This window comes from Nitrospira sp., assembly GCA_024760525.1.
Classification (GTDB): Bacteria; Nitrospirota; Nitrospiria; order Nitrospirales; family Nitrospiraceae; genus Nitrospira_D.
In genome coordinates this window covers 4,067,921-4,125,591 of sequence record CP060499.1, presented here as the reverse complement: position 1 = coordinate 4,125,591, position 57,671 = coordinate 4,067,921, and the positions used below count along the sequence as shown (strand labels likewise).

Below are 57,671 nucleotides of genomic sequence, written 5' to 3'. Positions count from 1 at the left end.
ACTCACTGACGAAATGCACGCAGGCCTCCGGCAAGGCTACCGTATAGAGAAGCGGTACGTGCGGAAGGACGGCCAGGCTGTCTGGGTTGTGGTCAACGCCACACGATTGACTCTTGCGGGGGCCACCGATCATTTTATGGTCGCCATTATCGAGGACATCACCGAGCGCAAGCGGGTGGAAGAGGCGCTACGGTTGACCCAATTCTCCGTGGATAGGGCGGTCGAGGCGGTGTTGTGGGTGGACTCCAGCGCCAGAATTCTTAGCGTCAATGACACCGCTTGTCGAATGTTGGACTACCCGCGCGAAAAGCTGATCGTCATGACCGTGCATGATATCGATCCGAGCGTTGAGGTAGAACGGTGGCAGGGTCATTGGAATAACCTGAAGCAACAAGGCTCGCTCACATTCGAGTCAACCTATCGGTCACGAACCGGAAGTGTTTTGGAGGCGGAAGTCACCGTCAACTACTTGCAGTATGCAGGCAAAGAATATGGCTGCGCGATTCTGAGGGATGTGGGAGACCGCAAGCGGGCGGAGGCGGAGCTGCACCGCTCCCATACATTCTTGCGACAGGTCATCGACACGGATCCGGACCTCATCTTCGCCAAGGACCGGGAAGGCCGCTTTACGATGGCCAACAAAGCTGTCGCCGATTGGTACGGCACGACGGTGGAAGATCTGACCGGGAAGTCCGACGCTGATTTCAATAGCAATGCGGAGGAGGTCGAGTTCTTTCGGCAAAACGATCTTGAGGTGATGAATTCCGGGCGGGATCGGTTTATCCCGGAGGAGAGAATCACCGATGCGAGCGGACGAACGCGCTGGGTGCAGACCGTGAAGAGGCCGATTTTCGACGACCACGGGCGGGCTCACATGGTGCTTGGCGCCGCAACCGATATTACAGAACGGAAGCGCATGGAAGAGATGCTCTTGCAACGCGAACGGGATTTGAGCGCGGCTCTTCAAGAGCGGGAACGGATCAGCCAGGATCTCCACGACGGTCTTCTCCAATCGTTGTATGCGGTTGGCCTCGGACTAGAGACGTGCAAACCGATGATCAGGCAGCAGCCGGAACACATGGCTGGAAAATTTATCAGGACGCTCGATCAGGCGATCGGGCAACTCAACCAAGTGATGGGCGAGGTGCGGAATTTTATCGCCGGCCTAGAGTCTCACGTCATACAAGGCGGTGACTTTCCGACCGCTCTGCGAACCATGGTGAAAAGCATGGCAGGTTCTTCGGCGGCCAGATGTATGGTAAGAATCGACAACCCAGCCGCGCGTCGGCTTTCAACGGAGCACGCGCTTCATATCATGAATATCGTACGGGAAGGGCTCAGTAACGCATTGCGTCACAGTCGAGCCACACGGATCACTGTGTCGTTTCGAGAGCTCAGCCAGTCGGTTCGTCTTTCCATTACCGATGACGGAGTCGGCTTCAATGCACGATCGGCTCAAGGAATTGGTTATGGGTTGGCCAACATGGCGGCACGGGCTCAAAAGGTCCGCGGGTTGTTTGCGCTGCAGTCAAAACCTTTCAAGGGAACGAAAATCCTGCTCGATCTCCCAAAGGACGCGCACTATGCTCACAACTAAAACTCACACCATTCGAGTGTTGCTCGTGGACGATCATGAAGTCATTCGCGTGGGGCTTCGGACGGTACTCGGCCAAACCCAGGGTGTCACGGTGGTGGGGGAAGCGGGCACGATGGCTGAGGCGGTCCAGCAAACGCAGAAGCTGAAGCCTGACGTGGTCTTGATGGATGTCCGCCTCCCCGACGGTTCCGGGGTTGATGCGTGCCGAGAGATTCTCGGAGTCTTGCCGGGCACACGGGTGATTTTCCTGACATCCTACGCCGACGATGATTCCGTTCTCGCTGCAGTACTCGCCGGGGCTCATGGTTACGTCCTGAAGGAAATCGACTCACCGGGCTTGCTGGAAGCGATCCGTTCGGTCGCCAGGGGCCAATCGATCTTAGATTCCGGTGTGACAGAACGGGCGCTGCGGTGGCTGAGAGGATTGCACGATCTGCCGGCGACTCCGGGCTCAGATCAGCTGTCGTCCCAGGAAGAACGGGTTGTCGCGCTGGTGGCCGAGGGGAAGACGAACAAGGAAATCGCAGTCGCTCTGGGCCTCAGCGACAAGACGGTCAAGAACTATTTGGCGAATGTGTTTCAGAAGCTCCGCATCACGCGGCGCGCGCAAGCGGCTGCCTTCTTCGTGAAACGCCAAGGATAGTCCGACAGCATTCGGCTCTACCATTTCTAGGGGCAAAATTCTAGCCTGCAAATAACGTTCATATCTGGGCATTCCTCCCGGATCTCTATAGACTTACCTCAGTTTCTTCGTATTCGTAACAACTCTATACACGCAGACCGGAGGTTGTTCCACATGACTGCTGGTCTCTTCCTAGGGTTGATCCTCCTTCTCAGCGCCTCTCTTTGGATAGCCATTCGATACCGCCGCGAAAATGTCTTGAAGTCACGGGTCATTGCGGCGACGAATTGCGGCGTATTCGTGACGGATGCAACGTTCCCACATCATCCCGTGGTCTATGTCAATCCCGCCTTTCTCATACTGACCGGCTACGCTGAACACGAGATAGTCGGTCAGACGACGGCGATCTTGAGTGGGCCGGATACCGATCGAGCTTCGATAGAAAAGCTCGCGTTGGCTCTTCAAGACGGAAGTGCCTGCCGAGTGTCCCTGCGCCACTACCGTAAAAACGGTACGTCGTTTTGGAATGAAGTGACGCTGACTCCGGTGGTGGACCAGGCGGGACGGCTGACGTCGGTCATCTGGGTGATGAATGATGTGTCACACATCCGGCAGCTGGAAGCGGATCTGCACAAGATGCCTTCCCCGACCTTCCTGTGTGATCTTGCCTCAGAAGGAATGTTGGTCACGACCGAAACAAGGGTCGCATATGTCAACAGGACCGGTCTGAAGATTCTCGGAGCCTCGTCGGCCGAACAGCTTATTGGAAAACACTTTTGTGACATCATCCATTGCGACTCCCAGGAGGTCGCACGACCATTGATGGTGCAGATAGAGGCGTCAAGTTATTCGACCAAGACGCTTGAAACCCGATTCCTGCGTCTTGACGGACAACCCGTTGATGTGGAGCTCTCGGCAGCCCCAATCATGTGGGATGGAAGCGCGTCGTTCCTAGTCTGTTTCTCGGATATGTCTTGCCGGAAGAGGACTGACATCCAAGGTTCTCACGTTGATAATCACCGTGAGCACGCGCACGCGAGTGTTGAGATGCATCATTGGGCATGGGGTCTCGACCATGGCGCGGTATGGTCGGCTGAGCAATACCGCATCTTTGGATACGAACCAGGTTCGGTGCCGCCGACATATGACACCTTTAAGAAGGCCCTTCATCCGGAGGACTGTGATCGTGTTCGCACCCTCGTCGAGGAGACGCTCAGTTCCGATCGTCCATACGACATCGAGTGCAGAATCATCCAGCCCAGCGGCGATATTCGGTTTATCCGCTGCCGCGGCGTCCTCATGCGAGGTTCAACAGACCAGGCGATTCGGATGTCTGGAACCATTGAAGACATCACGGACTACAAGCTCGTCGTGACTATGGCGGAGGAGCGAGAGCTTCAATTCAAGACCGTCATGGAATCGGTCCCCGGCGGCATGCTCATGATTCATCACGACGGAACTATCTCCTTGGTCAACGGGATGATCGAACACATGTTCGGCTATGTTCGTGAGGAGTTGTTGGGCCGGCCTGTTGAATGCTTGCTGTCTTCCCGGGGTCGTGTGTGGCAGCAGGACCTCCGTGCCAATAGCCGTTCAGCCTCTTCATCGAGCAGTAAGGAGGGAGCTCTGGAATTGCACGGAGTTCGAAAGGACAGCTCTGAATTCCCGATCGAGGTCGCCGTTCACCCCATCCATCTGTCGTCAGGAACGTCGTACTTAGCCACGATTGTCGAGATGGGGACGGTCAATCCGATGGCCGGCGCCATGGCGCACGAGTTTAACAACAGTCTTACGGCCGTACTGGGCTTTAGTGAGTTGGCACTGGCGTTGATTCCAACCGAGAGCAAAGCTCATCGCCATATCGGTCAGGTCATCACGGCGGGGCGAAAAGCCCGTGAGCTGACGCAGCAGATTCGCCGAAGCATGACACGGGTATCCACGGCTCCGCCGACGCATATTGATCAGGAACCATCGCTGTTGCCGATAGAGGTGTCGGATGCCGTCGGTCCTCGTCGTTGATGATCAAGACCAGGTTCGCCAGCTCATACGGGAAGCTCTGGAGCAGGCAGGCTATGAGGTTGAGGAGGCTCGTGATGGAAAAGAGGGACTCGAACGGTATCGGGCCAGATCGGCGGACCTTGTCATCATGGATATTCTCATGCCCGACCAAGACGGATTAGAGGGTATCATGAGGCTTCGGCGGGAGTTTCCTAATTCTCGTGTCATTGCCATGACAGGCGGAAGTGAGGCGATCGGCGTCCTTAATTTCTTGGATGTCGCAAAGATGCTTGGAGCTCGACGGACTCTTCAGAAACCATTCGAGCTCAAGGTTCTTCTAGACACGGTTGCTGAGGAAATCATCCCCTAAACGGTCTGCCGCGCAGAGTTCCCCATTTCTTCCCATTGACATCACAGCACGGTCCCGTCAGACTCTCCCCTTTGTTTTGTCCTCATCCTTGTCATGAGACTCCTCAACCTGTTTCTTGGGACTCTGGTTACCGTCGTCGGGTTCTGGCTCATCTGGGGAACCGTGTCTCCATTCCTCGTGCTCGGATGGGGCTTGGTCGTAGGGGTGTTTCTATGGTTGAAGGCGGAATCGATCACGGAAATATGGGCGTGGTCCACCTTGGTGCTCGGCCTGGAGAGTTTTGCTTGGCCATTGGTGTTGATGATTCAAATGAAGGGCACTTCGGACGCACTTCCTGAGGCTGAGATGGGGACGATTCTTTCAGCCGTGGTGCTGGGTCTCTTTTCATCGGTGTTTTGGGTCTCGTTTTCTTATGGGCTGTTCAGCCGAGCACGGAGGGAGCGTCAGGGTATGTCCGGAGAGCAATCAGCAGCAGTGCCGACGCCCCGGGCAACCAAGAAAAAGAAAGTCGTGTAAGCTATCCAGTCTCAACCGGATCGACGTCGACGGTAAACTTGATCCGTCCCTTGTGGTACTCTCGCTCCATGTGCTGGACAGAGTCATGGATCCTGCGGCTGAGTATACCGAGATCGGTCGCTTTGACCAGCATGCGATGGTGATGATGACCGGAGGGCCGTCCGCTAATTGCCGGCACCGGCCCTAACACGACGACAGGCTCCTGATTGCAGGCAGGTTGTCCAATCTCCGCGCCCCAGTGCTTGGCCGCTTCTTCGACAATATTCGCGTCTTTTCCGGTGATCGAAAGATCGGCCAAGTGACAGACTGGCGGATAATTCAGGAGCTGACGTGCAGTGAATTCTTCATCATAGAACTGACCAGGATTTGCTGATAGCACGCCCTGCACGGCATGGTGTGCCGGGAGCCGCGTCTGTAAGATGACCCGACCCCCGGCGGATGCCGGACGGGCCAGGCTTACGGCATCCACCAGCAGGTGATAGGTCCGTTCCGCTGCTCGAAAGTCTGAGACGTGTAACCCGGAATCTGCTTGAAGGATCCCGACCAGTTCCTGCTGGGGCAGGGGTTCCCGGCCAAACAGGGCTTGCGTCCCAATCAGAATATCCCAGGCCCCCGATCTCACACGTTCCCATAGAGAACGGGCAGAAGCAGGACGGCGGAGTGTATCGCCATCGAGCCGCGCCAGCTTGGCATGTGGAAACAAACGATGCGCTTCGGCTTCAATCCTCTCAGTACCGTCTCCAAGGGGGCTCACACGAGATGCATGGCACAAGGGACAGACATCCAGCAACCCATCCACCCTCCCACAGTAGCGACACGTCAGCCTCCCGGCTTCCCGGTAGTATGTGAGCGGCACAGCACAGGAGGGGCAGCGAGGCACCCAACCACAGTCTCGGCATACCAGGGTTCTGGCATAACCCTTCCTATTAAGAAACAACAGAATCTTGGCATGGTTCCCGAGCGCTTCCTGCATCGCTAAGATAAGCTTCTGGCTGAACAACGTCCCTCCTGCTTCATTGCGGAGGTCGACGAGCTCAATGTGAGGGTGCGGATCAACATCCTGTGGAACGTGGTACATCTCGGCTGCGGTGTCGAACCGCGACTCAAGGGATGGATGCGCCGATGCGAGGACAAGAAGCGCCCGCTCACTTTCAGCTCTCAAACCAGCCACCTCCCGGGCGTGATAACGGGGCTCTTGAGGTTCTTTGAGCGCCGGATCTTCCTCTCCGTCCACCCAAATCAGTCCGATGGATCGAAGGGGGGCAAAGACGGCTGAGCGAGTTCCCACGACAATCGATGGAGTCGGTCCTTGCCGCCGTTGCCATCGGTCGAATCCTGACGACGAGTGTGCGAGGGTAATCGGAAGTCCTGTGAGAGTTGAGAGCAGGTTTTTCAACCACACCGCTCTCGCGATCTCGCCGCAGAGCACAATGGTAGATCGCTCTGTTGCGTGCGTCTGTTGAACGGCGTCGGCAAGCCTACTGATTCGATGTTGCCATGGAGCATGAAGAACGATTTTCCTCATGCGGTGACTTTGCAGACAATGGGCGACTTGAGTTCTCCAAGAAGAATCCACCTCAGGAAGCTTTTCTGTAATCGGAAGAGTCTGTATCGGCGTTCTGCGACCATGCTCGTCCGCCACGAGTCTCTCGTGCCGCTTTGGTGGACCGATCTCGGAGTTGTTCGACGGCTCGAGCGTTATCCACGACTTTTTGAGAAGGGCATCGATCATCCGCGAGGCAACGCGCTGACGAGTCGGTTGAAGAGTAGACGACGATATTCCCCTGGCTCGGCGCGCAATTCGCCTGAGAGTCGGCGCCAGGAGATCGGGGCAACTCTCGGTCGCCAATGCCTCGTGACCCTGCTGGGTGGCAACGTATCGTGTGGGTGGGGTTTTCCTTGTTGCCGTCGGTGGAAATACAAGCCGGAGACACTGACCCCAGGGTGCAACGTAGTAGGTTGCAATCTTGCGGGATAGTTCGAGCAGTCCGGGAGGGAGTGTCGAATCTTGTCCATCCTGAACGAGCGAACGGACTTCTTTAAGGACGCCAGCCGTCATCTGAATGGAAAGGTGATTGCTCAGCGAGATCACAACCCCTTCCAGCACCACTCGTCCAAACGGCACCAGGACACGGCTTCCTATTTCAAGAGTTCTGACCAAGGGGGGAGGCACACGATACGTGAATGCCTTAGCAATATGACGAGGAACGATCACGTCAGCATACAATGCCTCCGTTCGACGAAGGAGGCTTGAGGGACTATCCAAACCCATGCCGCATTCTAACAGTGTGGGAATATGAAGGACACCGAGGATACCGGTATCCTTGCTCAGGAAAATTCCGGTGAGCGAGGTCGAAGCGTGAGGAAAACTCGGGTATAGATGAATCGCACCTACAGTCGATCGGTCCTACTCCGTTGGGCTCCCACCGGCCGGTTGTTGCTGAGGCGTATCTTGTTTGTTGATCTCTGTCGAAATAGTGCCACTCGCATTAGGGTTATTGGCGCCATCTGACCCATCCTTTGCGGAAATCTGTGACGAATCGCCCACGGACAGGGTTCCCCGACCAGGGGAACCGGCTCTATCTGCGGCAGCCGTAGGGGTGAGCGGCTGATCGCTATTATCACGTGCGCTCAGACCGGAAGGATTGGCTCCCAGCGGTGACACGGGACTCTGAACTTCGAGCTTGGAGGCCGGGGGATCACTTTCGGGGGTATGGAGAACAATCTCCACACGCCGATTCTTGGTGCGGCCTTCCTCTACCGCATTGGTGGCGGTCGGCTTCGTATCGCCAAGTCCCACCGCCCTGATCCGTGCCGAATCCACGCCGCCCTTCTCCACGAGATAGCGGAGAACACCGTTTGCCCGCACTCTGGACAGCTCCCAATTGCTCGGATACCGCGACTTGAGCGAAGGGCCGATCTCCACACTATCCGTATGCCCTTCGATTCGGATCATCCTCGTATCCCCGCTGGTACGCAAGTACTCAATCAACTGATCAAGAACTTTGTAACTCTCGTACGTAATGGCGGCGTCCCCGGAGTCGTAGTGCAGGAATTTGGCTAGTTCCCCAAGATTGAGACGGCTTTGTCCGGACGCATCTTGCAGTTTCAGTCTGCTGGCTATCAGATCGGTCGGGACTGCTTCACCGGCTTGGGGTGCGGGTGATGCCGGGGTCGCCGCGACGGGCGGAATAGTGAGTGCAGAATGTCCCACGAGCTTGAACCGGTCCCCTTTCATGACACGGGTGTTGGCCTTGAGAACTTTCGCGGCTGCCGTATGTGGTTCCGTCGACAGCACCTTGAGTTGGCCGATTTTTCGAGGAGGGAGTCCGGCGCTATAACGGTGGATGTCTATGAGATCACCGGTCTTGAGTCCATCTTCCCTTCCACGATCCAGGTACACGACATTGTATTGTGAAACCAGTGTCATCGGCCTGTCGGCCTGAAGTTCGACGATCATGCCCTCGAGGTCGGACACGTCCGACACGGGGCTCATGTCTGCGTCTGGAGTCGGAGGAACAAACCGCGCGACCGGGTCTCCAGGGGAAATCGGTCCGTAGCTGAGGACGGCCTCCGCCGTTGTGAGGGCGTGATCAGCGGCAGTCACCTTTACGACCGCTGAACGATTCACGACAAAACCCAGATACTCCCTGGTCACGGGATGGAATACCTTGCGGACTCTTCTATACACGGTAAACAGATCTCCAACTGCCACATCTGTCGGATTGTTCAGTTTCAGGTAGAGGGAATCCCGTTTACCGAGAAGCATTCGATTGCCCGAGGATTGATTATCACCTGTGATCAAGTTCACGGTACCATCGATAGGGGAGCTTTTCTGGATGGCGCCGGTGGAAAAGGCCAGCGCGCCATCGGTAACCCTGACGGAATCGAGGTCTGGGGTTTGTCCGAGTGCGCCATCGATCGAAAGGCCGATGCCCGAACACAGGACCAAGATCAGGGACGTCAAGGTTTTCATAGATAGATTCCTTTTCGAGCTAGGGCTACTTGAAAACCATAGCAAAAGGCGCTGTGTTGTCAAGAATTTGAGCTTGATCGGCACGAGTTTGACGAGCGTTTCCTGCCGGTGTTAACGTATGGTCCTGCGCAGGTCTCTCCGGAAGGATATTGGTTCAGCGATGAATGAGCAGGCAAAAGAGAGGCATAGTCTCGAGCCGTTCCGCGAAAAGGGACGCCTCGAAACACAGATCCATCGGCGACGGAACATCAAAGCGCTTTCTCCCTTGGAATTAGAATGGGAGAGTCTGAACCCTTCCTTGAGGGCGAGTGACAACGCAACAGTGACCACTGACTCCATGCCTTGCGAGCGACAGGAAGAGCCTCACCAGTCAACCGTCACACCACTCTCAGACCGCCATACCTAGGGCTTTCGGGTCGGCTGAAATTAGGTCCTTTGTTCGCTTGATATCCCCGAGAGCAGGGCACTAAGATCCCATCTGTTAGATTTAGAATACCCTTTCCAGGTCAATGCCTTGTGAGAGAAAAGTAAATGAGCGGAACCGAAATTCTCTTCGAGTATCTGACACGATTTTTCCCGGTCTTTCTGTTTATCTTCGTGACGCTGGTTTTTGGAGTGTTGACCTTGCTCGTCAGTTATTTTGTGCAGCCCAGATACCCGGAACCTGAAAAGTTGTCGACCTACGAATGTGGATCCGAGCCATTTTCTGACGCCCGTATGCCGTTCCCTGTTCGGTACTACATTTTTGCGATGTTGTTTGTCATCTTTGATATCGAAGTCATCTTTCTGTACCCGTGGGCGGTGGTCTTCACCAAGATCGGGGTGATTGGGCTGATCGAAATGCTGATCTTTATCGGGCTGTTCATCGTGGCGTACGTGTATGCCTGGCGAAAAGGCGCATTGGAATGGGACTGAGGGTTGTATGGGATTGATCCAACTGGGCCGCCATGACAAAGATGGTGCTCCGGACGTCATTACGGGGTCTCTGGAAAAGGCCGTCAACTGGGCTAGGAAAGGCTCCCTCTGGCCTATGACCTTCGGGCTTGCCTGCTGCGCCATCGAGATGATGGCTGCCGTCTCCTCACGGTACGACATGGACCGGTTCGGGGCGGGAGTATTTCGGGGTTCTCCGCGCCAGTCGGATTTGATGATCGTTGCTGGTACGGTGTGTCGGCGGATGGCGCCGGTGATTCGAAAGATCTACGATCAGATGCCGGAACCCAAATATGTAATTGCAATGGGATCCTGTGCCACTTCCGGGAACATCTACGACAGCTATCCCGTCGTGCAGGGGGTCGATCGGTTCATTCCCGTCGACATTTATGTGCCCGGCTGCCCTCCGACTCCAGAGGCTCTCCTGGACGGTATCCTGAAGCTGCAAGAGCGCATCATGCAAAAGCGTGTGTTTGTGACTCAACCGGAACAGGTCAAGGCCAATTTAAAGGTCTGACACGTGAGCATGCATCCATTATTACAGCGGATTCAGCAGACGTTTTCGGCCGGAATCACCGGCCTGACTGAATGGCGAGGCGATGTGGCCGTGACGGTCTCCCGGGACAAGCTTCACGAGGTCGCTCAATTTCTGCACGACGATCCCGGGATGGATTTTGACTATATCGTTCATGTGAGCTCCGTAGACTGGCCGGACGACGAAGAGCGATTCGAGGTCGTCTGGGAATTCTACTCGATCCGGAAGCGGCAGCGTATCCGGCTCAAGACTCGGGTGCCTGAATCGGATTGTGTGGTTGACTCCTTGACGGATCTTTGGAAAGGCGCCGACTTCATGGAGCGTGAAGTGTTCGATATGATGGGGATCCGATTCCGAAATCATCCGGACCTCCGCCGCATTCTCATGCCGGATGACTATACCGAGGGCTACCCTCTGCGGAAAGATTTTCCACTGCGTGGCAAGGGCTGGCGGGACACGTTTGAATTCCTGGACGAAGTCCCGAAGTAGGATTGGCGTAGTTATGGCATTCGAAGACCAAAGAACGACCGTCTATAAGATTCACCCGGAGCATCCGGAAAGCGAGACGCTTCCGACCTTGCGAACCGAGGAACTCCTGCTCAACATGGGACCTCAACACCCCAGTACGCACGGTGTTCTCAAGGTGATCCTGGAGTTGGAGGGAGAGCGGCTGGTGAAATCCACGCCCGTGATGGGCTATCTCCATCGTGGAGTAGAAAAACTCGCGGAAGACGGGACCTATCATCAGTTCATCCCCCATACCGATCGGTTGGACTATGTCTGTGCGATGTACAACAACTTTGCCTACTGCCGCGCTGTCGAAAAACTCATGAACCTGCAAGTGCCAGAACGGGCGGAGTATCTTCGGACGATTGTTGCGGAAGTCCAGCGCATCATTGGGCATCAGTTTTGGCTGAGTGCCCAGGCGCTTGACATCGGGGCCATGACCGTCTTTTTTTACTGCTTCCGTGATCGGGAAATCCTGCTCGATTGGTTCGATGAACTGTGCGGAGCCCGCCTCACGACCAGCTGGTATCGAATCGGCGGGGTGGAGCGTGACTTGACCCCTTCATTGATCGATAAGCTCAAACAGTTCCTGGACTATTTTCCGCCGAAGATCGACGAGTATCAGGTGTTTCTCGAGAAAAATCGCATTTGGCTGGGACGCACCAAGGGGGTAGCCGTCATCTCTGCGGAAGATGCCGTAAATTTTGGGCTGAGCGGACCGGTTCTGCGTGGGTCCGGCGTGGATTACGACCTCCGCAAGTACGAGCCCTATAGCGCCTATCCAAAGTGTGAATTCAGCGTACCCGTCGGAAAAAACGGTGATACGTACGATCGGTATTGGATTCGAGTGATGGAGCTCTACGAGAGCGTCAAGATCATTCGGCAATGTCTTGAGCAAATGCAGGATGGGCCGATCATGGCGGATGCTCCGAGCGTCACGCTGCCGCCGAAAGAACGGGTCTTCACGAACCTGGAGTCGATGATCCAGCAGTTCAAGCTCTTCTCTCAAGGATTCGACGCTCCGCCAGGGGAAATCTATTGTGGGACAGAGGCGCACAAAGGTGAGCTGGGCTTTTACATCGTCAGTACGGGAGGCGGAAAGCCGTATCGGCTGAAGATTCGCGCCCCCTCTTTCATCCATATGGGCGCGTTCGATCATATGGCCAGAGGCTACATGATTTCGGATGCCTGTACGATCTTTGGGACGTACGATGTCGTGATGGGTGAGTGCGATCGGTGAGTCATGGTGCGTTGGTGTTGTGAGATCGGATTGTTAGGCCAACGCTAACAACCGGGACATTCAGGACAGGAACCAAACATGGGACTCAAGCCGGCTACGAATCCCGACGTGGAAGCAGCAACGATCGAGCTGAGCATCGACGGCAAAGCTGTGACAGCGAAGGACGGGGTGTCGCTCTACGACGTCATTTCCATGACCGGCAAGATCATCCCGGCCATGTGTTACCACTATACGTTCGATCCGTTCGGCTCTTGCGGCATGTGTCTCGTGATGCAAGAAGGGAAAAAGGCCCCTGTTCGGTCTTGCACCGCCAAGGCGGCGGCGGGAATGGTGATCCGTACCGAAGGAGAAGATCTGTTCCTCGCCCGCAAGAAAGCCGTCGAGAAGCATCTGTCCGTGCATCCCCTCGATTGTCCGGTGTGCGACGCAGACGGCCATTGCGAACTGCAGGACATGGCCTTCCAGCACGGCGTGACCAACCTGGCCAATGCCAAGCAAAAATTCATTCCGGAAGATACGCGTAGTCCGGTGCTCGATTTCAACATGAATCGCTGCATTGCCTGCGCGGAATGCATCAATGTCTGTAAGGATGTGTTGATGATTGACGCCTTACAGTTCATGAAAAAGGGCGGATTCAACCAAGTGGTCCCCAAAGGGGACCTGGCTCTCGATTGCGAATTCTGCGGGGACTGCTTGGCGGTGTGTCCTGTCGGCGCCATCACAAACAAGTTTTCCAAGTATCTGTATAAGCCTTGGCAGATGAAGAAGACGACGACGACCTGCAACTACTGCGGAGACGGCTGTCAAATGTACTTGGAAACGAAAGACGCCGAAGTGGTCCGCGTGACGTCGCCGTTATCCTGGAAGAACAAATGGGGAGACCGTTCGGACACCGCCAAGGGTCATGGTGGCCTGTGCGTGCGGGGACGCTTTGGATTCGAGAGTCTGGACAGTCAAAGCCGGCTTGTGCATCCGTTGGTTCGCGAAGGCGGCCGGCTCGTCGAAAAGCCCTGGCTGGAAACGATGCATCTGCTCGTGGATCGGGTGACTGACATTAAGCGCAAGCACGGCGCCGATGCCATTGCCGGTCTTGTGACGGCACGCTGCACGAACGAGGAACTGTATCTGTTTCAAAAGCTGATGCGCACAGCCTTTGGAACCAACCAGCTTGATAGTAGTGCCCGCTATGGGCATATGAATTTTGTGCTCGCGTCGAGGCACGCCGTCGGACTGGGGAGAACCCCGAACGATTGGGAAGATCTGACGAAGGCGAAAGCGATTGTGATCATCGGCTCCAACATCACCGAGACGAACCCATTGACGGCCGTGCGCATCAAAGAAGCCATGCGGGTGTACAAGGCTCAGGTGGTGACGCTCGACAGCGCCATTACAAATATTGCCAAGTTGGCCTCGCACCCGTTTTTGATTAAGCCTGGAGCTGAGGGCGCGGTGATCGATGGGTTGGTCAAGGCGACGATCGACCAGGATTTGGTGGATGAAGAAACCGTGGGGAGGCACCCCAAAGCGTTTGAAGCACTCAAGAGCGCGGTGGCGAATGTCTCGTTGGAGCAGCTGTCGGCTCAAACCGGCCTGGCAGCGGAGGCTTTCAGAGAAATTGCGGGCATTTTTGCCGAATCGCCGAGGTCCATCATCCTGTGCGCGGAAGGGATTGTGAGAAGGACGAACGGCTACCAGAACGTCTTGAAGCTGATGGATCTAGCTTGGATTACCGGGAAGCTCGGTCGACCCGGGTGTGGTGTGAATACCGTGACGGAGGAGCCGAACGAACAAGGGGCCGTGGATATGGGCGCAGCCCCTGAGTTCTTCCCGGGACAGGCCCGGTTTGATGACCCCGGCGTGCGTGAACGTTTTGCCAAGGCATGGGACGCGTCGCTTCCTCCTGTCGGGTCAGGTGCCAATCTGGTCGAAATTTTGAAGCGGTGCAAAAGCGGACAGATTAAGGCGTTGTACGTGTTGGGTGAAAATCCGCTCGCGACCCTGCCGGCCTCGATGGAGATACGAGCCGCGCTCGAGCGCCTGGAACTGTTGATCGTGCAGGATCCATTTTTGACGGACACAGCGAAGCTGGGTCATTTCGTGCTTCCGGCCTGCACCTATGCGGAAAAGGACGGCACATTTACGAACTTCGAAGGTCGCGTTCTTCGCGTCCGGCAGGCGATGGATCCGCTTGGAGAGAGTTTGCCGGACTGGCACATCATGACGGCCCTTGCCAATGCCATGGAATGTCGATGGGAATACCAATCGGCCAACGACATTCAAAGCGAGATCATGAAACTATTGCCCGGATATTATAATCTCGGCCAGCCTCGCAAGGTCACGCCCGTGCCCGATCAGTGTTTGTCGAACGGTTATGCCACGGAGGTGAAGGCTCGTTACCGACCGACTCCGGTCTCAGCGGAGCCCACGCGTCCTTTCGCGCTGTTGATGGGGCAGTTGTTGATGCATTCGGGAAAATTGTCGACGCAAGCGGCCGGGCTGATCAAGATCGCACCGAACACCGGAAAGTTACGGATGAATATACGGGATATGGAACGCTTGGGATTGCAAGACGGCGCGAAGGTACGGCTGACCTCGGACCGTGGCTCATTGCAACTCGGCGTGCAGCCCGATCAGTCCATTGCGCCGGGCACCTGCTTTTTCCCGGAGCATTTCAATGAACCACCGGTGAAGGACCTGATGACCGTCTCGGTCGATGCCACGACCGGTGTCCCGTCGTTCAAGCAGATCTGGGTAAGTGTTGAGCAGGCGTAAGGGAGAGGCGGGCGTGCGCCCGTCCGTGACGAGGAACCAGCAATGAGTGTCGCCGCCCTGACCAAAAAAATCCTCCAAGCCGCGTTGTTCTATGAAATTTGGGACGCGATGAAGGTCACGTTTCGTCACATGCTTCATCGGCCGATGACTTTTCAGTACCCGCGTGAACACCGGACGATCCCGGATGCGCACCGTGGGGCGCTGGGCTTGCTGCGATACGACGACGGGCACGAGCGTTGTGTCGGCTGCGACTTGTGCGAAGTCGCCTGCCCATCCCATTGCATCAAAGTGATCAGCGGGGAAGATATGTCTCGGCCGCTTCAGCGCTATGCGAGTGAGTTCTACATCGACATCACCAAATGCGTGTTCTGTGGATATTGTGTTGAGGCCTGTCCGGTGAACGCCCTGGCGATGACCAAAATGTACGAATATTCAACCCATGACAAGCGCAGTCTGCTGTTCGATAAAAAGCGGCTGTACGACATTGGCGAACGCCATCTCGAGGACGGAAAAAAATATTTGTACGCGCACAACCAGGAGAAGGACGTCGAGCAGAGCCGCGAGTATCGGTACTACTTTCCTCAATCAGTGGCGAAGTCGACCCAACCACCTCCCAAGCATCTGAGCTGAGCCGAACACATGGTCTTAGTGTTTTTTGCCTATTTCGCGTTGATCAGTATTGCCGCCGGCGTTCTGACTGTGACCTTACGCCACCCCGTCCATTGCGCTCTCGCCCTGCTCGCATTACTGACGCACGTCTCCGGCCTGTTCATCCTCTTGAACGCAGAGTTCCTGTGGGCGGTGCAGGTCATTGTCTACGTCGGGGCCATTCTCGTGCTGTATCTCTTTGTGTTGATGCTGTTGAACCTCAAAACGGACGAACGCTATTTCCACCCCTCGGCCCTCTATTTTCTCGGACCGGCCGTCCTGGGGGCCGTCTACGTCATCTTTTTGCTCATGCGGTCTCCATTCAGTGGAGCGAAGGGAAATGCTCCGGCCGCGGCCGTGCTGCTGGAAGGCGATACATACGCAGTGGGCATCAAGATGTTCAGCGACCACCTCTTGCAGTTTGAGATTGTCGGCATATTTCTACTTGGAGCTATTATCGGCGCCATCGTTCTGGCCAAGACTCCGAAGCCACTGGATGCGGAGAAAGACCGTTTATGATCCCGCTGTCGGCGTACGTAGCCGTGAGTGCCATCCTGTTCATGACGGGGCTCCTTGGCGTACTCGTCAGGCGCAACTTCATTATTGTGCTGATGTCGGTCGAAATCATGATGAATGCGGCCAATATTAATCTTGTCGCATTTTCGCACTATCTGGAATCGATGGCAGGTCAGCTCGTGGCCCTGTTTATCATCGCCATCGCCGCCGGGGAAGCCGCCGTCGGCCTGGCGATCATCATCGTGGTTTTTCGGGGCAAGATTTCTACCAATGTAGACGAAATGAACCTTTTAAAGTGGTAGCAGGAAGTTGAGAAGGGGCATTGAGCGACGTGCTCGGTACCTTGCATACATGATGCAGCCCCAAGCGAGACGCTGTATGACTCGGCTCCATACGGCGTCGTTGCTCAGCTGAACACCCTGCGAATCGTAGGATACTGTGTCTGATCTGACGGATCTGCTCATCAAACTGATTCCCGTTTTTCCGCTGTTGGCAGTCATCGCGAACGGCCTATTAGGGAGTCGCTACTCTCATGACATGGCCCATCGATTGGCCTGGGGGTCGGTCGGGCTCTCGTTCCTCTGCACAGTCGCTGTATTTGCCGATGTCTTGCGGACCGGAGCGACTCACGAAGTCATTGCCTACCGATGGATTTTCGGCGGTGATCTCACGATCAACCTCGCGTATCTGGTGGATCCTCTCACCTGTGCTTGGTTGCTGGTCGTCACCGGCGTGGGTTTTCTCATTCACGTGTATTCCGTCGGCTATATGCACGGAGAGGTCGGGTTCACGCGCTTCTTCACCTACATGAACTTATTCATGGTCTCCATGCTGCTGCTCGTCATGGGGAACAACTACCTGGTGCTCTTTATTGGGTGGGAGGGCGTCGGACTCTGTTCGTATCTCTTGATCGGCTACTACTATGACAAGGTTACCGCTGCGAAAGCTGCCACCAAGGCGTTCGTTGTCAACCGGATCGGTGACGCTGGGTTTCTCGTCGCCATTTTTCTCGTCTTTATCAACTTTCGGACGCTCGACTATACGAAGGTCTTCGCCCAGGTTGGACAACTATCTCCCGATATGGCCACTGCGATAGCCCTGTGCCTTTTCATTGGGGCGATTGGGAAGTCCGCGCAACTTCCACTGTACACGTGGCTCCCCGATGCGATGGAAGGTCCGACACCGGTGAGCGCACTCATACACGCTGCGACGATGGTCACAGCCGGTGTCTATATGGTGGTCCGGAATCACGTGATCTTCGATCTCTCTCCTCTCGCGATGTCCGTGGTCGCGTTTGTCGGTGGAGGGACTGCTTTGTTCGCGGCAACCATCGGACTCGTACAAACCGACATTAAACGTGTCTTGGCCTATTCGACCGTGAGCCAACTCGGATACATGTTCCTGGGTTGCGGAATCGGTGCCTATACGGCAGCCGTGTTTCACGTCATGACGCATGCATTCTTCAAAGCGCTGTTGTTTTTGGCTGCCGGCTCGGTCATCCATGCGCTGTCGGGCGAACAGGATATCCGAAGGATGGGTGGACTGAGTAAACGCATACCCTGGACCCATCGTCTATTTCTGATCGGTACGATCGCGATCGCCGGGCTTCCTCCGTTGGCGGGCTTCTGGAGCAAAGACGAAATTATGGCCCATGCCTTCACCCACCATCACTACCTTTTGTATAGCATGGCTGCCGTCGGCGCACTGATGACCTCTTTTTATATGTTTCGTCTCACGTATCTCACCTTCTACGGTTCCTCGAGGATCGATCATCATACGGAGGGGCATGTGCACGAGTCTCCTATGGTGATGATTGGGCCCTTGATGGTGCTTGCGTTCTTGTCGTGCGTAGGCGGATTGGTCTTGGGATTTCCTCCCGAACAAGGTTGGCTGCATGGCTTTTTGACATCGGTCGTCGGAGCGGCGGGTGAGCATGAAGCCGGTGCGGGAATGGTGTTTCTGTTGATGGGTGTAGCCATCGTCATCGCATTGATGGGATGGGGGCTCGCCCATTTCCTCTATGCGGTGAGCCCGGTTACCGCGGACGGATGGGCTGAACAATTTTCCGGCCTCTATCGGATTCTCTGGAACAAGTACTATGTCGACGAACTGTACGATCTGATCTTCGTCGAGCCCTTCAAGCGTCTAGGCGCGATCCTTGACTGGTTCGATCGCACGGTCATTGACGGCATCGTGCGGGGCGTCGGGCGGCTCGCTGATTGGGGTTCTGCGGGATCCACGTGGATCGAGAAATACATCATCTACGCCGGCCTGAACGTCATCGGATACAGCAACCACCTCGCCGCCCGCGAGGGACGAAAAATGCAGAGCGGGATGGTCCATCATTATGCGGCGATCATCATTGCGGGGATCTTCCTCCTGGCATTGGTTGTTCAACTTGTCGTTCAGATGTAGCGTGAACAGATTGTAATCATGCTCGAAGAACTCACAACCGGATTCCCGATTCTTTCCTGTATTCTTTTTCTCCCGGTTGTCGGGGCGGCCGTGCTCTGGTTGTTCGATGATGAGGATATGGCCCGGACCTCGGCGCTCACCATTGCGCTGGTCGAGCTTGCGCTATCGGTCTTTGTGTTGCTGCGGTTCGTGCCGGAGTCGGCCGCCATGCAGTTCACGGAACGTGTCCGATGGATTCCCGCGCTAGGCATCAGCTATCACCTCGCTGTTGATGGGATCAGCGTACTGTTCGTGGGACTCACGGCGTTTCTGACCGTCCTGGTCGTGGTGTACTCCTGGGATACGATTCGACATCAAGTCAAACTGTACATGATGTGCCTGTTGGCGCTCGAAACGACGACCATGGGCGTCTTCGTGTCGTTGGATCTGATCCTGTTCTTCGTGTTCTGGGAGCTGATGCTGATTCCGAGCTACTTTCTGATCAAGCTGTGGGGCGGAGGAGCGGAGCGTCATTATGCCGCCCTGAAGTTCGTCGTGTATACGCTTTTAGGCAGTGTCTTCATGCTGGTCGGCATCGCCTTGTTGAACATCAATTTCCATCAGTGGGCCTCCTTGCATCATACCGATCAACTCTATTCGTTCGATCTGCTCGACCTCCTCACGGTGCCGATTCCAATCAGTCAGCAAATCCTCATCTTTTGGCTGATGTTCATGGGATTTGCGTTCAAGGCGCCGGTGTTTCCCTTCCATACATGGCTGCCCGATGCGTTGTTGGAGGGTCCGATCGGGATGGCCGTGGTGTTGGCCGGTCTCAAGCTCGGTACATTCGGCTTCATACGTTTCAGCATTCCATTGCTGCCGGATGCGTCAAAGAGTGAGACAGTCGTCACAATCGTCGTGGCTCTCGGTCTCTGCGCAATTCTCTATGGGGCCTGGATGGCGTTGGTTCAAGCCGATTTTAGGCGCTTGCTCGCCTACAGCAGCGTCAGTCACTTGGGCTTCGTTGTGGTGGGGTTGTTCGCGTTGAATTATCAAGGTCTGCAAGGTAGTTTGCTGACCATGATCAATTTGGGGTTCAGTACGGCCGGGCTCTTCTTCATCGCCGGGTTTCTGTACTCACGCCAGCAGACGACCCAATTGTCCGCGTTTGGTGGAATGGCGAAGCAAGTGCCTCTCCTTGCGACCTTCTTTCTCTTGATCGGGCTGGCCTCGATCGGACTTCCCGGGACGAACGGCTTTGTCGGTGAGTTTCTCATTCTTTTGGGGGCGTTCGAAGCCAAGTGGTGGTTCGGCGCAATCGCCGTGCTCGGGGTGATTTTTGGCGCCGCGTATTTTCTCTGGTACTACGAACGTTCGATGATGGGTCCGCTCGGCACCGCCGTGAAAGCGACGATGAGCGACCTCCAACTTCGTGAGATGATCATTGCGGTTTCACTTTCGGTCATGATTCTCTGGATCGGGCTCTATCCGTCCCCGTTCTTGCGAATCATGAACGGGTCCGTTCAAGCGCTCGTCGATCGCCTCCATCACGAGAAGACGGCGGGATTAGACGATAGCAGGATGGGACGAGGGTTTTAGGTCGACCATGGGAGAACACGCGCTACTCTATATCCTCTTCGCTCCGTTCGCCGGAGCCCTGGCGCTGATCTTTGTGTCCAATCGTCAGCCCCTGCTGGTGCGAAGCATCGCGTCGAGCGCCGCCTTTGTGTCGCTGATGGCCTCGCTGTATATCTTTTACACCTATGATCCGGTGAAAGGTGGATTCCAGTTCATTCAAAAGTTTGAATGGTCGAGACAACTCGGCATTTCATTGTATCTGGGCGTGGATGGGATCGGTACGCCGCTCGTGCTGGCTTCATCGATTTTGCTGTTTGCCGGCATCTTCGTGTCATGGCACATCAAGGATCGCACGAAGGAGTTCTACATCTGGTTGCTGATCTTGGCGGCCGCCACGATCGGGGTCTTCATGTCTCTCGACCTCTTCTTCCTCTATTTCTTCTATGAGATGTCCGTGATCCCGATGTACTTGCTGCTGGGTATGTGGGGTAGCCACACGAAGAACTATTTGGAGATGACGGACCCTGAGGGGCTGAAGCGAAGAGACTCCGTCGGCTTTATCCTCAACTTTGGGTCGAACAGCAAAGAGTATGCGGCGATGAAGCTCGTCCTGTTCCTGTCGGCCTTCGCGGTCGTCGCATTGATGGGCATTCTGCTGATCTATAAATATGCGGGACTAAACACCTTCGATATTCTGGTGCTCCGGGAGCAGGCCAAGCTGATGAATATCCCCGTGCTTGGCACGACCTTGGACAAGATTATCTGGGTGTTGATCTTCTTCGGCTTTGCGTCGATCGCCCCGCTGTGGCCGTTGCACTCCTGGTCTCCGGTCGGCCATGCGGCGGCGCCGGCTGCCACGAGCATGCTTCACGCCGGGGTCCTCATGAAGCTGGGCCATTTCTCTATCATACGGGTCGCCTTTGAAATTCTCCCTGACACGACCCGGGAACTGATGCCGATCGCCGCTGTTCTGTGCATGTTCAGCATCATCTATGGCGGGTTCGTTGCGTTCTACGCCAAAGACACCAAGTACGTCATCGGCTATTCAAGCTCCAGCCACATGGGTTATGTGTTCCTCGGAATGGCGGCCTTGAATTACATCAGTTTGAGCGGCGCGGTCATCTACATGTTCGCTCATGCCATGGCAACCGGCATGCTTTTCGCGATGGCGGGTTGGGTCTATGACCAGACCCACTCACGCGACATCCCTTCGCTGGGTGGCCTGGCGAACAAAATGCCGTTCATCTCGGCCTGTTTTATCGTGGCCTGTATGGCCTCGATCGGGATGCCCGGCACCGTGAATTTTATCGCGGAAATCATGATCGTCGTCGGGAGTTGGAACAAGTACCCCCTACAAGTCATCGTCGCCATGTTAGGCATCGTGCTGACTCTCGCCTACCTCTTCAAAATGATGCGCGGCCTTTTCTATGGCCCGATGAACCAAAAGTATAGCCATGCGCATGATGCGATTTCGACGGTCGACCGTCTGCCTCTGTTGATCATGATCACGATCAGCATCGGGTTCGGTATTTTCCCGATGCATTTGTACGATGTTGTTCGCTCAGGGGTAGATCCGCTAGTCGCGAGGATTACGCGAGTCGTCCCGGTCGCAGAAACGGGCGAAGGGAGGGGGACAGAGAGTGAGGTGCTTGTTCAAGGAACGGCTTCTGAGGCGCCGGTCGTTGCCAACAAACGTATACCGCTTCCGTCCGAAGCCTCACGAGGAGACCGGGAATGACCTTTTCATTGAATATGTCGTTCTCCGATCTGCTGCTCCTCTTACCGGAGATCCTCCTCACCTGCTGGCTCTGTGTGATCATTATCGTCGACTTCGCCTCGCCGCGCCTTCCCAAAGATCGACTCGCGTACCTCAGCGTTGCCGGCCTGATGGGGACACTCGTCTGTTTGCTGTGGTTTGATTTCAATCAAGTTGCCGGCACGCTTTTCGGCAACATGTTCGTCCTCGATCGGATGGCCATCTTCTTCAAGGTGTTCATCCTCGGATCTACGATACTGGTCATTCTCTCGTCGATCGAGTACGTCAACCGCTTTACCCTTTTTCGGGGAGAATATTACGTTCTGGTCGTCATGTCGGCGCTCGGCATGATGTTCATGGCCTCGTCCAACGATCTGCTGTCCGTCTTCGTCAGCTTAGAATTCTCGACACTCGGGTTCTATATTTTGGTGTCTTACCTTCGGGATGATTTGGCCTCGAACGAGGCGGGCCTCAAATTTTTCATCCTGGGGGTCTTTGCGGCCGGCCTCTTCGCCTATGGAATCAGCCTCGTCTACGGTGAAACCGGCAAGCTGGTCTTCTCGGAAATGGCGTCAGCGCAAGCGACGCCGGGGTTGATCATCGGGTTTCTGCTCATCTTTGCCGCCTTGGGATTTAAGATCGGTGCCGTTCCCTTCCACGCGTGGATTCCGGATACGTACCATGGCGCCCCGACTCCTGTGACGGCGTTCTTATCGATTGCTCCGAAAGGCGCCGCCTTGGCGATTTTGCTCCGTATTTTTCTCGTGGCATTGGGAACCTTTAAGCCCACCTGGGTTTACCTATTGGTTGCGGTGTCAATCATATCCATGACCTACGGCAATATCGTGGCCATCGCGCAGCGGAATATCAAACGGCTGTTGGCCTATTCCGGCATCGCGCAAATAGGAAATGTCCTGATCGGTCTTGCGGCAGGGACGAAGATGGGAAGCGATGCCATTCTCTTTTATCTCTTGGCCTATCTCTTCGCCAATATCGGTGCCTTTGCCGTCGTGATTGCGGTCAGCCAGGCCATCGGCCGGGATGAAATCGAAGACTATCGTGGCTTGAGTCGGCGCTCGCCGTTTCTGGCGTTCGCGATGCTCCTATTTCTCTTGTCGTTGGCCGGAGTGCCTCCGCTTGCGGGGTTTATCGGCAAACTCTACATTTTTGTGGCCGCCATCAAAGAGGGACTCTATACGTTGATCGTGGTCGGGCTGATTAACATCGTGATCTCGATGTACTATTACCTCATCGTGGTGAAACAGATGTACATCAATGAGCCGATTGATCCCTCTCCTATTGGAATTTCGGGACCGATGAAAGCCGTCATCTATGTCGGGTTGGCCGGAACCTTAGTAATCGGCATTTACCCCCAACCCTTTACAGACTGGGTCGTCGCCGCGACGCTCATGTTTGCTAATTTTGTCGGACCTTCAGCGACGGTCATACCACCGAGTCTCCCATTAGGGAGCTAGTTTTCTGCTTCCGCCTCTCGAGAGTTCTGCTACAATTAGAACGGTCTAAGGAATCTTACCGGTACGGCTTTCGCAAGATCGCCCTACGCGTGCTGATGCAGGTCGTCCTGATCCATGGAATCAGCCACGAATCAGCAGTCACAGACGCCTCATCTAGCGGCTGAGGGAACCAAACCTCTTGCCGACGTGGGTCCGGGCGCAACGGCCTTCTACCGAGTGGCCGTTGCGTGGTTTAACAGGATGACCATTGAGCAGCGGGTATTGACCGGGTTCAGCCTTGTCTTCGTCGGTATCCTGATCATCAGTGCCATATCCTACCGCAATATGAGCACCCTGCTCACAAATAGCGGGCTGGACGGTCGCAGTCATGATCTTTTGCAACTCCTCGGTACCATCGACGTCACGATGAATGAAGCGGAAGATATCCACCGACGGTATCTTGTGACCGGAGAAACATCGTATCTGGAGGCTTACCAGAAGCTTGTGAAGCAGAAGCCGGCGTTCACGGTGTATCTCAATGATTTGACCCGGGGGTCACCGGAACAACAGCAACGCGTCGGAGTTCTGGATAGGATGATGGACCGGCAACTGAACGCTGAGTCAAAGGCCATCGGACTGTTTCAGGAAGAAGGCTTCCGATCGGTCAAACAAATGGCCCTTGAAGGAGCGGGAAAACGTGAGCTCGGGGTGATCCATAAACTCATTGCCGAGATGGATGCCCATGAACGACAGGCCGTAAGTCAACGTGTACTGGAATCCGTCGCCGGTACGAGAAACAGCATCGTGCTGCTCGGTATCGGCGCCGTACTCCAACTGGTGCTGTTGGCATCGGTGTACTACTTGATTCGGTATGATATTACGGAACGGCGGCATGTTGCCGAGGAACTGCAACACCGAGGCGAGCTCCTGGAGGCCGCGAACAAAGAGCTCGAGGCCTTCAGCTATTCGGTCTCTCATGACCTCCGTGCCCCGTTGCGGCACATCGATGGGTATGCCGCCCTCTTGGGGAAATCGGTTGAACAATCGCTCAACGAGAAAGCCGCCCGCTATTTGCAGACGATTTCCGATGCCGCTAAGCAGATGGGACAGCTGATCGATGATCTCTTGGTCTTTTCCAGAATGGGTCGGCAAGAAATGCTGGCCACGACCGTCAGTCTGGATCACCTGGTCAAAGGCGTCATTGCCGATCTCCGGCTGGACTTGCAAGGACGCCGGATATCGTGGACAATCGCCGCGCTACCCGATGTGCAGGGCGATCCAGCCATGCTCCGACAGGTTTTTATGAACCTGATCGCCAATGCCGTGAAGTTTACGAGCACCAGACCGACGGCCACAATTGAGATCGGCGCAGAACGTTCCACTTCCGCAGAAATTGTGTTGTTTGTCCGGGACAATGGAGTGGGGTTCGATATGCAGTATGCCTCGAAGCTGTTCGGAGTCTTCCAACGGCTGCATCGCGCTGATGAATTCGAGGGAACGGGAATCGGTCTTGCCAATGTTCGTCGCATTGTTCATCGCCATGGGGGCCGGACTTGGGCCGAAGGCGTACCTGATAGAGGAGCGACATTCTACGTCGCGCTACCGACAAGGAGAACCGAATCATGAACATGGCCAAGCCGATCCTGCTTGCCGAAGACAATCCGCGCGACGCCGAACTGGCTTTGGCGGCCATGGAGGAGGAACGCATATCCGACAAAGTCATTCTGTGCCATGACGGGGCTGAAGTGTTGGATTATTTGTACTGTCGTGGACGCTTCAAATCACGGCTGAAAGGCAACCCTGCTGTGGTGTTCCTTGATCTGAAGATGCCGAAAGTGAACGGACTGGAGGTGTTGCGGACCATCAAAGCGGACAGCAACCTTCGCCCGATTCCCGTTGTGATGCTGACATCCTCGCGAGAAGAGCGCGACCTTGCGGAGAGCTACGCCTTGGGGGCAAACGCCTATGTCGTCAAGCCGGTTGAGTTTCACAAATTTTTGTCCGCTGTCAAGGAACTCGGGACGTTCTGGGGTCTCATCAATGAGCCGCCTCCTGAAAGCTCCCGTTCCACTCACTGACCCTTCCAATGATGACTCCGCTGCGGGTAATCCATCTTGAGGCCAATCGTCACGATAGTGATCGTATAGGGACGATGTTGACCGATGGTGGCATTGCGTGCGTGCTGGACCGCGTAGATACTCGCCGCGCGTTCAAATCAGCCCTCAGCGAAGGGCAGACCGATCTCATCTTGGCTGAATTCGCCGTTCCCGGGCTTGACGGGAGGGCCTCACTGGCGTTGGCCAAAAAGGTGGCCCCTGATGTCCCGTTCATCTTCGTTTCGTCCACGCTTGGCGAGCAACCGGATATTGAGGAGCTGCATCGCGGCGCGACGGATTGTATTCCCAAAGAAGAACTCCATCGCCTTCTTCCCTCGGTGCGGCGCGTCGTGCGTGAACGAGAGGAGCGAGCGGCGAGAAAGCGCGCGGAAGAGGCCCTCTTACAGAGCGAAGCACAACTTCGACAGATGCAGAAGCTGGAGGCAGTCGGCCGTCTGGCGGGAGGACTCGCTCACGATTTCAATAACTTGCTGACCGTTATCATAGGGCATAGCCAGATCCTGCTCAACGAGATGAGCCAGAACCATCCACTGAGGAACAGGGTTGAAGAAATGCAGAAGGCGGGCGATCGTGCGAGGGTTCTCATTCGCCAGTTGCTCACCTTCAGCGGGAAACAACCTTCTGAGGCGAGGATTCTCAACCTGAACACCATCCTCTCGGATTTTGAGACGATGCTTCGGCGGCTGATCGGAGAGGATATCCAGCTGAAGTTGAAACCGAGCCGGGACGATCTTCGAGTGAAGGCCGAGCCTGCCGCCCTTGAGCAAATTGTGATGAACCTGGTCGTCAACGCTCGGGACGCGATGCCGACAGGCGGAAAACTCACGATTGACACCGCTTCGGTCGAGCTCAAGCACACGCCGACCTACCACGCGCGACCGGTACTCCCCGGAGAGTACGTCAGACTTGCGGTATCCGATACCGGGTGCGGAATGACTCCTGAAGTGCAGGCGCATATTTTCAAGCCATTCTTTACGACCAAGGAAGAAGGAAAGGGAACGGGGCTTGGGCTGTCGACGGTGTTCGGCATCGTCACTCAGAGCGGTGGAGGATTGGATGTGACCAGCAAGATCGGAGAGGGGACGCGGTTCGATGTCTACCTCCCGCGTGTCATGACCGAGGTGGAGACTCCAACGGGCGAGCATGCAGCATTCCACTCGATGGGCGGTCGTGAAACCATTCTCCTTGTCGAGGATGATGAAAGTGTGCGCGTACTGATTCGTGATGAGCTTCGCAAGCTGGGGTATCGAATCGTCGAAGCGAGAAACGGTATTGAGGCGTGTCTCGTGGCCACACCCTACATCGGGAAGCTCAAGCTGTTACTCACAGATATTGTCATGCCGGGGATGAGCGGGACGGAACTTGCCAGGCATCTTCGCGTGATCAAGCCGGAACTGAAGCTTCTCTTCATATCCGGATATACGGATGATGTCGGTATCGGTGCCGGTGATACTGCCAGCGCGTATTTGCAAAAGCCGTTCACGCCGGAGGCCTTAGCCGGAAAAGTTCGCGAGCTTCTCGACCTTGTGCCAACCGAGCGGACGAAAGTCGATCAACAACCGGAGACGATTGAGCAGCCATCACTCCCAGAACGATCGTGAACCATGAGCCGTCGATACCTGCATGCCCTCCACCGTTGGGTCTCCGCAGGGCCCATGATCGATCGATGCCGTCGATCATATGGAAACACACATGGGGTGAGCTGCGTCGTGTTAACTGTCTTTCTGCTGCCCGGTCTGAGCCTAGCGCAGAATATTTCGTGGGAGCGCCTGTCTGAGGGCCTCACGGTCTCGGTGTGGAAGCCAGGGGACTCTTGTCCTACCGTGCCGACCATGCTGGTTGTGGATATGGACCCGGAACGTGCGCGCTTCTCGATCCACTATTATGCACAGGAGGGACTTTCACATCCTCTCACGATCGAGGAATGGCAAAAGCGCACTGGCCATCATGTGGTGTTCAACGCAGGGTTGTTCCGTGAAAACTTCACCTATCTCGGTCTGCTTTATAAAGATGGCCGCTCCTTGGGAAGCCGGCGTCACGCGCAGTGGCAAGGCTTGTTTGTGGCAGAACCGTCCATGACTGGAGTGAAAAAAGCCCGAGTCCTTGATTTGGAATCGGACAGCTTCGACGAGGATCAACCGCCTTACCGGGAAGCCGCACAGGCCCTGATGCTTCTCGATCAATCCGGGAAGATCCGTGTCCGCGAGACCGGGAAACATGCCTATCAGACGATCGTAGCCGAGGCCGAGAATGGGCACATTCTCATCTTCAAGAGTCTGGGGGTGGTCCCCCTGTACGATTTGGGTCGGTGCTTCAAGGACGGGTTTCCGGCTGTGCGCCAGGCTATGGCGATGGATGGAGGGTCCTCATCCGATGTGCGCATTTTGGAGTCGCTGTGGCAGAAAGACTTGCCTATACTGGGACATGCTTCATGGAAAAGCTTGTTCAGCGGGACCGCGGGTACTCATATTCCGTTGCCCACCGTGATCGGGGTGAGTTCAAGGTAATGATCAATCCTTGGCCCATAGCCGCAGCGGCAATGGCCTGTCTGATTCTTGGAGGCTGTGCCGACGGGGCGAAGATCGTTCAGGAACACGACATGGGCGGGGTCGTCATCTATCCGTTCAAAGATGGTCAGGGCCACATGCTTTCGTCGTTTCGCAAAGATGCCCTCGACCTCATGAAGCAAAAATGCAACGGCAAGCCCTACAGTGTCGTTCGCGAAGGAGAAGCAAAAGGACGGACTCGGGTCGTGAGTCCCCTTGATGGAGCGCAGGAACTTGTGGAGGAGCGGCGATGGGGGATTCAGTTCGAGTGCAGATGAATGGGCGCGTAACGTCGTGTCGTCCGGCCGGTCATATCAGGGGCTTTTCATGGCTCGCATGAGATCCTGAATGGTCAGAAGACTCAAGATCCGAACCCCCTCTCTTTCCAGTCGTGTTTTTCCGTCCTGTTCTTGGCGATCCACGATCACCAGCGCATGATCCACTTTGAGGTGGGCTTCCCGCGCGACGCCTGTCGCCTTCAGCAGCGACCCACCGCTCGTGAGCACGTCATCGACTATCAACGCTCGATCGCCAGGATGGATGCTGCCCTCAATCAGTCTGCCCAATCCATGGTCTTTGGCCTGTTTTCGTACGACGAACGTCCTCCAGACGCGCTGACGAGAGGCGGCATAGGCAAAATCCGAAATGGTCGCGGAGAGAGCGATGGCTCCAAGTTCGAGGCCACCCAGACAGTCAAACTCCACTTCAGCGAGAGTCTCAGAGGCGAGTTCTCCCACCAGCCGGCGAGCCCCCGGATGTGCCATGAGCGTACGACAATCGACGTAGAATGGGCTCATTTCACCCGATGCGAGCTTAAATCCGTTCTCGCGATCCCATTTAAAAGATTGGGTCTCGTGGAAGGCTTTCGCCAATTGCTCCCGAAGTGTCACCGGTCCTCCTCCTTCGTATGGCAGTCGATAGGCGCCGGCATTCTACACCGCTTACCCGGCTCATGGCATGCCTTTTCACAGCTTTCCATGGGACGTGCTTAGGAGTAACGTCGAATCTGTTCCGCCAAGGTGGTCGCGACCAGTTGAAGATCGTATGGCCAGGCATAACGCAGCTCGACTCCAGGGTACTGTGGGCGTAAATGATCGAGAATTTCAGGAATCTCGACTTCCGAATGTGAACCTCCTGGGGTGAACATGGTGGTCGCCACGGTAATGTGAGTCGCGCCCTGCTTAATCAGCGACTCGATCGATTCCTCCAACGTCGGCGCACAAAACTCGTTATAGGCCACGGCAAACAGCGCGTCGTCGAGCTGGGGTCGAAGGCGTGCGGCAACGGTCTCGAGACCTGCTTGATACGGGTCCGTTTCTGCGGTCCTATGCCAACGCCGGATCTTCGTGTCCAATTCGAGCTCTTCCTGGGATGGCGGTTGTTTGGCGGCGCGCCGTTGGGCTTCCAGCCGCTTCAGTCTGGTCACCAATTCCTGTGGACAATCCTTCGGGATGCCGCCATGACCCACCAGAACCACCCCTCGCTTGTCTGTCGTCATGAACCCTCCTATGCGTGATTTCGCAGCATCAGTTCCTTCGGGTGTGGATGGAGATACACTTGATCACGGATGTAGCTCACGTCGAACACCCGGACATAGTGATGAATCAGTGTGAGCGGGACGATCAAGGGAGTAAGCCCTCGATGATAGTCGTCGATCACGCCTAACAGCTCGGCCTTTTCATGCGTCGTCAGTCGACTCTTGAAGTATCCCACAATGTGGTGCAGCACATTCACATGCTTGCGGACCGTCGCTTTCACGGTGAGAGCCTTCATGAAAAGGTCCCCGTACTTCACCGTCAATTCCTTGGGCCGATATCGTTCCGCTTGTCCGACCAGCCGGCCCATGGTCTCATAATGCTGTTGGCTATGGGACAGGAGCAGGTACTTGTGGATCGTATGGAAGCGTACCAGCGCCTGTCGCGTGAGCCCGTTCTGCATCAGATCTTGGAATCGGCGATAGCAGAACACCCGCTCGATGAAGTTCTCCCGCAAGGCAGGATCGCAGAGCCGACCTTCCTCCTCGACGGGAATCAACGGGAACGTTTCCATAAAGGCACCCGCGAAGATCCCTGATCTGCCGTGACTCGGCATCCCTTGGACGGTATACACGCGCACCCGCTCGACGCCGCAACTGGGCGAGCCCTTCTTGAAGACAAACCCGGAGAGATCGAGTCGCTCGAGGGAGTCGAGACGCGCAGGAATGATGGCCTTCATCGACTCGGTGTGATCGCGCTTGCTGGTGATCGTCATCAGCCGAGGATGATGCGGATTGCCCACCAACCGCATGGCTTCCCGCGGGGTGCCGAATCCCGCCTCGACCTCAGGACAGACGGGCACCCATTCAACGTAGCGGCCCAAAACTTTCGTGAGAAAGTGATCGCGCTTGTGGCCGCCATCAAAGCGAACTTCATCACCGAGGAGGCAGCGACTGATGCCCAGACGGATCGGTGAAGCGATCATAGTGTCGCCTGACTCTTGCCCAACTCTACATATTCCTGGCGAGCTTGACGGTGATCAACGACGGGAGATGGATACTCAATCGCGATGTGACAGCCATAGCGGTCTTGCTCGTCACAAGACATCAGATGCGGCTCATGGATCCTGTTCGCCGGCACCTTGGCGAGTTCGGGTATGTAGAGGCGAAGATACGCACCGTCCGGATCGAACTTCTTGCTCTGGAGCGCAGGGTTAAACACGCGATAACCCCGCATGCTGTCGGTGCCGGTCGAGGCACACCACTGCCAGTTCCCGTTGTTGGCTGCCAGATCCGCGTCGAGCAGGTGGTTCATGAAGTACCGCTCACCGCTTTGCCAGTCGATTCGAAGATCCTTGATCAAGAAGGAGGCCACGATCATCCGCACACGGTTGTGCATCCAACCTGTCCGGTTCAGCTGCCGCATGCCCGCATCCACAATAGGATAACCGGTTCGCCCGGCGCACCAGGCTTCCCAGAGCGCGTCACGTTCCGGACCAGGCTCACGCGGCGGCGGCACGGACACAGTGCGGAATGGTCCCGCGGCCACATGAGGGAATGACTCTAAGACTTGCTGGAAGAATTCACGCCAAATGAGTTCATCGATCCACGTGACGATGTCGGGACGGGACCGGTGCCCACCTGTGGCCAGCTTTGCCAAGGCCGCGTGAATGGCCACCCGAGGTGAGAGTGTTCCGAAACGAAAATGGGGAGACAGTTTCGAGCTTCCGTCAATTCCGGGGAGATTTCGTCCATCCGCGTACTGGAGGATCGGGCCGTCAAGAAAACTCCGCAATCGTCTGCGGGCGTTGTGTTCGCCTGGTTCAATCCAGGGTGTGAGGGTCTCGTATCCTAAGTCGCGCGGTGAAGGAAGTTTGGGGATGGAGGGTGATGAAACCGGTTTCGCTCGTCCGGTCATTTTCGGAACCGGTAATATGGCCGGCTTACAAGCCTGCCACGTTGTCCACCAACGAGCGCGATACGCGCTATACCGTTGCAATGGATCGCCTGTGGCTCCACGAATCTCTTCGGCTTCAAATACGACATGATCCTTGAAGGTCCGTACGGACACACCCAATTGCGCCAATTGTTCTTGGACCTGCCGGTCCCTCGTCTTCGCGGATGGGTCGTAGTCGCGATTCCAATAGATGATGTCGGCCTGCCATTCGCGCGCAGCGCGAACCACCTCTTCGGCCTGTTCCCCGCGCCGCCATCGAAGAGAAATTCCCAATTCTGCCAACGAAGATCCAAGATGCTCTACACATCCGAGCATGAAGTTCACACAGGCTGACCCGAACTCATGCGACTGCAGCAGCGGCTCATCGAACACGAAGAGCGGAATGACCTCGTCGCATTCTTTGCAGGCTGCCGTCAGGGCCGGCTGATCGTGCAATCGAAGGTCGCGTCTGAACCAGACGATCCCGCGCATCTGCTCTCCTCCTACCTCGAATCGCTAACGTGCCCGACTGTTACGACTATCCGAGACTGACCAATCCAAGTAGACATAGTCCCGCCACGGCTAGAAAGCCTGCCATCAAGCCCGCGGCAACATAACCAGGGATGGCGGACATTCTCATGAGCCCAACTCTTTCCGGGCTACGGTGTGAGCGCTGCTCGCAAAGCCGGTTCCAGCGCCGGATACTGAAATGCGTAACCTCCCGCGATCGCCTTTGCAGGGATCACGCGCTGGCCGGTTGTCATCAGTGACCCCAGTTCACCAAGCAGGATGTTCAGGGCAATGCCTGGAACGGGAAGCCATGACGGACGGTGAAGCACTCGCCCCAGGACCTCACAGAACGTATTCATCGTGACAGGCTCCGGGGCCACGGCATTGAGCGGGCCGGAAAGAGTTGCCGTCGAGAGCGCCCATTGGATCAGACCGATGTGGTCACGCCGGTGGATCCAGGAGACCCATTGGCTGCCCGGCATGATCGGACCGCCTGCAAAGAGTCGAAAGGGCAACAGCATCTTAGGCAACGCTCCACCATCTCGTTCGAGCACCATTCCGGTTCGTAAGAGGACGACCCGCGTCCCGAATTCCGCAGCCCGAAGGGCCTCCGCTTCCCATGCGAGGCACAGATCGGCTAAGAACCCCGGACCGCGTGCGGCCCCCTCGTCAAGACATCGATCGTCGCTGGCCCCGTAATAACCGATGCCGGACGCGCTGATGAATGTGGCAGGCCGAGCAGAACGCTGTGAAAGGGCTCTGACCAGTAAGCGAGTGGTGAGCACGCGACTATCGGTGATCAGTTGCTTGCGAGCATCCGTCCACCGTGCCTCGGCAATGGGTGCACCGGCGAGGTTGATGACAGCATCTGCTCCTTCAAGAGCCTGCTCCCAAGGTCCTGCGTCTCGTGAGTTCCACGGGACTTGGCTCACGCTCCTCCCAGGCTGGTTAAAGACCTGCCCAGCATTTCTCGTGAGGATGCTGACTCTGTGGCCTGCATGGAGTAGCGTTGTGCATAGTGCCCGGCCAATGAATCCAGTTGCTCCGGCTACTACGATATTCATAGGTCCATCCCCGGCATTGCCGCTGACAAGGCCACGTCAATCGTGCGCATGTATTCGGATTCTATCGTAACGTAGGTTTGTTGAGCCATGTGAGACAACTCATCTGTTGCGCCAGCGAGTCTTTTCCCGAACCATGAAGTCCCCTGTTGCGGTCCACCGAGGTGACAGGTCCCCCTCATGAAAGAGAGACCTGTCTGCCTCAGCGGGTGACGCCGTGCGGAGTTCCGGCGTCACCTTGACCGAACCGGAAACCAGCCTCCACCAGTGTTGCTTGGTGATTCCATTCCAGCACAGCATGATAACCTTTCTCCAATATCTAGTGAGTCGTTCTCTCGGGATTGCAAGCGCACCGAAACCCAGTGCCATGGGTTTGCAAGGCGAACCCGCCACGACCCCGTGCCGATGTGGTGATGTCGGTTATCGGACTATGCCAGGAGCCGCCTCGAATGGAACGAACCACTCCTTTCTTGTCGGGACCTTGCGGGTTCCGATTGGGCGCGTGTTTGTAATACTCCGAGTCATACCAATCGGAGACCCACTCTCTGACATTGCCCGCCATGTCCTTCACCCCATAGGGGGAATCTCCCCCGGGCAAAGAGCCGACAACATGGAGGGTGTGCTCATCCTCCCATTCACGATCGAAGTTCGCGTGTTTCCCAGTCGGCGGCTCATTACCCCATGGATACAGCCGGCCATCGATCCCGCGAGCGGCTTTTTCCCATTCTGCTTCGGTCGGCAACCGTTTCTTGGCCCAGGCGCAATAGGATTTGGCGTCGTACCAGGTCGTTTGCACCACGGGCAGTTCCTCAATGCCTTTGATGGCCTGCAACGTGCCGGTACCATAAGGATTAGGTGGAGGTCGGTGGCCCGTTGCCTTGACAAATTTCAGATACCGCGCGTTCGTCACTTCGAGCTGATCGATGAGGAATGTGTCCAAGTATACGGACCGTTGAGGCCACTCGTCGGCTCGCCCTTCTCTTTCCGAAGAGCCCATTAAGAATTCACCGGCTGGAATTGTGACCATCGGAACGGGGTCAATGTCTTTCACCGAGGTCAGCGATTCGGCGGCGAGCGGCTGCGAGAGCAACAATAGCGTGACAACTGCCAAGGTCGCTATTTCAGTGAGTCGCCCTGAGCTCCGCCACCAATGAGTCGTCATCTCTTCGATTCCTTGCTACCTTCAATGGCGTGGGTGGTGTGGAATCTGACTTGCTCGATGAGGTGCTCGACTTGGCGTTGATCTCCGTATTCAGCGGCCTCTTGGGCCTGAGTAATGAGAACTCGGGCATCGTGCAAATGTTCTTCGATCTCGGCCTGCAGTCGCGGAGTGGCCACCGTACCGCCTAACGCTGCTCGGTGATACACCTCCCAGGCATGATCGACATCGTGTTCAGCTTCGTGGACGGCTATCACGCTTTCCCGGTGTGGATGGTCGGCCGGCTCAAGTGGACCGGCCGACAAGTCTGGAGCTCCGGTCAAGGCGATGAGAATGATCCCAGCATAGGGAGAATTGCGGAGTTTCATGGGCGCGTCTCCATCCCAAGCGATCGGGTTACCGGAGTGCTAAGAGCCTCACCATAGGAGTTCTCAACACATGAGCGGATTACTTCGTGATGTTCATGCTTTTCCGGATCACATCTCGGGTTGCGAGATACTCTATGTTCCCAGGGTCTGCGGCCAGCGCTTTCTCAATCGACGTGAGTGCATCGGCGTTCTTTTCAGCGCCCATTGCGACTAGCGCCTGAATGAATGCCTCGCGGCCTGCTTGCGCGGCTTCGTCGGACACCGTCTGGGCCGACTTTGCGCAACGGAATCCAAGGCCGACGCCGTAGGAGTTATTGTCCGGCTGATTCCAGAATCGGTGACTCGTATGCAGTGAGGTTTCCGGCGCGAGCCAGGAGCCTCCCCTGAGCACCTTGACGGGACCTTGATTGGCGAAGTTGTAACCCTGATCAGCACCCTTCGGATTCAGTGCGACGCTACGCTTGTAGTACGAGGGTTCATACCAATCCTCTACCCACTCAAACACGTTGCCGGCCATGTTGTAGACCCCGTAGCCGCTGATCCCATCTGAATACGAATCCACAGGCATGGTGCGGCCGACGTTTTGACCATAGTTGGCTTTCTTTGGATCAATCGTGTGGCCCCATGGATAATGTCTATCCCCTTCAGGGCCTTTGGCCGCTCGCTCCCACTCTGCTTCTGTTGGAAGGCGTTTGCCGTCCCATTTGCAGAATGCGCTTGCATCAGTCCAGCTCACACCGACAACCGGATGGTTGGGCTTATTGAGTCGCGGGTCGTCCCAATAGGCCGGCGCGGGATGGCTGGTGGCTTTCATGAACTCTTTGTAACGAGCATTGGATGTTTCAAACTTGTCGATCCAATAGGAATCGAGCACGACTTGATGCTTGGTTTCGTCTCCGTGCTCGTTACTCCCCATGGAGAACTCGCCTTTGGAAATGAGGACCATGTCCTTGTCCACGGCCGATGGATCTCCCGCCGCTGCGGAGATCGTTCCAGCGGTCAACAGAACGATGAATAGCATAGGGATACTGGCTTGAATTTGTGGGTGACTCCGCATGACTTCCTCCTTCGTCTTTAGGCGCCCATGAAGAGGAAACGATCTCTCATGATGTCCGTGGTGATGGTGTCAGTATGTTCGTGTGGCGATCCGAGCCGTGCAGAGGGTGGACCGCACTCGATTGCTGTTGAAGCGAACGATTCCGGAGGATGACGGAGTCGATGATCTCTCCACACTGGATACATCTTTGGGCGATGAAGGGATTCGATGCGTCCATCAGATCTTGCCAAAAGTCCCTCACCAATAGGCCTCCACACCTAGTGCAATTTGATTGGTAGGGATCTGCCGTAAGAGTGACTGCATGGTGCTCCTGCCCGTTGATTCGCTCCGACGTCTTAGTAGCCATTGAACACCTCCATGCTCTGGCACATCGTCTGTACAATGTATGTCCAACGTATAGCAGGTAGTTGTCCAATGTGTCAAGGGTTGTATATGAAAATATTTGACAAACATTGGACAAGATATAAGAATGCCAATATGAACACACACAGAATTCATAGAGTTTCGAAGCTTGTGGGGCTTTCAAGAGATGTGGTCAGGGTCTGGGAACGGCGGTATGGACTTGTCAAACCGTTGCGGAGTGCCAACCGCTATAGGGAATACACCGATGAAGATGTCGCCCTCCTTCGTTTTCTTAAGGAAGAGCTCGACCGCGGCCAAACAATCGGGGCACTCGCGGTCGAAGGGCGGGATGCACTGCTTAATCGAATGCGAATCAGTTCAACCCCGAAGCGGCAGGATCTGTCACCACATAACTCTTTGTTGGAAGAACTGATCTCGCGTCTTGATCCGCTCGACAAGACCAGGTTTGAACAGCAACTCAACGCAGCAGTGGCGGTGATTCCGTTCGAAGAAGCTGTGCAGCGCATTCTTCTTCCGTTGCAGCGCCGGATCGGAGAGCTTTGGCATGAAGGGCGGGTGACCGTTGCCGTTGAACACTATGTGACGAAAGTCATCCAGCAGAAATTGTTTGCCGTGATGAACCAGTTGCCGGTGAATGAATTCGGTCCTCGGGTGCTTGTCGCGTGTCCTGAAGGTGAATTCCACGAGATTGGCGCCCAGGCTGCGGCCTATCTTGCCGCTGCACGTGGGTGTCACGTGTATTATCTCGGTCCCAATCTTCCTATTTCAGCTCTTCAAACCTTCTGCGAACGCGTCAAGCCGGACCTGGTTCTCCTCTCCTTGACCGAAAGGCAATCTGACGAAACAACCAACAAGCTATTAGATGAGCTGAAAGGGCTTTCAGCGTCCTGGTCTGTTGCGATTGGAGGCCAGGGCGCGCGTGTGATCGAACACCTCTTAGAGAGGAGCGGAGTTCAACTTCTCGACGACCTTGCCGCACTACACAACCGCCTGGCGATTCTTCTTTCGAGGCAGCAGCGGGCTATTCGCTAAAGTCTGATCAAATCCGCATGAAGCCGTTCGATAGCTTTGAGGGAGAGTCGACGGCATGTCTTGATACCTGTGCAGTGCGAGGGTGAAAGGACGAAGCCGAAATAAGTAAATATCAGTAAGAAGAGTGATTCGGCAGCTATTCCACACCCTTAATTGGTCCGCGAACGCACCAGACTGGATACGTGTATATTTTGATGAAACTGAGCACATTGCCCAGGAATGCGTCCACGTACCTTGCATAGGATGGCTGATTCGCTTCCGGAACCACCGTCCAATAGGATGTCGGCTGGATATTTGAGAATGGATGACCCGGTGGGAGATGGGGAATGGGTGAGTCAACTGCAGGCCCCACGAGGCTACGCATTTCGGCCGGTGCAGGAAGGCGCCAGCCCTTCTGTCCCCCCGTCGCTCTTGTGACGCAAGTGGCACGAGCCTCGTTCCACGTCACGGTCGTTGGTTGTGGAGAGATCTCCCAGATGAGGCCCGTATCCTTATCAAGGACCGCGTCGTTGTTGAAGTCGGGCAGTATCACAAACCGGTGTGCCGAAGGATGTGTGTTTTGCCAGTTTTGAATGATATCAGCAATCAGCGCTTCCTTGTGGGTCGCCGGACGTGTCAGGAGCTGGTATCCCAAAAGAGCGGATGCGCCAATGATGATAAGGATGGCGAATCGAGTGACCCATTTAGGTAGCGACACGTTCCCTCAAAATCTAGACGATGGAGAGAGGTCAAACAGGTCATCCTACGCCATGGCTATGAGTGTGTAAACATGACATGCATGGCGATCGAGAAAAGGCGGCATTGATCAAGTGGCAAAGGATTGGCTGGTACCGGTCACACGCTAGGGGTACCTTATTGGCCTGGCACCAAATGGTAAGGGCATCGATATTTTTGAATTCTGGAATGAATCTGGTAATCAATGGTGAGCGTAACAGGTCGAAAAGACGAATATATTGAGGGGCGGCAAAAGACGAAATGGTGTTGAAAAGGGTTAATTGAGAGGTATAGAATGCGCAGTGCGTGAGAGAAGGAGGGTCATTTTGCTCGATGCTCGTTGATGGAGAACAAGAAAGATTATAAATAGTGGGTCTATTTCTGGGTAGCAGTGGAAGGAGGTAAGAACTATGGCAAGTGACAGAGGGTACGATATTTCGCAGTGGTATGACTCGAAGCCGGTGAAGTTGGGCTGGCTGGCGATCCTGGGGATCGGGGTGTTTTGGGTGCTGTATCAACGGGCCTTCGGGTACTCGCACGGGTTAGACTCCATGACCCCCGAGTTCGATTCGGTGTGGATGGGGCTGTGGCGCTTTAACATTTTAGCGAACGCCGTGTTCTTTGCCGTGACGATCGGGTGGATCTGGGTGACGCGGGACCGGAACCTGGCGAACCTGGACCACAAGCTGGAGCTGAAGCGGTACTTTTACTGGATGGGGTGGCTGGTGTGCTACATCTGGGGCGTGTACTACGCGGGCAGCTATACGCTGGAGCAAGATGCGGCGTGGCACCAAGTGATCATCCGGGACACGAGCTTCACGGCGAGCCACATTGTGGCGTTCTACGGGACGTTCCCGTTGTACATCACGTGCGGGGTGGCGAGCTACCTGTATGCGCAGACGCGGTTACCGTTGTACGCGCAGGCGACGTCGTTCCCGCTGGTGGCGGCGGTGGTGGGGCCGATGTTCATCCTGCCGAACGTGGGGTTGAACGAGTGGGGGCATGCGTTCTGGTTCGTCGATGAATTGTTCTCGGCCCCGTTGCACTGGGGCTTTGTGACGTTGGGGTGGTGCGGGTTGTTCGGGGCAGCGGGCGGGGTGGCGGCGCAGATCGTGAGCCGGATGTCGAATCTGGCGGACGTGATCTGGAACAATGCGCCGAAGAGCATCCTGGATCCGTTCCCCAGCCAGGTGGGCCCCGGGCACAAGACCGTGTACTAAACGGGTGACCTGAGAGCGAGTGTGTCAGGGCGCGGCCCGGAGCTCCGTTGCAGGGGTTCCGGGCCGTCGCATTTCCACCCCCTGTCGAAACGTGTCGAAACCGGGCATCGCCTCTTGCACTACATATTTCTTTCTTCTTAGAATGAATGTGTAAAAGAAGTTCAAGGAGAAGAGGTTCCGTGATCCGTATGTCGTGTAAGAAGGAGGCCTCACATGTCTGCTGAACGCACCTGTCCAACCTGCAACACTGAAAAGGCACAACGGATTAGTGATATTCTGCGGCAGACGACGTCCCCGAAAGCAGTGGAGGACGTTCCGGTCTCGTATCATCCACCAAAGGCGCCGTGGGCCTATCTCCAGGGATTTCTACTTGGCATCCCGGTCAATGCTGCTGTGATGTTGAGTCTGGCTTCTCCGCAGGGATCTGAAGCCGAGATGGCAATAGCTGATGTCGCCTCCTCTGTTGCGTTCCTGGGGGTATGGGTGGGATACGGAGCATTGAAGACTAAGAACTATACCCAGAAATTAAACGAGTGGAAGGATAAGATCGCGTCGAAATTCCTCTGCCGAAAATGTAGTCACGCATTTGAGGGCTAGGCTTTTTGTACCGTTGTTCCTCGCGTTCTAGCTTACACTCATAGAATTCGGCGCTGCACTCGTCAAGGCAAGCCTGCTCAGAACAGAGCTAGAAGGAGTCGTATAGCGACGATCAGAGCTTCAATGGTTCCCGTGGACAACCGAATAGGAGGTATCCGACCATGAAGCACATCCTGATCATCGGTGCCGGCTTCGCCGGCATGTATGCAGCCCTGTCCGCTGCGCGCCTGCGCGACGAACAAGGCGTCTCGCCCGACACTCTTGAGATTGTCGTCGTTGCGCCGGAGCCGCGGCTGGTGATCCGTCCCCGCCTCTACGAGCGTGCCCCCGAGACCATGGTGGCACCGCTCGCGGAACTGTTCAAGGCAGTCGACGTTCGATACGAACAAGGGCGGGTCGACGTCATCGACTCCTCCAGCAAGTCGGCCATCGTCGTCAAGCCCGGCGGGGTGCAGCGCTCGCTGAACTACGACTGCCTGGTGCTGGCTGCCGGCAGCCAAGGGGTCAAGCCGGACATCCCAGGCCTTGCCAAGTTCGGTTTTAGAGTCGATCAGCTCGACGACGCGATCACACTCGACCACCACCTCAACGCCTTGGCGAACCGGCCATCCTCTGCCGTCCGAGACACGGTGGTCGTCGCAGGTGGAGGCTTCACCGGTATCGAGGTGGCGACCGAAATGCCATCGCGCCTGCGCGCTATCCTCGGGCCGAAGGCTAACGTCCGTGTCATCATTGTTGACCGTAATGAAGCCATCGCGCCGGCGATGGGTCCCGATCCACGTCCGTGGATCGAGAAGGCACTGCGCGAAGCCGGCGTGGAAACCAAGCTCGGCGTGGGCGTCTCGGCGCTGAACGAGAGGGGCGTCACCTTGAGCGATGGGCAGGTCATCGAGAGCGCAACCGTGATCTGGACGGCAGGCTTTCACGCGAATCCACTCACTGCGCAAGTGCCGGCTGAACGCGATCGTTCCGGCCGACTGGTGGTTGACCGCAATCTGCGTGTTCCCGAGATGCCCGCGATCTTTGCAGCCGGTGACACGGCGAACGCGGCGACGGACGACCTGGGCCACCGCGCGCTCATGTCGTGCCAGCATGCCAACCGGCTCGGTGCCTCAGCCGGGTTCAACGCGGCGGCAGACCTCTTGGGCGTGCCGCTGCAACCATATCAGCAGAAGAACTACGTGACCTGCCTGGATCTTGGCCCGTCCGACGCCGTGTTCACCAGAGGCTGGGACAGTAAGGTCGAGCTGCGCGGCGACAAGGCCAAGACGATGAAGCGCGAGATCAACACGCAGTGGATCTATCCGCCGCGCGCCAACCGCACAGACGCCTTCAAAGCGGCCGAGTGGGCGCGGCTAGTCGACTACTAGCGCGGCGCTTCCGTGACCGTGCTGAGTTAGAGGGTATGCGACCCCTTTGCGAACACCGGCTGTTGTAACGGCCGGTAATCTCACTGACCCGGCGGTGAATATCCGGTATTCATCATTGCGAAGATGATAATCGCGAGTGTAAAGGCTCCCAGGATAATGTACATGACGATGTCAGCTTTACCAGGCATGGTCTAACCCTCCTCTATGCGGCATGACGTGCATATGAAGCCTATTTAGTCGTGCGTCCAGTAGACCCACAACGAACAGGCACCGGCTCGCTAAGCCACCTCAGCTTCTGTGAAGTCTTCTTGTTCGATATAGATGCGGTGGCTGAGCGTAATATCCTGCTGTTCTGCAAATGCGATCGCCTGAGAGAGCGTGTAGAACTTGGCCGCCTTCAACCGGTCTCTCGTGCGCGCTCCATCGTTCGCGATAAACCGTGTGCGGCGTGGTCCGGAGAAGATCACGAACCGGCGGTGTTTCTGATTTCGCATCATCACGAGTTCCTTCGTCTACGGGCACTGGCCATTACGTTTAGTTGAGATTAGCGTTCTCTCTGTCCGCGCTTTATAGACCAGAACAATGCGCCCACCCAGCCGATCACCGTCCATCCTAACGCGAGATTCACGACCACAATCGCGATGCAGTTGCGATGCCCTCGCCCGAGGGCGATAAACGAGGGGAGGCAATACAAGAACGCCTTCCCCAAGGCATAGAGGTTGCCGACGAGATCATCGTCCATGGGGCACACCCTTCGTTCGGAGTCGTCTGGCGTTCTCTGCTATTTCCACTTCGGCTGAACCCTTCTTTTCGTGCTCTTGGACTGCTTCATCCTGCCTTTCCTTTGTCTCAGTACTTCTTCGGTCAATCTTTGCCGGCCGTCTGTTTGGGTGTCTGTCGTTCGATTACGTGTACCGGTCGGCGATCTCCTTCGACTGTCGCTGCAACCAGCGTCTCCAAGGTCTCTTTTCTGACCGATCCCGAGTCCCTTCCTCGTCCCAGTATTTTGCGACGATGGAATCAAAATCGAAGCGCTCGGTCAGCACTCGCCAATCTCGAATCTTTCGCCGAGCGAAGGTGCGGGAGGCCCGCTTCCTTCGGCACCAGGTATAGATCACCTCGTCATGGCCTGGACGGTAGATCTCGACCACCCGTTCCGTGACCAGGCCGGAACTGTCTTCATACCGGATCCAGATCGGTTGACCAGCCTCGAACGCCCGGCGTTCGTCGGCGGCCGTGAATAGCCGACTGTGCGTCTCCGGCAGGTCGACCAACTCAGCAGGTTCCATGCTGAGATTGGACCCCTTCTGCGATGACGGGACGAGCGGCGCAATCCGATCCACGCACCCCAGCCAATCAAGGCAATGAGACACAGAATAAGAATGTCCATACGTCCTCTCCAACGGATATTCACCGCCCGAATACCGAAGACTTCAGGTTCAACCTCTAGGTGCCGGCAGATCGATGACGGATCATCGGGCTCACCTTCACGAGCCTGAGCACACGGGGTATGACAGGAGATTCACAGTCAGCACCCGGTGGCCGATATAGACAGGTGGCGCAGCAGAATTAGGTTAATGGCGGATGGAAGACCGAGGTGATAAACAAGAAAGGGTCGAGGGATGGGTCGCGATCGATGCAAAAAGACAGGGGATTTGCAAGATGCAGTTCAGGCGCGGATGGAACTATCGAGGGATCTGCGCAGATCGATGCGGTGAGCAGATCATCGGGAGTGAAGAGATTCAACATGGTGATGGGCAGGCCGAGCATCTGCACCAAGACACAGACGCACAGGAAGACGATGAGATACACGGTGATGCGTGAATGAGGGAGGAATCTTATGGGGGCACTGGTGGTTCGCAAGAGGTCCTTTATCTCATTTTCCTTTTCGGCAGGTCAACGTACTCCTCTTCCGTAAATGAGGATTAAGGCGCAGGCATGCGGCTGTTTGATTTTTCCAGAACGTGGCCTACCCATGAGTGGGGCGAACTGTAGCAGATGACCCTGGGACTATCAATCGGGGGCACTTGACATGATAAAAGGAACGGCGGCAATGGGGCGGTCAGTGACTGGTCGTGCAAAAGCACTGGTGTCCCCAACGGGATTTGAACCCGTGTTACTGCCTTGAAAGGGCAATGTCCTAGGCCAGGCTAGACGATGGGGACGTGCCAATATGGGTAGAAGTTACGAGGACTCATACCACACTCGTGGTTGCGCTGTCACTAGGAGCCGCATGCATGTTCTTGTCGGCCAACTCAGGAGTACAGGTGTTCTGTTAGTGTCCGAGGTGAGGATTCGCTAGCTCGTCGGGCTATAGACGGGCAAGTCTGCATCCATTCCTGCCAGAGTACGGTGGCCTTGGTCCTTCACTGAGAGAATAGGTTCGCTGACCGGCCAGGGAATCCCCAAAGCAGGATCGTTCCAAAAGATGCCGCGTTCATCTTGCGGCGAATAGTAGGTCGTGCACTTATACAAGAACGAGGCGGTGTCGCTCGTCACGCAAAAACCGTGAGCGCAGCCCGGAGGAATGTAAATTTGCAGCGGATTCTGAGCTGAGAGTTCGACGCCGTACCATGTGCCGAATGTCGGCGATCCCTTGCGGATATCGACGATGACGTCGTACACCGTTCCCTCAAGGACCATGACGAGCTTCCCCTGTGCCCGAGGTTCTTGAAAATGAAGGCCGCGCACGGTATTCCGGACTGATCTGGAGAAGTTATCTTGGACAAACCCTTCAAGGATGCCGGCCTCGCGGTAACGCTGCGCGTGATACGTTTCCATAAAATAGCCGCGATGATCCGAAACGAAAGAGGGTTCGACTAAGAGCACACCAGGGATGTCAATGGAAGTCACACGCACGGTATCCTCTGGTCATGGTGTTGGGTTCGATCCGCCGGGGGGCTGATGAGAAGGATCGACGACGTTCGGGTCACCGGGATACAATCGCCCCAAGCGATCGATAAGCGGAATCGCCTCAGGTGAACTGTTCATGCTCGGGTCACTCACCGGATGGTCCCACACGAGGGTGGTAATATTGGCCTCGTTGAAGAGAGATCGGATCGTAGAAGTGCAGGCATCGAGTGTCAGCTCCGTTCCTCCTCGAAGGTCAAGCACTCGTTCTTTGGGATTCGTCGGAGGCGGCTCGGTGTGGATGAGCGCCCAGCAGCGGTCAAAAATGGTGGTCCTGAGCTCCGGCGAGATGTTCAGCGTCGTCAGATCAGACGTACAAAGCGCCGAAACGAAGAGGACAAACTGGAGGTCGGGCATTTCGGGATTTTGAACATCAAGCGACGGCATACTCGCCCATTATCAGGAGAGATGCCGGACGAGTCAACTATCCCACAATGGGAAGCTTCACCCAGATGAGGAACAACAGGCATGGTGACCATCATGTTGACCGGGCAACTGCAAACCGTGGATGGAGAGCGGGATCTGGCATGTGAACTAGACCAGCCCATGTCCGTCCGCCGACTGATCCAACGGCAAGGGGTGCAGCTGCGCCATCTCCTGCAGTTGCTGCGGGAAAAGAAGGTGTTTGTAACCATCAATAAGCGGATTGCCAGTGAGGATTCGCTTGTTCAGGATGGAGATGCCATTCGTCTGATCGGGCACGATGGAATGGGAGGCAGCGGACTTGGTCCATCGGATCCCTGAGGGGGAGACGAAGAAAAGGAAGGGGGTCGAGACCGCGGCGGTCTCGACCCCCTTCGTATGTTGTCGGTCAGCGGATGGATCTTATCCGAACGGATCAAGCGCCGGAACGGCACTCAAATGCCGGAACCCTCTTTACTTCTTGCCGAGAATCGAGTCCTTAGCAGCCTTCGCGACGCGAAACTTGACGACCCGCTTTGCCGGAATCTTGATCTCTGCGCCGGTCTGAGGGTTGCGGCCGATACGAGCCTTTCGGTTGGCCAACTTGAGCTTGCCGATGCCGGGCACGGTAAAGACGTTCTTGGCCTCACGATAGGCCAGAGCCGCCAGATCGTCGAGGATCTGGACCGCGCCTTTCTTCGTGATGCCGGCTTTTCCGGCCAAGTAATCGGCGATCTGTGACTTCGTCATTGATTTTGCCATTCGTGAACCTCCTTGAAGGTAAGAGATGAAGTGAGTCTACATTCTCGCTGACGTGCCTCGTGGGAAAACGTCTTGACCGGCACTTGGCATCGTCGAATGCTGACCAATGTTCATATGGTGAAAGCCCGCGAGAGTGTAGCCAAGAGTCTGGGGACTGTCAACGAGAAAAACTGCGTCTGGCGCAGGGGAAATGCCTATACCACCCCTTGCGGTAGCATCAAATGGAAGGGTACAGTAGAGCTGGTTGGTCTCAGACGATCGGCATAAACGGCTCTTGACAGAGTGGAAGATCATGGGTAAAGAACTGCCATTATTACACCTAGGTAAAGAAGAGAGTGTCCCGGGGGAGACCGAGAGCGTTCTCTATTCTCGTGTATTCTGCCAGAAGGAAAACTCACCTCCGCTCCAGCTGTTGATCGATTTTTTAAAGTCCCGCGGACAGAGTCCGATCCTGCCTCCCAATCTGGATGAAGCGGTGCTCCAGGAATGGGCTTGGGTTCACGTGGCCTTGGGATACCATCGAGATCGCAAACCGATCCATCTGTTCTGTCTACGAGATCGGGGTAGCTATCGGGATGTGTTCGATCAGGAGAAAGCCCAATTCGATAACATGCTCACCGCTCACGATGAGGTGGAGGCGCAGCTGGCTCTCGAGTACGTCACGCGCTGCCGGTTCATTCTGACGACGCGAATGGCTGAAAAGGATGTGACGGACGAGGGTTATGATTTCAATGGATGGATCCTCGAATTCTATCAAGAACAATGCAATGGCATTGTGCAGATCGACAACCAAGGGTTTTACTCGCCGAAGGGCGATTTGATCGTGGATCTGTCGGCCTCGGGTGACAGCTGACCTGTTGGACCTGCGTCTCGTGCAGCCTTCCCAACTGTTTCAAAAGACCTCGCAATGGTTTGATCGCGCCGGCGCCGCCCTTCTCGGGACTCTCCCGTGTCGCCAAGGTTGTTCCCACTGTTGTATTGGCCTGTTTCCTGTGACCCTCCTCGACAAGCAGGAGGTTCAGCGCGGTCTTCGGTCGCTGCCTGATGAACAGCGGCGGAAAATGGAGGAGAAAGCTAGAGAGCAAGTCAGCGCGCTCGCCGTGGCGGCACCTGCACTGATCACGAATCAATTCATCGATCACTGGCCGGATGGAGAAATCGATCGCGTCATCGAACGGTTCGATGCCTTGCCGTGTCCGGCTTTGGAACGCGATGGAAGCTGTGGACTCTATGACTTTCGCCCACTGGTCTGTCGCTCGATGGGAATTCCCACGGATGACGGGGTACGCGTCCATGGCGCCTGTGCGGTGCAAACCGCCGTTCCTCTGATCCGCCTGTCCAACACGCTTCGTGAGCAAGAGAGCCGGCTCGTGGAGAAGGAAGCGGAAGCACTTGGGACCTTGCGCGACCGGCTGGGAGCCGAGGGTGAAGAGCTGCTTCTGCCGTATGCTTTCTTGCCTGAATCCGAGGCGGGGGCATCGACCTAGACAGTGTCTTTCACCCTATGCTAAGGTGAGCTTCCTTGGTTGCAGGAGCGCCTGTAGCTCAGCTGGATAGAGCATCAGCCTCCGGAGCTGAGGGCCACAGGTTCAAATCCTGTCAGGCGCACCAAACCGCCTCTGGTAGTCGGTATCAACAATTCAATACCCGGTGGGGCCGTTAGCTCAGTTGGTAGAGCAGCTGACTCTTAATCAGCGGGCCGTAGGTTCGACCCCTACACGGCCCACCAAACCTCGCTTGCGCGTACCGCCGCCTATTCATCGATGTATCGTAGCTGCTGGCGGCGGAAAAACCCCTCCAGTCTCTTCTCTTTAAACTGCAATACCAAGCTTCGCTTGTGCCGCCGCGTTCGATCAAATCGCGGCATGGTAACAAAGACTCCCGACCCCTTTGTTCGACCCCTTTGTTTGATCCGGCACGCCGTATTTTTCTTCTAACTGACTAAAGGCAGTCCGTGGTAAGCACCTACTCAGACACTGCTCACGCAATGCCCGAATGTCCTTCTGAAAATCCGGTTGCCGAATAAGGATTCGCCACCGGTTCCATCGTTCTCGTGTGATTTCTTCCTCAGATTGTTTGCTTGTCCTTCTGGCCATGGGTCACTACTACCCCTTAGGAATCGACTTACTGTCCCTATATGCACCCCTTAGTATCGGACAGCAATTCGCTACTAGTCATATCAGTCATAACTCAGCGAGGTGTTCCCACATCTTCCAGTAAAAGCACTGCTCACTGCATCTCCACGAGTGCCTGAACCGTTGATGTTGCATACTTCTGATAGCTCGTTCACAAGCACACAGGCGCTTATCGGATTAGTTGTTAGAGGAGTAGAAGCCTTCTTCTGTGTCTCCGGCAATTCTCGTTATCCGTCGAGCCCTTGGACTTCCCAGGCTTTCACGGACACCTTAGGATGGTCGTGAGCACAGGGGGAAGACCATGGGTAATCGATGGAAATCGCAGCATGTCCGACTGAAGTACACGTTCATCAAAGCCCATCGCCGAGAGTTTGATACGGCCATGATGTGCCGCCTCCTCGACGTGTCGCGTAGCGGGTTCTATCAGTGGTTACGGAACCCGCTCTCCAATCGAGCGGTGGAGGACCAGCGGCTGCTTGGCCTGATCCGCGCAGCCTATACGGCGAGCCATGGCATCTACGGCGCCCCGCGGATCTTTCTCGATTTGCGAGAAGCGGGCGAAACATGTAGCAAGCATCGTGTGGTTCGGATCATGCGGGCCAATAACCTAAAAGCCCGATACGGCTACCGAGCACCCCGGTACACCAGAAGCCCCACATCACTCCTGACACCTAATACGCTGCAACGAGGGTTTACCGTCCCCCGGCCCAACACCGCCTGGGTCACCGACATTACGTACGTGCGCACATGGGAAGGCTGGCTCTATCTGGCCGTTGTGATGGACCTCTACTCACGCCGAGTTGTGGGCTGGGCCACAAAACCCACGATGACCCAAGAACTCGTGTTGGACGCGCTCCTCATGACCGTGCGGCGTCGCAAACCCCGGCATGTCCTGATTCACTCCGATCAAGGCTCGCAATTTGGCAGCGATGCGTGGCGACGTTTCTGCCATGCGCATCACCTAGAACCCAGCATGAGTCGAAGGGGTAACTGCTGGGACAACGCGGTGGCTGAATCCTTTTTCAGCAGCTTGAAGAAGGAGCGGATCAAGAAGCGCATCTTCATAACTCGAGCGATGGCTAGGGCCGAGATCGACGAGTACATCGAGACGTTCTACAATCGCACCCGTCGACACAGTCATCTAAGCGGGGTCAGCCCAGAGGCGTTTGAAGTGGTGTCGCAACGGGTTTAAAGTGTCCGTGAAACCCTGGGAAGTCCATCCAGAAATATGCAGCTCTCAAACTTCCTGGCTGATTTAGGCGGTATAACTTTTTCACTCTCTGTAGTACAACTTCTCGCGCATCGCCAAAACCGGCCCTCGATAGATCAAGCAGTTAGAACGTTCTGGGGTAGAAGGCCGAAACCCGTCATCCACCCCATTGACCTTCTTGCAACCACTGCATAGGTTAACTGAGGTCGTTCGCTTCGAGACTAATAAGCAGAGCGCTCATCTCTTGTGAAGTCTTCAGCGTGTTCCTGAATTCGTTCCCAGCTCCCGTCACTTGCTCGATGGTGTAACAATCGGACAAGCGGCGTATGCGGCGAATGCCGTATGTACCCGTTCAGTCGTTGCTAATCTCTTCACAGCAGGGATATGCGTCGTTCGAGTTTTTGAAACGATACCCCTTGGGCACTGGAGAAGGTGCTATATCGGGTCAAGGAATATTGATCAATTCATTTGAAGCTAAGGTCATAATTCCAGCGGAGCAGAAAAGAACTTACTTACGATGGCCTAAGAGCTACCGAAGGATTCCGATGGCTAAACCGCAGGTCATCAAGTTCCTAATAAGGGACGACCTAGACAGTTCCCCCTTCTTCTCAGACTGCCATCCTGATTTCTCTTCAAAACGGGATGATGAGTTGGGCCAGATGCGACAATGAAAGGTTCATATTCAGATTGGGGACACCAGCTCATGAAATCTACGGTGAGCAGTTGTGACAAATTTGTGACAATAGTCTGCTGGAAAGGAAGGAACAGGATGGAGAATTATAAAACCAATAGAAGGCCTTAACATGCTGGTATTGCATATAAATTGGGGAAACCATTGCAATAGCGAGCACTTAGCAAAACCCCACGATTTGAACTTTTAAGGTGAGGTCCTGGGTTCGAGTCCCAGCCGGCTCGCCACTTACTATCAAGTATTTGCATCGGACCCCCCACAACTGCCCACCTAATATCGGACTGCGTTGACTCAGTAATAGCTCGTCATTAGACTATCTCCCAAATTCCGTGAGGGCTTATGGAGGCCGCTTCAGCCTCTGCGCTGGCATATCAAGGGTTTTGCGTTTCAACCCCCGCGGCAGTCGATCGCGAGCGACGCACGATCGATCTGAAACGAAAGGTCCGTGAGCTAGCCGCTGAACTGGCCAGTTGGCACCCTAATATATTGACTGGGAGCAGAAGACGAGAGCCATCGGCGGAGGTGCCATGATGGGGGATCGCCGAATGAACGACGCTTTAGATTTCCTCAGTGGTGGCGACGAGATGAGCGAGCGCATCCGCGTCTATGACTGGTCGTGCACCACGCTGGGTCAATGTGAGAACTGGCCACTAAGTCTGAAGACGGCGTTGAAGATTGCCCTCAACACCCGTTACCCGATTTGGATGGGCTGGGGCCCTGAACTCGTCTTCTTCTACAACTCTGCTTATATACCACTTATAGGAAAGAGACATGAGTGGGCGCTCGGCGCAGCTGCTCGCGACGTCTGGAAGGAAAGCTGGGACGAGTACCTCGGCCCCCAGGCGGACGCGGTATTACTGCGTGGCGAAGCATCCTGGAACGATCAACATCAACTGATCGCGTATCGCAACGGCTATGCGGAGGAAGTCTACTTTACTTATTCGTTTAGTCCACTGCCTGCAGACGAGGGGGGGATTGGGGGGCTATTTTGCGCGTGCACTGAAGATACGCCGAGAGTACTGGGTGAGCGGAGGCTGGCTGCGCTGCGTCACCTTGCTGCCGTCACCGCTGATGCACGAACCGAAGCCCAGGCCGCCGTCATTGCTGCGCGCTCGCTGGCTGAACACGATGCCGATGTGTCGTTCGCCTTGCTCTATCTGATTTCCGCAGACGGCTCAACGGCGCGGCTCGCGCCTGGCAGCTGTGAGCTCCATGACGTTCGATGGGCTCCTCCCGACATTTTGCTGATCGGCAATGGAGAGGCAGGCAACTCTGACATTTGGCCGTTGAAAAAAGCCATGGATGAAGGAATGCAAGTCTTGCATAACATCCCCCCGAGTACCGTCTACCTGGGGGACGATGGCCTGAACCGACGATCTTTGGCGCGGTGGCTCCGCTGGCGAAAGCAGGACACGCGACACCACGTGGCTTTCTTGTCGTCGGTGCAAGCCCGCGGTTGCCGTTTGATGAGAACTACAGATCTTTTTTCGAACTGTTGGCGCGCGGGACGGCGGATGCGCTCTCCAATGCTCACGCCTATGAAGAAGAGCGGAAGCGCGCCGAAGCACTTGCTGAGCTGGACCGGGCCAAGACCGCGTTTTTTTCGAACGTGAGCCACGAATTTCGTACACCGCTCACCCTCATGCTTGGTCCTGTGGAGGAGTTGTTAGATAGAAATCATGCCGAATTCTCGCCATCCGCAAAAGGCCAACTGGAAATCGTCAAACGCAACGGGCTGCGCCTCCTGCGCTTAGTGAACAGCCTCTTAGATTTCTCCAGGATTGAAGCCGGCCGCGTGCAAGCGAGATATGAGCCGACCGAGTTGTCGGCTTTCACTGCGGAGCTGGCGAGTTCCTTTCGGTCGGCTACTCAGCGAGCCGGCCTGAACCTCATCGTTGATTGTCCACCGCTCTCGGAACCTGTCTACATCGACCGTGATATGTGGGAAAAAGTCGTGCTCAATCTACTTTCCAATGCCTTTAAATTTACCTTTGAAGGACAGATTAGCGTGATCATGCGCCAACGCGAGAACGTCGCCGAACTTCTCGTGCTGGATACGGGGGTCGGCATTCCGGCTGAGGCACTGCCGAAACTATTTGAGCGATTTTATCGAGTCGAGAATATGCGTAGTCGTACACATGAAGGCAGTGGAATTGGTCTGGCCCTGGTCCAGGAGCTTGTCAAACTTCACGGGGGAACGGTGCGCGTCGAAAGCAAAATGGGAGCAGGAAGTTTGTTCAGCATCAGCATCCCGTTCGGGTATGCCCATCTGTCGGCCGATCAGATCGGTGGCGCGCGCACCTTGGCTTCTACCGCCCTGGGAGTGAGCCCATTTGTAGAAGAGGCGCTCCGGTGGTTGCCGGATAAGTCGCAAGACGAGCATGACAAAGTATGGTCACCGAATACTGTCAGGCCGGCGGCCTATCCGTCCTCTCCGGTTGAAATCACGAAGGATCACCCGCGCGTCTTGGTGGTCGATGACAACGCCGACATGCGGCAGTATGTAGCTCGTCTCTTAAGCGAACGCTATGAAGTCGAAGCGGTGGCAGATGGCCAGGAAGCGTTGGCCGCCGTGTACGTGCAACGACCGGATCTGGTTTTGAGTGATGTGATGTTGCCCAAGCTTGATGGGTTCGGGTTGCTGCGAGCGTTGCGTCACGATGAGTCGTTGAAGACGCTACCCGTCATTCTGCTCTCCGCCCGAGCCGGGGAAGAATCCCGCGTGGAAGGCTTGGAGCGGGGTGCCGACGATTATTTGATCAAGCCATTTAGCGCGCGCGAGTTACTCGCGCGAGTGCAAGCGCATCTCGATCTGGCGCATCTTCGTCAAGAGAGTGATGCCCTGAAGGTGCGACATATGAACGAGGATCGCAAACGAGCGGAAGCGCGCCTCCAAGAAAGTGAAAAGCGGTGGCGTGCCGTTTTCGAGAATTCCGCTATCGGTATTGCCTTGACAGATCTTAATGGTCGTTTTCTTGCCATCAATTCCGCGTACCAAAGAATGATCGGCTACAGTCCAGATGAATTCCAATCACTCCGTTTCATCGACATCACCCATGAAGATGACCGAGACCGCAACCGGGTACTCATCACGGAGCTCTTAGGAGGGATAAGGAATCAGTTCCAGATTGAGAAGCGCTACTGGCGCAAGGATGGCGCCTTGATTTGGGTAAGAAACAATGTGTCACTTGTTCCTGGTAGCGAGAAGATGCCGCTGGCTATTATGGCGATTGTCGAAGACATTACAGAACAAAAACGAAGTGAGGCGGCGTTACACGCGATGCAAATGGATTTCGCCCATCTGACACGAGTCGCGATCACGGGAGAAATCACCGCATCGATTGCTCATGAGATCAGCCAGCCTCTGACAGCGGTTATAGCAAACGCCAATGCTTCACTGCGGTTGCTGTCTGGAGATCGGCCAAATCTGGTAGAGAGTCAGCAGGCGTTAACGAGCATCCTTTGCGACGCCATTCGTGCTAGCGATGTAATCGGACGTATTCGCGCACTATTAAAAAAGACTCCGCCTCAAATGGAGCGACTCGAAGTTAACGAATTGATTCAGGATGTTCTTGTCCTAACCCGTAACGAACTGTGTCGCAATGGAATTTCTTTGCGAACCGAACTGGCAGACAATCTGCCAGCGCTGCAAGGGGATCGTGTCCAATTGCAACAAGTAATCCTAAATTTAATAGTGAACAGTGTTGAAGCTATGCGTGAGGTTTCCGATGATGCGCGTAATCTTCTAGTCGTCTCTAAGCGCTATGATCCCGATGAAGTCCAGGTCTTGGTGCGTGACTCTGGAGTAGGGATCGCCCCCGACACGTTAGAGAAAATATTCACGCCATTCTTTACGACGAAAGCTCAAGGCTTAGGCATGGGACTTTCGATCAGCCGATCGATCATTGAAACGCACGCTGGTCGTCTGTGGGTCACATGCCACGATGGGTGTGGCACGACCGTTCAGTTTTCCCTTCCCATTTGCTCCGCGCACATCTCATGAATGAAGGCAAACCTACCATCTTTGTGATCGATGATGATCTTTCGATTCGAGAAGCTCTAGCACGTTTGATTGGGTCGGTGGGTTGGCAGGTGCAGACGTTTCAATCCGCGCAGGAGTTTTTGCAAGCCTGGGAATGTGATGCACCCGGGTGTCTGATTCTTGACGTTCGACTTACGGGATTGAGCGGGCTTGATCTCCAACGATCACTTGCTGACAGAAAGAGTCTTCTCCCCATTATCTTTCTCACAGGACACGGTAATATTCCGATGTCAGTTCGGGCTATGAAGGCAGGTGCGGTGGAATTCCTAACGAAGCCGTGCCAGGAGCAGGATCTGTTGGATGCAATTCAACAAGCTGTGGATCGGGACCGTGCCGCTCGAGATCATGGCAAGGAACTGGCCGCGTTGCGGGTGCGATACGACCTACTTACGCCGCGCGAGCGCGAAGTTATGGAATTGGTCGTTTCTGGGCTTTTAAATAAGCAGATCGCTGCTACGCTGAAGGTGAGCGAAGTGACGATCAAGGTTCATCGTGGCCAGATCATGAAGAAAATGCAAGCAACATCTTTGGCCAATCTTGTCACACTAGCCGACAAGCTAAAACAATCTGTCTTAAAGTCGTAACCAACCTATACCAAGATATAATAGTCAGCCCAGCCTCATAGCACTACGGTTAAATCCCATCAAATGGCGATCGTGCTCCTCAAGCCATTCTAAAGCTAGGCATTGATGGATGCCATCCATAAGGCTTTCGTCTGTTGGGAAGGGTACCGCCATGCACTGGTAACAGATGATTCTAGAAAAGAAGGCGACGACCAAAAGCATGGCGGTTCAGATCACCGAAATTGTCGAAACGTGATAGGAGGCGCTCAAATGCCAACAAATTCTGGCGAGAAGGACAATCATAATGAAGCCATGCCAATGTCCCGCCGTAACATCCTATTCAGTAGCGCCGCCTTAGTAGCTGCCACGACGTTTCCAACCGTGACTACAGGCTCCAGTGCCAAGGCACCAACTGCATCCGTGTCCAGTCAGACACAAAGAAGACAATCCCCGTGCACGATCACAACCAAGGACGGTACGCAGATCTATTACAAGGATTGGGGTCAGGGGCAGCCCGTCGTCTTCAGTCACGGCTGGCCCCTGACAGCGGACGCTTGGGAATCGCAGATGTTCTATCTCGCCTCGCACGGGTACCGCTGCATTGCATACGACCGTCGCGGTCATGGCCGGTCGAGTCAGCCGTGGAACGGTAATGAGATGGACACCTATGCCAACGATCTGGCCGAGTTGTTTGAGGAACTTGACCTGAATCACGTCATCATGATCGGGCATTCGACAGGCGGCGGCGAGGTGGCCCGTTTCATTGGCCGCCAAGGTACCAAGCGAGTCGCCAAGGCCGTGCTCATGGGGGCGGTGCCGCCTATCATGCTAAAGACGGCCGCCAATCCAGGCGGTCTCACCATGGAGGTTTTTGACGGGTTTCGCAAAGCATACTTAGCCGATCGCTCGCAGTTCTTTTTGGATGTCGCCAGCGGACCATTCTTCGGTTTCAATCGGCCTGGAGCAAAAGTTTCCCAAGGGCTAATCCAATGGTGGTGGTCGCAGGGGATGATGTCCGGGCATAAGAATGCGTATGACTGTATCAAGGCATTTTCAGAAACGGACTTTACCGAGGATTTGAAACGGTTCGATGTGCCGACGCTGATCATCCACGGCGACGACGATCAGATTGTCCCCATCGGCAGTTCGGCCATGCTCTCGTCGAAGCTCGTGAAGAATTCGGTTTTGAAGATTTATTCGGGCGGCACGCACAGTCTCGGCGATACGAGCAAAGATCAGCTCAATGCGGACCTGTTGGCATTCGCCAGGTCATGACAGACGGTCGGCACCCTTCCAGAGAGCCGGCCTTAACGATCTCGGTTACTGAGGAGATTTGCTATGTCCACCCTCGCCCACTCGCATGACGTTCGACATGCATCCGTCTTTTCCGACAGCCCCGTGATGACCGGAATCGCGGTCGGCCTGGTCTCACTGCTCCCTCACTTATTTCTGTCCCCAGAAGCCTCATTCGGTTTCGCCGCAGTCTTTATAGCACTCGTCGCCGGCATTTATTTCGGCTTCGCCGTCGTCAACGGGTCGGGACGTGACCAGCTCATCGAATTCAACGTAACGGGACTATTCGCGATATCAGGCTTGTTAGGACTGCTTCTCTGGCCCCTGCTCTTGCCGATCGCGTACTTTGCGCACGCGGGATGGGATCTGGCCCACCACAATCGTGCCCGCTTGTCGCTCGTTGAAATCCCACAATGGTACGTGCCGTGGTGCATTGTGATTGACGTGATCATCGGCATGGGCCTCCTCGTCGTATGGCACAACCGCGGGCTCATCTAATCGCGAATGTCATGAGCCTCAACGGAGACGAACCATGGCCGCTTATCGCTCGTCCCATCCGGCCTTCAATAAAGATCACCGGGGCGGACGACACTTAAAGTTTGCAATCGCCGCTTCGCCGCTCTCGTCCACGAACACCCTCAAGCAGGTGACGAAAAAGGCCTACGACTGCCCGCCGCACGGCTTTCATCCGGTCATGAGAGAGATGGTCGGCCTCTACTTCCGACACCACGGAGATCCGCGATGTCCAACTATAACAAAAGGAGATAATCATGAGTGTGATTACGGAACAAATTCCATCAGCCAACAGTACCGGCGCGCCATATGTCGCTGGCAACTTCGCACCCCTCAAGAGTGAGATCACGGCCTTCGACCTCGAAGTGGTCGGTCATATTCCGGAGGAACTCAACGGACGTTTTCTAAGGATCGGTCCCAATCCGATCGATGAACTGGACCTGGTGCGTCTGGTGCGGTATCACTGGTTCGCAGGCACTGGGATGGCGCATGGCTTGCGATTGCGCGGGGGCAAGGCTGAATGGTTTCGGAGCCGCTTCGTCCTTGATGCGAAGGCTGCCAAAGTCCTGAGCCGTAAGCCTCTATCAGGGCCGGGAGAGGGTAGGAGGGACGGCAACGTCAACACGAATCTCATGAATGTCGGCGGGAAGCTGTGTGCCGTCGTCGAGGCGGGCAGTATTCCGGTGGAGCTTGACTATGAGCTGGCGAGCATTCGACGAACCGATTTCGACGGCACGCTCGAGGCGGGATTCACCGGCCACCCGAAATTTGATCCAATCACTCATGAGCACCACGCCTTGGCGTATGAGCCGTTCCAACCAATCCGTTATATCTCAGTTGATACCGATGGGCGCGCGACGACCAAGGCGCGGATTGACTTGCCGCATATTCCCCTTATCCACGATATGGTATTCACGCGGTCCTTCGTCATCGTGCCCGATTTCCCGGTGACGTTTCAGCCGGAGCATTCTCATACGGACTTCCCATGGCTCTGGGATGACCGCCGGCCCTCCCGCATCGGGCTTTTGCCACGCGACGGTGACGTATCCAGAATTCAATGGTTCGAAACGCCTCGTTGTTTCGCCTTCCACTTCGCCAACGCCTACGACCATGGCGATCTCACCATTATCGACCTGATGAAGCACAAGCGGATGTTCCACACCGATCAGAACGGTCCCAATGAAGGTGGGCCTATCCTGGTACGCTGGACGTTACATCGCCCGTCTGGGCGAGTAACGGAAACGGTGACTGACGACCGCGGCAACGAGTTCCCACGCATCAATGGGCGCTATGGCGGGCAGGCCTATCGGTACGTGTACACCGCATACTGGAGTGACGACGTCGTCTTCGGCCCTGCGATGAAGCACGACCTGCAGTCCGAGACAACCGAGGTCCATGACTATGGTCCGGGCCGGATGACTGCGGAGCCGGTGTTTGTACGAAAGCCGGGAGCCGTCGCCGAGGACGAAGGCTGGATCCTGTCCTACGTCTACGACCCGAAACGCGACTTGAGCGACGTGGTCATCCTCGACGCTCAGGACTTCACCGGTGAGCCGATCGCCACGATTCGTCTACCGGTCCGCGTGCCGTTTGGCTTCCATGGTGGCTGGGCCCCCGACAAAGTCGTTGTCGTCGAATAGAATTCCTTGCGAGGTGGCGGCGCGGTTTCAATCAAATAGCGCCGCCACCTGAAGTTAGTGCGCATCTCAACGCCATGCACCGAGCAGTCTGAATGCCGCTCACCGTATCTGGAGAGCAATTGGGCTGACCCCTAGATTGGGATATGAGGAATCCGCGTACTTGGTACAGAGAGGGGTGACTGGACGCAAGGAACGTGTGGGCAAGAATCCCGAAGTCTTTGGGCAAGTGGTCGTGGGTCGGCTGAATCAGTCCAAGAACATTGTGGCGCTCGAGAAGAACCTCGGATGAGCAAACCAAAACGGGCACGACTCCATTCCGCGCCGGGCAATCGCCCGGCTGAGGGAGTTTGAGCATGTGGTGAGGGGTTATGACTATATCCTTTACAATGAAATTGAATAGGTTTCCGCTAGCAAATAACTTGCTACTGGATGGATCGATGACGAGAAAGACGAAGCCTAACCAACAGAAGTACCCTAATTCTGCTTCCTCAGTAGAGGGAGGTTCACCCCAGTAGGATGTGCCAGACTTGTGACAAGAATTTGCCGGAAACGAAAGAATGGGAAGGAAAAGAAT

53 protein-coding genes and 3 tRNA genes (1 of these 56 cut by a window edge) are annotated in these 57,671 nt (G+C 55.6%); 38 read left to right on the top strand and 18 right to left on the bottom strand.

Annotated elements, in window-relative coordinates; genetic code table 11:
* The 5 genes from H8K04_19350 to H8K04_19330 form a co-directional block, all read left to right on the top strand.
* Positions 1–1,597: the final stretch of a PAS domain S-box protein gene (locus H8K04_19350; protein UVT15923.1), read on the top strand. The gene continues 2,939 nt to the left of window position 1, outside the view; 1,597 of the gene's 4,536 nt are visible here — the last part of the coding sequence; the start codon falls outside the window, past its left edge; the stop codon is at positions 1,595–1,597.
* The gene (locus H8K04_19345) at positions 1,584–2,240 is read left to right on the top strand and encodes a response regulator transcription factor (GenBank protein ID UVT15922.1); all 657 of its coding nucleotides are present in this window, start codon (positions 1,584–1,586) and stop codon (positions 2,238–2,240) included. The genes H8K04_19350 and H8K04_19345 overlap by 14 nt, the downstream gene beginning before the upstream one ends.
* Positions 2,241–2,393: 153 nt before the next feature.
* Positions 2,394–4,238: a PAS domain-containing protein gene (locus H8K04_19340; GenBank protein UVT15921.1), complete on the top strand. Its 1,845-nt coding sequence runs from the start codon at positions 2,394–2,396 to the stop codon at positions 4,236–4,238.
* Complete coding sequence (locus H8K04_19335; protein ID UVT15920.1) at positions 4,216–4,587, top strand: response regulator; 372 nt, start codon at positions 4,216–4,218, stop codon at positions 4,585–4,587. The genes H8K04_19340 and H8K04_19335 overlap by 23 nt, the downstream gene beginning before the upstream one ends.
* A 93-nt stretch (positions 4,588–4,680) precedes the next feature.
* Positions 4,681–5,103 (top strand): hypothetical protein, encoded by a 423-nt coding sequence (locus H8K04_19330; protein UVT15919.1) that lies wholly within the window; start codon positions 4,681–4,683, stop codon positions 5,101–5,103.
* A gap of 1 nt (position 5,104) precedes the next feature.
* Here H8K04_19330 and priA read toward each other — a convergent pair whose 3' ends face one another.
* Together priA and H8K04_19320 are read right to left on the bottom strand one after the other, a co-directional pair.
* Positions 5,105–7,318 carry a primosomal protein N' gene (gene priA, locus H8K04_19325; GenBank protein ID UVT15918.1) on the bottom strand — a complete coding sequence of 738 codons (2,214 nt, stop codon included), beginning with the start codon at positions 7,316–7,318 and terminating at the stop codon, positions 5,105–5,107.
* 192 nt (positions 7,319–7,510) lie between these two features.
* A complete protein-coding gene (locus H8K04_19320) occupies positions 7,511–9,079 on the bottom strand; it encodes an OmpA family protein (GenBank protein UVT15917.1) in 1,569 nt (522 codons plus the stop codon).
* A 531-nt stretch (positions 9,080–9,610) separates the two neighbouring features.
* Between H8K04_19320 and ndhC the strand changes: the two genes are divergently transcribed.
* The 17 genes from ndhC to H8K04_19235 all read left to right on the top strand — a co-directional run bounded on the left by ndhC (position 9,611) and on the right by H8K04_19235 (position 28,353).
* Positions 9,611–9,994 carry an NADH-quinone oxidoreductase subunit A gene (gene ndhC, locus H8K04_19315; GenBank protein UVT15916.1) on the top strand — a complete coding sequence of 128 codons (384 nt, stop codon included), beginning with the start codon at positions 9,611–9,613 and terminating at the stop codon, positions 9,992–9,994.
* Positions 9,995–10,001: 7 nt separating this feature from the next.
* Positions 10,002–10,529, top strand: a complete 528-nt coding sequence (locus H8K04_19310; protein UVT15915.1) for an NADH-quinone oxidoreductase subunit B — start codon at positions 10,002–10,004, stop codon at positions 10,527–10,529.
* Between the two features lie 9 nt (positions 10,530–10,538).
* Positions 10,539–11,036: an NADH-quinone oxidoreductase subunit C gene (locus tag H8K04_19305; GenBank protein ID UVT15914.1), complete on the top strand. Its 498-nt coding sequence runs from the start codon at positions 10,539–10,541 to the stop codon at positions 11,034–11,036.
* A 13-nt stretch (positions 11,037–11,049) separates the two neighbouring features.
* A complete protein-coding gene (nuoD, locus tag H8K04_19300; GenBank protein UVT15913.1) occupies positions 11,050–12,294 on the top strand; it encodes an NADH dehydrogenase (quinone) subunit D in 1,245 nt (414 codons plus the stop codon).
* Between the two features lie 78 nt (positions 12,295–12,372).
* Positions 12,373–15,066, top strand: coding sequence for a molybdopterin-dependent oxidoreductase (locus H8K04_19295; GenBank protein ID UVT15912.1), 2,694 nt, complete (start codon positions 12,373–12,375; stop codon positions 15,064–15,066).
* Between the two features lie 42 nt (positions 15,067–15,108).
* Positions 15,109–15,696 carry an NADH-quinone oxidoreductase subunit NuoI gene (nuoI, locus tag H8K04_19290; protein UVT15911.1) on the top strand — a complete coding sequence of 196 codons (588 nt, stop codon included), beginning with the start codon at positions 15,109–15,111 and terminating at the stop codon, positions 15,694–15,696.
* A 9-nt stretch (positions 15,697–15,705) separates the two neighbouring features.
* Complete coding sequence (locus tag H8K04_19285; protein UVT15910.1) at positions 15,706–16,233, top strand: NADH-quinone oxidoreductase subunit J; 528 nt, start codon at positions 15,706–15,708, stop codon at positions 16,231–16,233.
* Positions 16,230–16,532 (top strand): NADH-quinone oxidoreductase subunit NuoK, encoded by a 303-nt coding sequence (nuoK, locus tag H8K04_19280; protein UVT15909.1) that lies wholly within the window; start codon positions 16,230–16,232, stop codon positions 16,530–16,532. The genes H8K04_19285 and nuoK overlap by 4 nt, the downstream gene beginning before the upstream one ends.
* Before the next feature lie 136 nt (positions 16,533–16,668).
* The gene (gene nuoL, locus H8K04_19275) at positions 16,669–18,645 is read left to right on the top strand and encodes an NADH-quinone oxidoreductase subunit L (protein ID UVT15908.1); all 1,977 of its coding nucleotides are present in this window, start codon (positions 16,669–16,671) and stop codon (positions 18,643–18,645) included.
* A gap of 18 nt (positions 18,646–18,663) precedes the next feature.
* Positions 18,664–20,223 carry an NADH-quinone oxidoreductase subunit M gene (locus H8K04_19270; protein ID UVT15907.1) on the top strand — a complete coding sequence of 520 codons (1,560 nt, stop codon included), beginning with the start codon at positions 18,664–18,666 and terminating at the stop codon, positions 20,221–20,223.
* 7 nt (positions 20,224–20,230) lie between these two features.
* Positions 20,231–21,940, top strand: coding sequence for an NADH-quinone oxidoreductase subunit M (locus tag H8K04_19265; GenBank protein ID UVT15906.1), 1,710 nt, complete (start codon positions 20,231–20,233; stop codon positions 21,938–21,940).
* On the top strand, positions 21,937–23,433 hold the full coding sequence (locus H8K04_19260; protein UVT15905.1) for an NADH-quinone oxidoreductase subunit N: 1,497 nt from the start codon (positions 21,937–21,939) through the stop codon (positions 23,431–23,433). Before H8K04_19265 ends, H8K04_19260 begins: the two co-directional genes overlap by 4 nt.
* 651 nt (positions 23,434–24,084) lie before the next feature.
* On the top strand, positions 24,085–25,038 hold the full coding sequence (locus tag H8K04_19255; GenBank protein ID UVT18048.1) for a hypothetical protein: 954 nt from the start codon (positions 24,085–24,087) through the stop codon (positions 25,036–25,038).
* Positions 25,035–25,490 (top strand): response regulator, encoded by a 456-nt coding sequence (locus H8K04_19250; protein ID UVT15904.1) that lies wholly within the window; start codon positions 25,035–25,037, stop codon positions 25,488–25,490. Before H8K04_19255 ends, H8K04_19250 begins: the two co-directional genes overlap by 4 nt.
* Positions 25,491–25,498: 8 nt before the next feature.
* Complete coding sequence (locus H8K04_19245; GenBank protein ID UVT15903.1) at positions 25,499–27,130, top strand: response regulator; 1,632 nt, start codon at positions 25,499–25,501, stop codon at positions 27,128–27,130.
* A 108-nt stretch (positions 27,131–27,238) separates the two neighbouring features.
* Entirely contained in the window at positions 27,239–28,036 is a 798-nt protein-coding gene (locus H8K04_19240) for a phosphodiester glycosidase family protein (protein ID UVT15902.1), read from the top strand.
* Positions 28,036–28,353: a hypothetical protein gene (locus tag H8K04_19235; protein ID UVT15901.1), complete on the top strand. Its 318-nt coding sequence runs from the start codon at positions 28,036–28,038 to the stop codon at positions 28,351–28,353. The genes H8K04_19240 and H8K04_19235 overlap by 1 nt, the downstream gene beginning before the upstream one ends.
* 36 nt (positions 28,354–28,389) lie before the next feature.
* Here the strand turns inward: H8K04_19235 and pyrE are convergent, their stop codons facing one another.
* From pyrE to H8K04_19195, 8 genes are all read right to left on the bottom strand, one after another.
* A complete protein-coding gene (gene pyrE / locus H8K04_19230) occupies positions 28,390–28,965 on the bottom strand; it encodes an orotate phosphoribosyltransferase (protein UVT15900.1) in 576 nt (191 codons plus the stop codon).
* Positions 28,966–29,063: 98 nt separating this feature from the next.
* Positions 29,064–29,573: a CbiX/SirB N-terminal domain-containing protein gene (locus H8K04_19225; GenBank protein ID UVT15899.1), complete on the bottom strand. Its 510-nt coding sequence runs from the start codon at positions 29,571–29,573 to the stop codon at positions 29,064–29,066.
* 8 nt (positions 29,574–29,581) lie between these two features.
* A complete protein-coding gene (locus H8K04_19220; protein ID UVT15898.1) occupies positions 29,582–30,535 on the bottom strand; it encodes a DUF523 and DUF1722 domain-containing protein in 954 nt (317 codons plus the stop codon).
* Complete coding sequence (locus H8K04_19215) at positions 30,532–31,977, bottom strand: deoxyribodipyrimidine photo-lyase (protein ID UVT15897.1); 1,446 nt, start codon at positions 31,975–31,977, stop codon at positions 30,532–30,534. Before H8K04_19215 ends, H8K04_19220 begins: the two co-directional genes overlap by 4 nt.
* Before the next feature lie 167 nt (positions 31,978–32,144).
* Positions 32,145–33,059 carry a TIGR01777 family protein gene (locus tag H8K04_19210; protein ID UVT15896.1) on the bottom strand — a complete coding sequence of 305 codons (915 nt, stop codon included), beginning with the start codon at positions 33,057–33,059 and terminating at the stop codon, positions 32,145–32,147.
* Positions 33,060–33,375: 316 nt separating this feature from the next.
* Complete coding sequence (locus H8K04_19205) at positions 33,376–34,218, bottom strand: SUMF1/EgtB/PvdO family nonheme iron enzyme (protein ID UVT15895.1); 843 nt, start codon at positions 34,216–34,218, stop codon at positions 33,376–33,378.
* Positions 34,215–34,583, bottom strand: coding sequence for a hypothetical protein (locus H8K04_19200; GenBank protein UVT15894.1), 369 nt, complete (start codon positions 34,581–34,583; stop codon positions 34,215–34,217). The genes H8K04_19205 and H8K04_19200 overlap by 4 nt, the downstream gene beginning before the upstream one ends.
* Before the next feature lie 79 nt (positions 34,584–34,662).
* Entirely contained in the window at positions 34,663–35,604 is a 942-nt protein-coding gene (locus tag H8K04_19195) for an SUMF1/EgtB/PvdO family nonheme iron enzyme (GenBank protein ID UVT18047.1), read from the bottom strand.
* A gap of 513 nt (positions 35,605–36,117) precedes the next feature.
* On the opposite strand from H8K04_19195, the gene H8K04_19190 reads away from it, so the two are divergent.
* Positions 36,118–37,035 (top strand): cobalamin B12-binding domain-containing protein, encoded by a 918-nt coding sequence (locus H8K04_19190; GenBank protein ID UVT15893.1) that lies wholly within the window; start codon positions 36,118–36,120, stop codon positions 37,033–37,035.
* A gap of 136 nt (positions 37,036–37,171) precedes the next feature.
* Here the strand turns inward: H8K04_19190 and H8K04_19185 are convergent, their stop codons facing one another.
* Positions 37,172–37,732, bottom strand: a complete 561-nt coding sequence (locus H8K04_19185) for a DUF1566 domain-containing protein (GenBank protein UVT15892.1) — start codon at positions 37,730–37,732, stop codon at positions 37,172–37,174.
* A 427-nt stretch (positions 37,733–38,159) separates the two neighbouring features.
* Between H8K04_19185 and H8K04_19180 the strand changes: the two genes are divergently transcribed.
* The 3 genes from H8K04_19180 to H8K04_19170 all read left to right on the top strand — a co-directional run bounded on the left by H8K04_19180 (position 38,160) and on the right by H8K04_19170 (position 40,936).
* A complete protein-coding gene (locus tag H8K04_19180) occupies positions 38,160–38,969 on the top strand; it encodes a methane monooxygenase/ammonia monooxygenase subunit C (protein UVT15891.1) in 810 nt (269 codons plus the stop codon).
* A 213-nt stretch (positions 38,970–39,182) separates the two neighbouring features.
* Positions 39,183–39,566 carry a hypothetical protein gene (locus H8K04_19175; GenBank protein UVT15890.1) on the top strand — a complete coding sequence of 128 codons (384 nt, stop codon included), beginning with the start codon at positions 39,183–39,185 and terminating at the stop codon, positions 39,564–39,566.
* Between the two features lie 161 nt (positions 39,567–39,727).
* Positions 39,728–40,936: an NAD(P)/FAD-dependent oxidoreductase gene (locus tag H8K04_19170; GenBank protein ID UVT15889.1), complete on the top strand. Its 1,209-nt coding sequence runs from the start codon at positions 39,728–39,730 to the stop codon at positions 40,934–40,936.
* Positions 40,937–41,214: 278 nt separating this feature from the next.
* Here H8K04_19170 and H8K04_19165 read toward each other — a convergent pair whose 3' ends face one another.
* From H8K04_19165 to H8K04_19155, 3 genes are all read right to left on the bottom strand, one after another.
* Positions 41,215–41,433 (bottom strand): hypothetical protein, encoded by a 219-nt coding sequence (locus tag H8K04_19165; protein UVT15888.1) that lies wholly within the window; start codon positions 41,431–41,433, stop codon positions 41,215–41,217.
* A gap of 47 nt (positions 41,434–41,480) precedes the next feature.
* Entirely contained in the window at positions 41,481–41,678 is a 198-nt protein-coding gene (locus tag H8K04_19160; protein UVT15887.1) for a superinfection immunity protein, read from the bottom strand.
* A 163-nt stretch (positions 41,679–41,841) separates the two neighbouring features.
* Complete coding sequence (locus H8K04_19155; protein ID UVT15886.1) at positions 41,842–42,225, bottom strand: hypothetical protein; 384 nt, start codon at positions 42,223–42,225, stop codon at positions 41,842–41,844.
* A gap of 295 nt (positions 42,226–42,520) precedes the next feature.
* On the opposite strand from H8K04_19155, the gene H8K04_19150 reads away from it, so the two are divergent.
* Entirely contained in the window at positions 42,521–42,760 is a 240-nt protein-coding gene (locus tag H8K04_19150) for a hypothetical protein (protein UVT15885.1), read from the top strand.
* 263 nt (positions 42,761–43,023) lie between these two features.
* Here H8K04_19150 and H8K04_19145 read toward each other — a convergent pair.
* From H8K04_19145 to H8K04_19135, 3 genes are all read right to left on the bottom strand, one after another.
* Positions 43,024–43,101, bottom strand: a tRNA-Glu gene (locus H8K04_19145).
* A 133-nt stretch (positions 43,102–43,234) separates the two neighbouring features.
* Positions 43,235–43,795: a dTDP-4-dehydrorhamnose 3,5-epimerase gene (gene rfbC / locus H8K04_19140; GenBank protein UVT15884.1), complete on the bottom strand. Its 561-nt coding sequence runs from the start codon at positions 43,793–43,795 to the stop codon at positions 43,235–43,237.
* A 12-nt stretch (positions 43,796–43,807) separates the two neighbouring features.
* Positions 43,808–44,233 carry a hypothetical protein gene (locus H8K04_19135; protein UVT15883.1) on the bottom strand — a complete coding sequence of 142 codons (426 nt, stop codon included), beginning with the start codon at positions 44,231–44,233 and terminating at the stop codon, positions 43,808–43,810.
* A gap of 81 nt (positions 44,234–44,314) precedes the next feature.
* On the opposite strand from H8K04_19135, the gene H8K04_19130 reads away from it, so the two are divergent.
* Positions 44,315–44,590, top strand: a complete 276-nt coding sequence (locus tag H8K04_19130; protein UVT15882.1) for a MoaD/ThiS family protein — start codon at positions 44,315–44,317, stop codon at positions 44,588–44,590.
* A 132-nt stretch (positions 44,591–44,722) separates the two neighbouring features.
* Here the strand turns inward: H8K04_19130 and H8K04_19125 are convergent, their stop codons facing one another.
* Positions 44,723–45,010, bottom strand: a complete 288-nt coding sequence (locus tag H8K04_19125) for an HU family DNA-binding protein (GenBank protein UVT15881.1) — start codon at positions 45,008–45,010, stop codon at positions 44,723–44,725.
* Between the two features lie 292 nt (positions 45,011–45,302).
* Between H8K04_19125 and H8K04_19120 the strand changes: the two genes are divergently transcribed.
* From H8K04_19120 to H8K04_19075, 10 genes are all read left to right on the top strand, one after another.
* The gene (locus H8K04_19120; GenBank protein ID UVT15880.1) at positions 45,303–45,863 is read left to right on the top strand and encodes a hypothetical protein; all 561 of its coding nucleotides are present in this window, start codon (positions 45,303–45,305) and stop codon (positions 45,861–45,863) included.
* Positions 45,853–46,497, top strand: coding sequence for a YkgJ family cysteine cluster protein (locus H8K04_19115; GenBank protein ID UVT15879.1), 645 nt, complete (start codon positions 45,853–45,855; stop codon positions 46,495–46,497). The genes H8K04_19120 and H8K04_19115 overlap by 11 nt, the downstream gene beginning before the upstream one ends.
* Before the next feature lie 47 nt (positions 46,498–46,544).
* Positions 46,545–46,621 (top strand) — tRNA-Arg (locus tag H8K04_19110).
* A 42-nt stretch (positions 46,622–46,663) separates the two neighbouring features.
* A tRNA-Lys gene (locus tag H8K04_19105) sits at positions 46,664–46,739 on the top strand.
* 707 nt (positions 46,740–47,446) lie between these two features.
* A complete protein-coding gene (locus H8K04_19100) occupies positions 47,447–48,337 on the top strand; it encodes an IS3 family transposase (protein UVT15878.1) in 891 nt (296 codons plus the stop codon).
* A 2,165-nt stretch (positions 48,338–50,502) separates the two neighbouring features.
* Positions 50,503–53,049: a PAS domain S-box protein gene (locus tag H8K04_19095; GenBank protein UVT15877.1), complete on the top strand. Its 2,547-nt coding sequence runs from the start codon at positions 50,503–50,505 to the stop codon at positions 53,047–53,049.
* A complete protein-coding gene (locus H8K04_19090) occupies positions 53,046–53,672 on the top strand; it encodes a response regulator transcription factor (GenBank protein ID UVT15876.1) in 627 nt (208 codons plus the stop codon). The genes H8K04_19095 and H8K04_19090 overlap by 4 nt, the downstream gene beginning before the upstream one ends.
* A gap of 297 nt (positions 53,673–53,969) precedes the next feature.
* The gene (locus H8K04_19085; GenBank protein UVT18046.1) at positions 53,970–54,926 is read left to right on the top strand and encodes an alpha/beta hydrolase; all 957 of its coding nucleotides are present in this window, start codon (positions 53,970–53,972) and stop codon (positions 54,924–54,926) included.
* A gap of 63 nt (positions 54,927–54,989) precedes the next feature.
* Positions 54,990–55,442: a hypothetical protein gene (locus tag H8K04_19080; protein UVT15875.1), complete on the top strand. Its 453-nt coding sequence runs from the start codon at positions 54,990–54,992 to the stop codon at positions 55,440–55,442.
* Positions 55,443–55,714: 272 nt separating this feature from the next.
* On the top strand, positions 55,715–57,097 hold the full coding sequence (locus H8K04_19075) for a carotenoid oxygenase family protein (GenBank protein UVT15874.1): 1,383 nt from the start codon (positions 55,715–55,717) through the stop codon (positions 57,095–57,097).
* The last annotated feature ends 574 nt before the right edge of the window (positions 57,098–57,671 follow it).

Coding starts and splice junctions, on each gene's coding strand:
- H8K04_19305 (UVT15914.1), top strand. CDS start 10,539: ATGCATCCATTATTACAGCGGATTCAGCAGACGTTTTCGGCCGGAATC.
- H8K04_19150 (UVT15885.1), top strand. CDS start 42,521: ATGGAAGACCGAGGTGATAAACAAGAAAGGGTCGAGGGATGGGTCGCG.
- H8K04_19345 (UVT15922.1), top strand. CDS start 1,584: ATGCTCACAACTAAAACTCACACCATTCGAGTGTTGCTCGTGGACGAT.
- H8K04_19220 (UVT15898.1), bottom strand. CDS start 30,535: ATGATCGCTTCACCGATCCGTCTGGGCATCAGTCGCTGCCTCCTCGGT.
- H8K04_19165 (UVT15888.1), bottom strand. CDS start 41,433: ATGATGCGAAATCAGAAACACCGCCGGTTCGTGATCTTCTCCGGACCA.
- H8K04_19200 (UVT15894.1), bottom strand. CDS start 34,583: ATGAAACTCCGCAATTCTCCCTATGCTGGGATCATTCTCATCGCCTTG.
- H8K04_19180 (UVT15891.1), top strand. CDS start 38,160: ATGGCAAGTGACAGAGGGTACGATATTTCGCAGTGGTATGACTCGAAG.
- H8K04_19250 (UVT15904.1), top strand. CDS start 25,035: ATGAACATGGCCAAGCCGATCCTGCTTGCCGAAGACAATCCGCGCGAC.
- H8K04_19330 (UVT15919.1), top strand. CDS start 4,681: ATGAGACTCCTCAACCTGTTTCTTGGGACTCTGGTTACCGTCGTCGGG.
- nuoK (UVT15909.1), top strand. CDS start 16,230: ATGATCCCGCTGTCGGCGTACGTAGCCGTGAGTGCCATCCTGTTCATG.
- H8K04_19195 (UVT18047.1), bottom strand. CDS start 35,604: ATGCTATTCATCGTTCTGTTGACCGCTGGAACGATCTCCGCAGCGGCG.
- H8K04_19130 (UVT15882.1), top strand. CDS start 44,315: ATGGTGACCATCATGTTGACCGGGCAACTGCAAACCGTGGATGGAGAG.
- H8K04_19160 (UVT15887.1), bottom strand. CDS start 41,678: ATGGACGATGATCTCGTCGGCAACCTCTATGCCTTGGGGAAGGCGTTC.
- H8K04_19340 (UVT15921.1), top strand. CDS start 2,394: ATGACTGCTGGTCTCTTCCTAGGGTTGATCCTCCTTCTCAGCGCCTCT.
- H8K04_19090 (UVT15876.1), top strand. CDS start 53,046: ATGAATGAAGGCAAACCTACCATCTTTGTGATCGATGATGATCTTTCG.
- H8K04_19175 (UVT15890.1), top strand. CDS start 39,183: ATGTCTGCTGAACGCACCTGTCCAACCTGCAACACTGAAAAGGCACAA.
- H8K04_19125 (UVT15881.1), bottom strand. CDS start 45,010: ATGGCAAAATCAATGACGAAGTCACAGATCGCCGATTACTTGGCCGGA.
- H8K04_19085 (UVT18046.1), top strand. CDS start 53,970: ATGTCCCGCCGTAACATCCTATTCAGTAGCGCCGCCTTAGTAGCTGCC.
- H8K04_19285 (UVT15910.1), top strand. CDS start 15,706: ATGGTCTTAGTGTTTTTTGCCTATTTCGCGTTGATCAGTATTGCCGCC.
- H8K04_19215 (UVT15897.1), bottom strand. CDS start 31,977: ATGCGCGGGATCGTCTGGTTCAGACGCGACCTTCGATTGCACGATCAG.
- H8K04_19205 (UVT15895.1), bottom strand. CDS start 34,218: ATGACGACTCATTGGTGGCGGAGCTCAGGGCGACTCACTGAAATAGCG.
- H8K04_19170 (UVT15889.1), top strand. CDS start 39,728: ATGAAGCACATCCTGATCATCGGTGCCGGCTTCGCCGGCATGTATGCA.
- H8K04_19320 (UVT15917.1), bottom strand. CDS start 9,079: ATGAAAACCTTGACGTCCCTGATCTTGGTCCTGTGTTCGGGCATCGGC.
- H8K04_19310 (UVT15915.1), top strand. CDS start 10,002: ATGGGATTGATCCAACTGGGCCGCCATGACAAAGATGGTGCTCCGGAC.
- H8K04_19135 (UVT15883.1), bottom strand. CDS start 44,233: ATGCCGTCGCTTGATGTTCAAAATCCCGAAATGCCCGACCTCCAGTTT.
- H8K04_19270 (UVT15907.1), top strand. CDS start 18,664: ATGCTCGAAGAACTCACAACCGGATTCCCGATTCTTTCCTGTATTCTT.
- nuoD (UVT15913.1), top strand. CDS start 11,050: ATGGCATTCGAAGACCAAAGAACGACCGTCTATAAGATTCACCCGGAG.
- H8K04_19075 (UVT15874.1), top strand. CDS start 55,715: ATGAGTGTGATTACGGAACAAATTCCATCAGCCAACAGTACCGGCGCG.
- H8K04_19100 (UVT15878.1), top strand. CDS start 47,447: ATGGGTAATCGATGGAAATCGCAGCATGTCCGACTGAAGTACACGTTC.
- H8K04_19335 (UVT15920.1), top strand. CDS start 4,216: ATGCCGTCGGTCCTCGTCGTTGATGATCAAGACCAGGTTCGCCAGCTC.
- H8K04_19210 (UVT15896.1), bottom strand. CDS start 33,059: ATGAATATCGTAGTAGCCGGAGCAACTGGATTCATTGGCCGGGCACTA.
- H8K04_19255 (UVT18048.1), top strand. CDS start 24,085: ATGGCCCTTGAAGGAGCGGGAAAACGTGAGCTCGGGGTGATCCATAAA.
- H8K04_19120 (UVT15880.1), top strand. CDS start 45,303: ATGGGTAAAGAACTGCCATTATTACACCTAGGTAAAGAAGAGAGTGTC.
- H8K04_19265 (UVT15906.1), top strand. CDS start 20,231: ATGGGAGAACACGCGCTACTCTATATCCTCTTCGCTCCGTTCGCCGGA.
- H8K04_19235 (UVT15901.1), top strand. CDS start 28,036: ATGATCAATCCTTGGCCCATAGCCGCAGCGGCAATGGCCTGTCTGATT.
- H8K04_19225 (UVT15899.1), bottom strand. CDS start 29,573: ATGACGACAGACAAGCGAGGGGTGGTTCTGGTGGGTCATGGCGGCATC.
- ndhC (UVT15916.1), top strand. CDS start 9,611: ATGAGCGGAACCGAAATTCTCTTCGAGTATCTGACACGATTTTTCCCG.
- H8K04_19260 (UVT15905.1), top strand. CDS start 21,937: ATGACCTTTTCATTGAATATGTCGTTCTCCGATCTGCTGCTCCTCTTA.
- H8K04_19295 (UVT15912.1), top strand. CDS start 12,373: ATGGGACTCAAGCCGGCTACGAATCCCGACGTGGAAGCAGCAACGATC.
- H8K04_19080 (UVT15875.1), top strand. CDS start 54,990: ATGTCCACCCTCGCCCACTCGCATGACGTTCGACATGCATCCGTCTTT.
- H8K04_19190 (UVT15893.1), top strand. CDS start 36,118: ATGAACACACACAGAATTCATAGAGTTTCGAAGCTTGTGGGGCTTTCA.
- H8K04_19245 (UVT15903.1), top strand. CDS start 25,499: ATGATGACTCCGCTGCGGGTAATCCATCTTGAGGCCAATCGTCACGAT.
- H8K04_19155 (UVT15886.1), bottom strand. CDS start 42,225: ATGGAACCTGCTGAGTTGGTCGACCTGCCGGAGACGCACAGTCGGCTA.
- nuoI (UVT15911.1), top strand. CDS start 15,109: ATGAGTGTCGCCGCCCTGACCAAAAAAATCCTCCAAGCCGCGTTGTTC.